The 56,020-nt window shown below is 69.8% G+C and carries 51 protein-coding genes (1 of these 51 cut by a window edge); 26 read left to right on the top strand and 25 right to left on the bottom strand.

The window, feature by feature from the left end:
• The 7 genes from H0B54_RS23320 to H0B54_RS23290 form a co-directional block, all read right to left on the bottom strand.
• Nucleotides 1–162 carry the 5' portion of an ABC transporter ATP-binding protein gene (locus tag H0B54_RS23320; RefSeq protein ID WP_188262294.1) on the bottom strand. It extends 921 nt beyond the left edge of the window, so 162 of the gene's 1,083 nt are visible here — the first part of the coding sequence; its start codon is at nt 160–162; its stop codon lies off the left edge, out of view.
• Nucleotides 159–1,952, bottom strand: a complete 1,794-nt coding sequence (locus H0B54_RS23315) for an ABC transporter permease (RefSeq protein ID WP_188262293.1) — start codon at nt 1,950–1,952, stop codon at nt 159–161. The genes H0B54_RS23320 and H0B54_RS23315 overlap by 4 nt, the downstream gene beginning before the upstream one ends.
• A gap of 177 nt (nt 1,953–2,129) precedes the next feature.
• Complete coding sequence (locus H0B54_RS23310) at nt 2,130–3,185, bottom strand: ABC transporter substrate-binding protein (protein ID WP_188262292.1); 1,056 nt, start codon at nt 3,183–3,185, stop codon at nt 2,130–2,132.
• 68 nt (nt 3,186–3,253) lie between these two features.
• Complete coding sequence (locus tag H0B54_RS23305) at nt 3,254–4,024, bottom strand: SDR family oxidoreductase (protein WP_188262291.1); 771 nt, start codon at nt 4,022–4,024, stop codon at nt 3,254–3,256.
• Nucleotides 4,021–4,470 carry a MaoC family dehydratase gene (locus H0B54_RS23300; RefSeq protein ID WP_188262290.1) on the bottom strand — a complete coding sequence of 150 codons (450 nt, stop codon included), beginning with the start codon at nt 4,468–4,470 and terminating at the stop codon, nt 4,021–4,023. Before H0B54_RS23300 ends, H0B54_RS23305 begins: the two co-directional genes overlap by 4 nt.
• Nucleotides 4,471–4,482: 12 nt before the next feature.
• Nucleotides 4,483–4,884, bottom strand: coding sequence for a Zn-ribbon domain-containing OB-fold protein (locus tag H0B54_RS23295; protein WP_188262289.1), 402 nt, complete (start codon nt 4,882–4,884; stop codon nt 4,483–4,485).
• 8 nt (nt 4,885–4,892) lie between these two features.
• On the bottom strand, nt 4,893–6,059 hold the full coding sequence (locus H0B54_RS23290; RefSeq protein WP_343069018.1) for an acetyl-CoA acetyltransferase: 1,167 nt from the start codon (nt 6,057–6,059) through the stop codon (nt 4,893–4,895).
• Nucleotides 6,060–6,502: 443 nt separating this feature from the next.
• Between H0B54_RS23290 and H0B54_RS23285 the strand changes: the two genes are divergently transcribed.
• The 4 genes from H0B54_RS23285 to H0B54_RS23270 all read left to right on the top strand — a co-directional run bounded on the left by H0B54_RS23285 (nt 6,503) and on the right by H0B54_RS23270 (nt 11,996).
• On the top strand, nt 6,503–7,705 hold the full coding sequence (locus H0B54_RS23285; protein ID WP_188262288.1) for a CaiB/BaiF CoA transferase family protein: 1,203 nt from the start codon (nt 6,503–6,505) through the stop codon (nt 7,703–7,705).
• A 137-nt stretch (nt 7,706–7,842) separates the two neighbouring features.
• Complete coding sequence (locus H0B54_RS23280; protein WP_183180232.1) at nt 7,843–8,748, top strand: LysR substrate-binding domain-containing protein; 906 nt, start codon at nt 7,843–7,845, stop codon at nt 8,746–8,748.
• A 9-nt stretch (nt 8,749–8,757) separates the two neighbouring features.
• Nucleotides 8,758–9,312: a thioesterase family protein gene (locus tag H0B54_RS23275; protein ID WP_188262287.1), complete on the top strand. Its 555-nt coding sequence runs from the start codon at nt 8,758–8,760 to the stop codon at nt 9,310–9,312.
• A gap of 143 nt (nt 9,313–9,455) precedes the next feature.
• A complete protein-coding gene (locus H0B54_RS23270) occupies nt 9,456–11,996 on the top strand; it encodes an ABC transporter permease (RefSeq protein ID WP_188262286.1) in 2,541 nt (846 codons plus the stop codon).
• Between the two features lie 12 nt (nt 11,997–12,008).
• Here H0B54_RS23270 and H0B54_RS23265 read toward each other — a convergent pair whose 3' ends face one another.
• Nucleotides 12,009–13,067, bottom strand: coding sequence for a serine hydrolase domain-containing protein (locus tag H0B54_RS23265; protein ID WP_188262285.1), 1,059 nt, complete (start codon nt 13,065–13,067; stop codon nt 12,009–12,011).
• 149 nt (nt 13,068–13,216) lie between these two features.
• On the opposite strand from H0B54_RS23265, the gene H0B54_RS23260 reads away from it, so the two are divergent.
• Together H0B54_RS23260 and H0B54_RS23255 are read left to right on the top strand one after the other, a co-directional pair.
• Nucleotides 13,217–14,431 (top strand): putative DNA modification/repair radical SAM protein, encoded by a 1,215-nt coding sequence (locus H0B54_RS23260; RefSeq protein WP_188262284.1) that lies wholly within the window; start codon nt 13,217–13,219, stop codon nt 14,429–14,431.
• Nucleotides 14,432–14,433: 2 nt separating this feature from the next.
• The gene (locus H0B54_RS23255) at nt 14,434–15,834 is read left to right on the top strand and encodes a UdgX family uracil-DNA binding protein (protein WP_188262283.1); all 1,401 of its coding nucleotides are present in this window, start codon (nt 14,434–14,436) and stop codon (nt 15,832–15,834) included.
• 30 nt (nt 15,835–15,864) lie between these two features.
• Here the strand turns inward: H0B54_RS23255 and H0B54_RS23250 are convergent, their stop codons facing one another.
• The gene (locus tag H0B54_RS23250) at nt 15,865–16,083 is read right to left on the bottom strand and encodes a hypothetical protein (RefSeq protein WP_246472710.1); all 219 of its coding nucleotides are present in this window, start codon (nt 16,081–16,083) and stop codon (nt 15,865–15,867) included.
• Between the two features lie 1,029 nt (nt 16,084–17,112).
• Between H0B54_RS23250 and H0B54_RS23245 the strand changes: the two genes are divergently transcribed.
• The 3 genes from H0B54_RS23245 to H0B54_RS23235 all read left to right on the top strand — a co-directional run bounded on the left by H0B54_RS23245 (nt 17,113) and on the right by H0B54_RS23235 (nt 20,871).
• Nucleotides 17,113–18,996, top strand: a complete 1,884-nt coding sequence (locus H0B54_RS23245) for a methanol/ethanol family PQQ-dependent dehydrogenase (RefSeq protein ID WP_188262282.1) — start codon at nt 17,113–17,115, stop codon at nt 18,994–18,996.
• Nucleotides 18,997–19,097: 101 nt separating this feature from the next.
• On the top strand, nt 19,098–19,535 hold the full coding sequence (locus tag H0B54_RS23240) for a c-type cytochrome (RefSeq protein WP_143271978.1): 438 nt from the start codon (nt 19,098–19,100) through the stop codon (nt 19,533–19,535).
• 19 nt (nt 19,536–19,554) lie between these two features.
• The gene (locus tag H0B54_RS23235; RefSeq protein WP_246472708.1) at nt 19,555–20,871 is read left to right on the top strand and encodes a quinoprotein dehydrogenase-associated putative ABC transporter substrate-binding protein; all 1,317 of its coding nucleotides are present in this window, start codon (nt 19,555–19,557) and stop codon (nt 20,869–20,871) included.
• A 40-nt stretch (nt 20,872–20,911) separates the two neighbouring features.
• Here H0B54_RS23235 and H0B54_RS23230 read toward each other — a convergent pair whose 3' ends face one another.
• A complete protein-coding gene (locus H0B54_RS23230; RefSeq protein WP_188262281.1) occupies nt 20,912–21,526 on the bottom strand; it encodes a hypothetical protein in 615 nt (204 codons plus the stop codon).
• 76 nt (nt 21,527–21,602) lie between these two features.
• Between H0B54_RS23230 and H0B54_RS23225 the strand changes: the two genes are divergently transcribed.
• The 6 genes from H0B54_RS23225 to H0B54_RS23200 are packed head-to-tail and all read left to right on the top strand — an operon-like array spanning nt 21,603 to nt 25,868.
• Nucleotides 21,603–22,091 carry a DUF3280 domain-containing protein gene (locus H0B54_RS23225; RefSeq protein WP_343069015.1) on the top strand — a complete coding sequence of 163 codons (489 nt, stop codon included), beginning with the start codon at nt 21,603–21,605 and terminating at the stop codon, nt 22,089–22,091.
• Nucleotides 22,092–22,129: 38 nt separating this feature from the next.
• Nucleotides 22,130–22,564: a dihydroneopterin aldolase gene (locus H0B54_RS23220; RefSeq protein WP_094305689.1), complete on the top strand. Its 435-nt coding sequence runs from the start codon at nt 22,130–22,132 to the stop codon at nt 22,562–22,564.
• Nucleotides 22,561–23,232, top strand: coding sequence for an amino acid kinase family protein (locus H0B54_RS23215; protein ID WP_188262279.1), 672 nt, complete (start codon nt 22,561–22,563; stop codon nt 23,230–23,232). The genes H0B54_RS23220 and H0B54_RS23215 overlap by 4 nt, the downstream gene beginning before the upstream one ends.
• Nucleotides 23,225–24,592, top strand: a complete 1,368-nt coding sequence (locus tag H0B54_RS23210) for a DUF6513 domain-containing protein (RefSeq protein ID WP_188262278.1) — start codon at nt 23,225–23,227, stop codon at nt 24,590–24,592. The genes H0B54_RS23215 and H0B54_RS23210 overlap by 8 nt, the downstream gene beginning before the upstream one ends.
• Nucleotides 24,589–25,167, top strand: coding sequence for a DUF447 domain-containing protein (locus H0B54_RS23205; protein WP_343069012.1), 579 nt, complete (start codon nt 24,589–24,591; stop codon nt 25,165–25,167). The genes H0B54_RS23210 and H0B54_RS23205 overlap by 4 nt, the downstream gene beginning before the upstream one ends.
• On the top strand, nt 25,164–25,868 hold the full coding sequence (locus H0B54_RS23200) for a (5-formylfuran-3-yl)methyl phosphate synthase (RefSeq protein WP_188262276.1): 705 nt from the start codon (nt 25,164–25,166) through the stop codon (nt 25,866–25,868). The genes H0B54_RS23205 and H0B54_RS23200 overlap by 4 nt, the downstream gene beginning before the upstream one ends.
• A 12-nt stretch (nt 25,869–25,880) precedes the next feature.
• Here H0B54_RS23200 and H0B54_RS23195 read toward each other — a convergent pair whose 3' ends face one another.
• The 11 genes from H0B54_RS23195 to H0B54_RS23145 all read right to left on the bottom strand — a co-directional run bounded on the left by H0B54_RS23195 (nt 25,881) and on the right by H0B54_RS23145 (nt 35,684).
• A complete protein-coding gene (locus tag H0B54_RS23195) occupies nt 25,881–26,282 on the bottom strand; it encodes a hypothetical protein (protein WP_188262275.1) in 402 nt (133 codons plus the stop codon).
• Nucleotides 26,283–26,321: 39 nt separating this feature from the next.
• The gene (locus tag H0B54_RS23190) at nt 26,322–26,504 is read right to left on the bottom strand and encodes a hypothetical protein (RefSeq protein WP_188262274.1); all 183 of its coding nucleotides are present in this window, start codon (nt 26,502–26,504) and stop codon (nt 26,322–26,324) included.
• A 94-nt stretch (nt 26,505–26,598) separates the two neighbouring features.
• Complete coding sequence (locus H0B54_RS23185; RefSeq protein ID WP_188262273.1) at nt 26,599–27,414, bottom strand: ABC transporter permease; 816 nt, start codon at nt 27,412–27,414, stop codon at nt 26,599–26,601.
• Nucleotides 27,411–28,205: an ABC transporter ATP-binding protein gene (locus tag H0B54_RS23180; protein WP_188262272.1), complete on the bottom strand. Its 795-nt coding sequence runs from the start codon at nt 28,203–28,205 to the stop codon at nt 27,411–27,413. Before H0B54_RS23180 ends, H0B54_RS23185 begins: the two co-directional genes overlap by 4 nt.
• Nucleotides 28,206–28,387: 182 nt before the next feature.
• Nucleotides 28,388–29,368, bottom strand: a complete 981-nt coding sequence (locus tag H0B54_RS23175) for a PQQ-dependent catabolism-associated beta-propeller protein (protein WP_188262271.1) — start codon at nt 29,366–29,368, stop codon at nt 28,388–28,390.
• A gap of 39 nt (nt 29,369–29,407) precedes the next feature.
• Complete coding sequence (locus H0B54_RS23170) at nt 29,408–30,598, bottom strand: ABC transporter substrate-binding protein (RefSeq protein WP_188262270.1); 1,191 nt, start codon at nt 30,596–30,598, stop codon at nt 29,408–29,410.
• 13 nt (nt 30,599–30,611) lie between these two features.
• On the bottom strand, nt 30,612–31,436 hold the full coding sequence (locus tag H0B54_RS23165; protein WP_188262269.1) for a formylmethanofuran dehydrogenase subunit C: 825 nt from the start codon (nt 31,434–31,436) through the stop codon (nt 30,612–30,614).
• On the bottom strand, nt 31,433–32,332 hold the full coding sequence (gene fhcD / locus H0B54_RS23160; RefSeq protein WP_188262268.1) for a formylmethanofuran--tetrahydromethanopterin N-formyltransferase: 900 nt from the start codon (nt 32,330–32,332) through the stop codon (nt 31,433–31,435). Before fhcD ends, H0B54_RS23165 begins: the two co-directional genes overlap by 4 nt.
• 13 nt (nt 32,333–32,345) lie before the next feature.
• A complete protein-coding gene (locus tag H0B54_RS23155; RefSeq protein WP_188262267.1) occupies nt 32,346–33,995 on the bottom strand; it encodes a formylmethanofuran dehydrogenase subunit A in 1,650 nt (549 codons plus the stop codon).
• The gene (locus tag H0B54_RS23150) at nt 33,989–35,302 is read right to left on the bottom strand and encodes a molybdopterin-binding domain-containing protein (RefSeq protein WP_188262266.1); all 1,314 of its coding nucleotides are present in this window, start codon (nt 35,300–35,302) and stop codon (nt 33,989–33,991) included. The genes H0B54_RS23155 and H0B54_RS23150 overlap by 7 nt, the downstream gene beginning before the upstream one ends.
• 4 nt (nt 35,303–35,306) lie before the next feature.
• Nucleotides 35,307–35,684: a 4a-hydroxytetrahydrobiopterin dehydratase gene (locus tag H0B54_RS23145; RefSeq protein WP_094305675.1), complete on the bottom strand. Its 378-nt coding sequence runs from the start codon at nt 35,682–35,684 to the stop codon at nt 35,307–35,309.
• Between the two features lie 133 nt (nt 35,685–35,817).
• On the opposite strand from H0B54_RS23145, the gene H0B54_RS23140 reads away from it, so the two are divergent.
• The 7 genes from H0B54_RS23140 to fae all read left to right on the top strand — a co-directional run bounded on the left by H0B54_RS23140 (nt 35,818) and on the right by fae (nt 42,190).
• On the top strand, nt 35,818–36,813 hold the full coding sequence (locus H0B54_RS23140) for a beta-ribofuranosylaminobenzene 5'-phosphate synthase family protein (protein WP_188262265.1): 996 nt from the start codon (nt 35,818–35,820) through the stop codon (nt 36,811–36,813).
• A 32-nt stretch (nt 36,814–36,845) separates the two neighbouring features.
• A complete protein-coding gene (locus H0B54_RS23135) occupies nt 36,846–37,742 on the top strand; it encodes an NAD(P)-dependent methylenetetrahydromethanopterin dehydrogenase (protein ID WP_188262264.1) in 897 nt (298 codons plus the stop codon).
• The gene (locus H0B54_RS23130) at nt 37,708–38,859 is read left to right on the top strand and encodes an ATP-grasp domain-containing protein (protein WP_246472706.1); all 1,152 of its coding nucleotides are present in this window, start codon (nt 37,708–37,710) and stop codon (nt 38,857–38,859) included. The genes H0B54_RS23135 and H0B54_RS23130 overlap by 35 nt, the downstream gene beginning before the upstream one ends.
• Nucleotides 38,859–39,848, top strand: coding sequence for a methenyltetrahydromethanopterin cyclohydrolase (mch, locus tag H0B54_RS23125; protein ID WP_188262262.1), 990 nt, complete (start codon nt 38,859–38,861; stop codon nt 39,846–39,848). Before H0B54_RS23130 ends, mch begins: the two co-directional genes overlap by 1 nt.
• On the top strand, nt 39,838–40,725 hold the full coding sequence (locus H0B54_RS23120; RefSeq protein ID WP_188262261.1) for a RimK family alpha-L-glutamate ligase: 888 nt from the start codon (nt 39,838–39,840) through the stop codon (nt 40,723–40,725). The genes mch and H0B54_RS23120 overlap by 11 nt, the downstream gene beginning before the upstream one ends.
• On the top strand, nt 40,722–41,588 hold the full coding sequence (locus H0B54_RS23115) for a triphosphoribosyl-dephospho-CoA synthase (protein ID WP_188262260.1): 867 nt from the start codon (nt 40,722–40,724) through the stop codon (nt 41,586–41,588). Before H0B54_RS23120 ends, H0B54_RS23115 begins: the two co-directional genes overlap by 4 nt.
• Nucleotides 41,589–41,662: 74 nt before the next feature.
• On the top strand, nt 41,663–42,190 hold the full coding sequence (gene fae / locus H0B54_RS23110) for a formaldehyde-activating enzyme (protein ID WP_281390107.1): 528 nt from the start codon (nt 41,663–41,665) through the stop codon (nt 42,188–42,190).
• A 5-nt stretch (nt 42,191–42,195) separates the two neighbouring features.
• On the opposite strand, the gene H0B54_RS23105 is transcribed toward fae, so the two are convergent.
• On the bottom strand, nt 42,196–42,939 hold the full coding sequence (locus H0B54_RS23105) for a HisA/HisF-related TIM barrel protein (protein WP_246472704.1): 744 nt from the start codon (nt 42,937–42,939) through the stop codon (nt 42,196–42,198).
• Here H0B54_RS23105 and H0B54_RS23100 point away from each other — a divergent pair.
• From H0B54_RS23100 to H0B54_RS23085, 4 genes are read left to right on the top strand one after another with little or no spacing between them, the layout of a single operon-like run.
• Nucleotides 42,938–43,936, top strand: a complete 999-nt coding sequence (locus H0B54_RS23100; RefSeq protein WP_188262259.1) for an ATP-grasp domain-containing protein — start codon at nt 42,938–42,940, stop codon at nt 43,934–43,936. The genes H0B54_RS23105 and H0B54_RS23100 overlap by 2 nt on opposite strands.
• A gap of 3 nt (nt 43,937–43,939) precedes the next feature.
• Nucleotides 43,940–45,037 carry a hydantoinase/oxoprolinase family protein gene (locus tag H0B54_RS23095; protein ID WP_188262258.1) on the top strand — a complete coding sequence of 366 codons (1,098 nt, stop codon included), beginning with the start codon at nt 43,940–43,942 and terminating at the stop codon, nt 45,035–45,037.
• Nucleotides 45,038–45,057: 20 nt separating this feature from the next.
• Nucleotides 45,058–46,014 carry a quinoprotein relay system zinc metallohydrolase 2 gene (locus tag H0B54_RS23090; RefSeq protein ID WP_094305666.1) on the top strand — a complete coding sequence of 319 codons (957 nt, stop codon included), beginning with the start codon at nt 45,058–45,060 and terminating at the stop codon, nt 46,012–46,014.
• Between the two features lie 4 nt (nt 46,015–46,018).
• Complete coding sequence (locus tag H0B54_RS23085; RefSeq protein ID WP_094305665.1) at nt 46,019–46,849, top strand: quinoprotein dehydrogenase-associated SoxYZ-like carrier; 831 nt, start codon at nt 46,019–46,021, stop codon at nt 46,847–46,849.
• A gap of 27 nt (nt 46,850–46,876) precedes the next feature.
• Here H0B54_RS23085 and H0B54_RS23080 read toward each other — a convergent pair whose 3' ends face one another.
• From H0B54_RS23080 to H0B54_RS23070, 3 genes are all read right to left on the bottom strand, one after another.
• The gene (locus H0B54_RS23080; RefSeq protein ID WP_246472702.1) at nt 46,877–47,218 is read right to left on the bottom strand and encodes a hypothetical protein; all 342 of its coding nucleotides are present in this window, start codon (nt 47,216–47,218) and stop codon (nt 46,877–46,879) included.
• A gap of 525 nt (nt 47,219–47,743) precedes the next feature.
• Entirely contained in the window at nt 47,744–48,538 is a 795-nt protein-coding gene (locus H0B54_RS23075) for a RibD family protein (protein WP_246472700.1), read from the bottom strand.
• 114 nt (nt 48,539–48,652) lie between these two features.
• A complete protein-coding gene (locus H0B54_RS23070) occupies nt 48,653–56,008 on the bottom strand; it encodes an Ig-like domain-containing protein (RefSeq protein WP_343069011.1) in 7,356 nt (2,451 codons plus the stop codon).
• Nucleotides 56,009–56,020: the final 12 nt, after the last annotated feature.

The following is a 56,020-nucleotide window of genomic DNA, read 5'->3' as shown; positions in this document are numbered from 1 at the left end:
CGCCTCGAACCCGGCGAGGAGCTGGAGCGTCGTGGACTTGCCGCAGCCCGACGGGCCGAGCAAGGCCAGCAGCGTGCCGTTGGGGACCTGCAGGTCGATGCCGTGCAGCGCGGTGTAGGCGCCGAAGGACTTGCGGAGATTCTTGATGCGGATCCCGCTCATGTGGGGAGAACTCCTTCCGCCGGGGCGGATTTACGGCCGGTTTTGCGGGACGTGCGGCGCACGGTGGTCAGGCGCGTCAGCGGACCGGCGGCGGCCACCAGCGCCAGCGTGATGAGGAGGAGAAGGACGCTCATGGCGCAGACGGCCTCGTAGTTGCCGCCGTCCTTGGCGTTGTAGATCAGGGTGGTCATCACGTTGGTCTTGGGCGTGATGAGGAAGACCGCCACCGACAGCTCGCGGATGATCGGGATGAAGACCAGGAACCAGCCCGACAGCAGCCCGCCGCCCATCAGCGGGATGGTGATGGACAGGAAGGTCCGCCCCTCCCCCGCGCCCAGGCTGCGGGCGGCGCGCTCCAGCTCCGGCCCGATGCCCTTGAGGATCGACCCGCCATGGGCGTAGGCGATGGGCAGGAAGGTCGCCGCGAAGGCCGCCACCAGCAGCAGCGGCGTGCCGTAGAGGTTCAGCGGCGCCCGCGTGTAGGCGGCGAAGAAGCCCACCGACATGACGATGCCGGGGATGATGATGGGGACGGTGGCCACCGCGCCGAACAGGCTGGCGCCGAACACCATCCGCCGCTCCACGATGTAGGCGACGACCGTGCCGAGCATCACGCACAGCGTCGCCGCGAGCGTCGAGAACAGCAGCGAGTTGACGATGGCGGTGTGCGTCTCCGAATTGCCGAACAGCGCCCACCAGTACCAGTACAGGGACAGGTTCTCCCACGACAGGCCCTGGCCCCAGGCGCGGGTCAGCGACACCAGCAGCAGCGCCGCGTAGGGCAGGAACACCGAGACCAGCGGCAGCAGCAAGGCCGCGCCGAAGGCCGGCCAGCGGGCGGCGCCCAGCGCGATCCGCCGCCCCGCCCGGCTCTTGCCGGAGATGGTGACGAACTGCTTGCGGCCCAGGATGCGGCGGCGCATCCAGAACAGCATGGCGGTGACCAGCAGCAGCGGCATGCAGTAGGCGGCGGCCAGGAAGATCTCCGGCGGGAAGAGCTGGTAGAACTCGGCCAGCTTGGTCGTCACCACCGGGATGCCGGTCGGCGTCAGCAGGAAGGCCGGAACGCCGAACAGCGTCAGCCCCTGGATGAAGGACAGGATGAAGCTGGCGATCACCGCCGGGGTGACCAGCGGGATGGTGATGCTGAGCATGGTGCGCAGCGTGCCGGAGCCCAGCGTGGCGGCGGCGTCCTCAAGCTCCACGGCCATCTCGTCGAGCGCGCTCGACACCATGGTGAAGCTGTAGGGAACGGTGTAGATGCCGCAGATGAAGATCGCACCGGTCATCGAGTAGATGTTCAGCAGCGGCCCCGCCTCCGTCCCGGCGAGCGAGCGCCACAGCGCGTTCAGCCAGCCGGAGTTGGGGGCCGCCAGCAGAATCCAGCCGGTCGCCCCGATGAAGGACGGGGTGACGAAGGCGGTCAGCGTCAGCACGCGGATGGTGCGGCGAAACGGCAGGTCGGTCCGCGACACCAGCCAGGCCAGCGGAACGCCGATGCCGACGGCGATCACCGCGGTCGCCACGGCGAGGAGCAGCGAATTGAACAGCGGCTCCAGCAGGTCCGCCGACTGGAAGATCCGCGCGTAGTTGCCGAGCGTCCAGGCGCCGGTCAGGTCGTCGTGGACGCTGTTGTTGAGAACCCAGCCGAAGGGCAGAACCACCAGCAGGAAGAGAAGAAGGGCGACGGCGCCGAAGACCAGGGTCCTGGCGAGCGGCACGCGGGCCATCGCCGGGCGCGCGGTCGCCGCGGCTGCGCTGTCTGGGCTGTCCGTTGAAATGACCCCCATAGGGTCCGCCTCCATTGTCCATCAGAACCCTCTCCCGTCCCGGGAGAGGGTGCCCGCGAAGCGGGCGGGTGAGGGTACGGCCAAGGATTGAATATGGTCCCATCGCCGGTACCCTCACCCTTCCCACGCTTCGCGTGGGCCCCTTCCCTCTCCCGGGACGGGAGAGGGAATCAGCGGTCAGCGCACCAGTTCTTTCCACTTGGCGATGCCTTCCGCGACCTCCGGGCCGAGGTCGTCGCCGGTGTTGCGGGTCCACTTCAACTGGTCCAGCGACCGCCCTTCCGCCCAGGGCACGTCCTTGCGCAGCGTCGGCCAGTAGTTCTTCTGGAGGATCATCGACACCTCCGTGGAATAGAGGAAGTTGGTGAACAGCCGGGCGGCGTTCGGGTGCGGGGCCTTCGCCAGGATGCCGGTGACGCCCAGGTTCAGGATGGCGTCGTCGGATGGCGCCACCACGTCGATGGGGTTGCCGGCGGCCTTCTGGGTCAGCGTGTAGCTGAAGGGCGCGCCGGAGCCGACGACGCGCTCACCGGCCAGGATGTCGGTCACGGTGTCGACGTTGGACTGGCCGACCTTCGGCTTCTGCTTGCCGAAGGCGCGCAGGAAGTCGTCGCCGTACTTGCGGCGAATGGCGACCACCCAGTTCGCCACGTCGCCGGAGAAGGCCGGACTGCCGGTGGTGATCTTGCCCTGCCACTGGTCCTCCAGCAGCGCCTGCCAGCTCTGCGGCGGGGACTGCACCTTGCCCGGCGCGTAGTTGATGCTGGTCAGGCTGATGGCGCCGACATGGTACATCTTGTCCGGGTCGAGGTTGCGGAAGGCGTCCGGAATGTGCACCCCGTCCACCGGCTCGAAGGGCGCCAGCGCGCCGATCTTCTTCAGCTCCGTGTAGTGCAGCAGGTTGGTGGTGCCGAGGGAGTCGCATTCATGGACGCCGCTTTGCAGTTCCATGCGCAGCCGGGTGTAGACGGTCTGCGAGGCCTGGCGGAGCAGGTTGACCTCGATGCCCGGATACTTGGCCTTGAAGGCGTCGCGGATCGCCTCCATCGTCTGCTGCTCGTAGGAGCCCCAATAGAGGGTCAGGGCGCCCTCCTTCCTGGCGGCGGCATAGAGCGGGTCGTCCGCCGCCGCGGCGATGCGCGAGAAGGCGGTGCCGGCCAGCCCGCCGGTCACCAGAGCGGTGCCGACGAGTCCGCCGGTCTGGAGAAGGCGGCGGCGCGAGAATTCCATCATGTTGCCAATCCCTGTCTTGTTGTTGCAGTCCCGCCGTTTCGGCGTCGTTCTTCGTTCTTGCATGGAAATCAGTAGTCGCCGGTGGTCGCCCCACCGTCGGCGACGATGGTCTGGCCGGTGACGTAGGCCGCGTCGTCGGACGCCAGGAAGGCGACGACGGCGGCGATCTCCGCCGGCTTGCCCAGGCGCCCGATGGGCGTCTTCTCCAGCCATTGCGCACGCACCGCGTCGGGCACGCCCTCGACGATGGCGGTTTCCACGACGCCGGGAGCGACGGCGTTGACCAGGATGCCGCGCCGTGCCCCTTCCAGGGCGGCGGTGCGGGTCAGCCCGACCACCCCGGCCTTGGAGGCGGAGTAGTTGGCCTGCCCGAAGGTCCCCAGGATCGCCGTGGAGGCGATGTTGACGATGCGCCCCCAGCCGCGGTCGCCGACCAGCCGGAAGGCCGTCTGGCAGCCCAGCCACGTGCCGCGCAGGTTCACGTCGATGACGGCGCTCCATTCCGCGTCGGTCATCTTGGGCAGCGAGCGATCGCGGACGATGCCGGCGACATTGACCATGATGTCCACGCCCCGGAAGGCCTCGGGCAGGCCGGTCACGGCGCCGCCCCAGCTTTCCCGGTCGGCGACGTTCAGCGCGGTGGCGTGGGCCTGAGCCCCCTCGGCGCGCAGCGCGGCGGCGACGGTCTCGGCGGCCTCGGCCCCGATGTCGGCGACGACGACCGCCGCCCCTTCCGCGGCCAGCCGCTCGCAGACGGCGCGGCCGATGCCGCCGCCGCCGCCGGTGACGAAGGCGACACGGCCGGCGAGACGGTTGGAGTGAGCAACAGCGGTGGTCATGCCTGCGCCTCCTTGCGGGCGATGGAGAGCACGTCCTCGCCCTCCTGCACGGTCTCGCCGCGCTGGTTCTTCACGGTGATGGCGACGCGGACGATGCCGCGGTCGGGCTTGGAGGCGCTGGGGCGGACCTCCGCCACCTCCGCCTCGTAATGCACGGTATCGCCGGCGAAGACCGGGCCGACGAAGCGGCGGCGCGTCTCCAGGAAGGCGAGGATCGCCCAGTCGTCGATGGCGGAGCGCAGCCCGGTGCTGAGCGAGTGGGTCAGCATGCCGTGGGCGATGGTCCGCCCGAAGCCATTGGCCTTGGCGGCCTCGGCGTCCATGTGCAGCGGGTTGAAGTCGCCGGTCAGCCCGGCGAACCAGACGATGTGCGCCTCGGTGACGGTGACGCGCGAGGAGCGCATCCGGTCGCCCGGCGTGATGTCGTCGAGATGGATGGCGGTCATTCTAGGGCACCCTCAGTCGGGAGTCCGCGGGCGGAACACGGGAAGGCTGGTCGCATCGTCGAGCTGGTGGAAGGCCACGGCGAGCGGCAGCCCGGCCCGCAGGTCGGCCTCCGCCACCCCCTCGACGCGGGAGAAGACGGTGACGCCCTCCTCCAGCCGGATCAGGGCGCAGACGTAGGGATCGCCGCGCTGGTTGCCGCGATGGACGACCGAATAGGTCAGCAGTTCGCCGCGCCCGCTGGCCTCGACCCACTCCGGGCGGGCGTGCGGAGCGTGGATGGAATGGGCGCGCGGGTACCACTGGAACCGCCCAGTCTCCGGGCAGCGCTGGATCAGGAAGCGCCCCTCGCGCGCAGCCTCCCAGAAGGGGGCGGAGGTCTCGTCCTGGACGGGCGGGATGGTCATGGCAGTCATCAGGCACCTTACCGGGCAAGGATGGCGGTGGCGGCGGAGCAGAAGGTGCCGCCCAGCCCATGGGCCAGAGCGAGGCGGGCGTCGGGCACCTGGACGCCCGGCCCCTCGCCGCGCAGCTGGCGGACGCTCTCGATCAAGGTGAAGATGCCGCGCTTGCCGGGATGGTTGGACGACAGGCCGCCGCCGTCGGTGTTGGTCGGCAAGCTGCCGCCCAGCGTCAGGTTGCCGTCCGCGACGAAGGCGCCGCTCTCGCCCCGCCCGCAGAAGCCCAGATCCTCCAGCGCCAGCATCGGCGTGATGGTGAAGGCGTCGTAGATCTGCGCCACGTCGATCTCGCCGGGGGTCACCCCGGCCATGGCGAAGGCGCGCGGGCCGGACAGCGCCGCCGGGGTGGTCAGGTCGTCGGGAATCTGGCTGTTCTGGGTGCGCGCCACGGCGGCCCCGTAACCGACCAGATGGACCGGCGGCTTCTTCAGGTCGCGCGCCCGCTCCCGGCTGGTCATCACGACGGCGCCACCGCCGTCGGTCACCACGCAGCAGTCCAGCCGGTGCAGCGGCGAGGCGATCATCGGCGAGGCCAGCACGTCGTCCACCGTGATCGGCTTGCGCAGCCGGGCGTTGGGGTTCTGCGCGGCGTGCTCGCGGAAGGTCACGGCCACCTGGGCAAGCTGTTCCGGCGTGGTGCCGTAGAGGTCCATATGGCGACGGGCGAACAGGCCGTAGGTCGAAATCAGCGTCGGCGCGTAGGGGATCTCGTACTGGCCGGGGCCGGCGGGGAAGACGAAGGGGTCGAAGGAGGGGCTGCTCAGTGGCCACCAGCGCGGGCAGGCGGCGTAGCTGATGACCACCACCTCGGCCAGCCCGGTGGCGATGGCCGCCGCCGCCTGCCCGGCCTGGAGGATGTAGGAGCAGCCGCCGACGTCGGTGCTGTTCACGTAGGTCGGCGCGATCCCGATGTATTCGGCCAGTTCGACCACATCCATGGTGCTGCCGCCCTCGGCCCAGTCGCCGGAGGCCGCGCACAGCCCGTCCACGTCTTTCAGCGTCAGCCCGGCGTCGTCGAGCGCGCCGAGGATGCACTCCATCTGAAGGGCGAAGGGATGGACGCGCGGCGCATCCCGGCGGGGCGATTCAAAAACGCCGGCGATGGCCGCCTTTCCCGAAAGATCGATCACGCGCGGGTTGTCCTTTCCTGGTTGTGGAAGGCCGCGCATCGCTGCCGCGACGCGCGCCGAGCGGCTTCATTGGACAGGCGATGAGAGTAAAGAGGCCGCCAGCCTCGGAAATCATGAAGACTATCCGGTGGCCGGCAGAGATTTCGATCAGGCCGATCCGCTCCCGGCAAGATCAAGACTACCGGACACAGTTCGTGTCACAAGCAGAAAAAACGATGCGGTCCGGTGCACGGAACGCACCAATGCTGCCCCCAACGAATCCGCGGAACGGTGCCTTCCATGCACCGGATTGGGCCAAACTAAGCGATTGTTTTCCGGGCGCGGTGGCGCAAGCCTTTGGGTGTCGCATTCCCGCCGCCGCCCTGGACTGGACCGGTTTCCAGCCGGGCGCGCGGCCCCGCCCGGACCGCCTGCGCGGCGCCCGGCCATCCGAAGGATCATGCATGCTCAACACCGATACGCAACGCCGCGAAGGCCCCTTGGCCGGCGTGCGCGTGGTCGATCTCACGCACATGTTGGCCGGCCCCTACAGCACGTGGCTGCTCGGCGCGCTGGGGGCGGAGGTCATCAAGATCGAGCGTCCCGGCAAGGGCGATTTCACCCGCATCATTGCCCCCTTCAGCGACGAGGAAAGCATTTACTTCCTCAGCGTCAACCGCAACAAGCGGAGTCTGACGCTCAACTTGAAGGAGGAAAAGGGGAAGGAGATTTTCAAGAAAATCGTCGCCACCTGCGACGTGCTGGTGGAGAACAACCGGGCCGGGGCGATGGACCGGCTGGGGCTGGGCTACAACGATCTGAAGGCGGTCAATCCGCGGCTGGTCTACGCCTCGATCTCCGGTTTCGGGCAGGACGGCCCCTACCGCCACCGGCCCTGCTTCGACGTGGTGGCCCAGGCGATGTCCGGGATGATGAGCATCACCGGCGAGCCGGGCGGCGATCCCTGCCGGGTCGGCGCGTCGATCGGCGACATCGGGTCCAGCCTGTTCGCCGCCGTCGGCATCCTCGCCGCCCTGCAGAAGCGGGCGAGCAGCGGCGAGGGCAGCTTCATCGACGTGGCGATGCTGGATTGCCAGCTCGCCCTGATGGAGAACGCCATCGCCCGTTTCCTGAACGCCGGGGAGACGCCGCGGGCGCTGGGCAGCCGCCACCCGCTGATCGCCCCCTTCCAGGCCTTCCCCACCGCCGACAAGCCGATCGCCATCTGCGTCGACACCAACGAGCAGTGGGACCGGATGTGCCGCGCCATGGGGCTGGAGCATCTGCTGTTCGACCCGCGCTTCCCCACAGGCTCGGCCCGCAACGCCAACCACGCGGAGCTGGAGCCGCTGCTCCGCGAGGTCTTCCTCACCCGTGGGCGCGACGCGTGGCTGGACGCTATGGAGGACGCCGACGTGCCGGCCAGCCCGATCAACAGCGTGCCGGACGCGCTGAACGATCCCCAGGTGGTCCACCGCAAGATGGTTGTGGAGGTGCCGGAGGGCTCCGGCAAGCGCTTCGCCGCCGTGCCGATCACCATGCCGGAAGCCCCCCTGCCCGCGGAGAGCCCGGCGCCGCGGCTGGGCGAGCACACCGACGCCATCCTGGCGGATCTCGGCTTCAGCCCCGACGAGATTGGCGCCTTCCGTCGCGACGCGGTGGTGTGATGGCCGGCGGCGCGGGGGGAGAACGGCGGGCGGCGGGTGGCGAAGGGGCGCGTGCGGTGCTGGCGGAAATGTTTCATACTGCCGCCGGGATCGCTCCCAGCCTCGCTCCGGCTTCCGTCCACAGCCCAAAGGTCCGCATGGCGCGCCGCCTTCCGCCCCTTCTCGCCCTCCGCGCCTTCGACATCTTCGCCCGTCAGGGCACGGTGCGGGCCGCCGCCGACGAACTGGCGGTGTCCCACACGGTGGTGTCGCGCCACATCCAGAATCTGGAGCAGGCGGTGGGGGTGAAGCTGGTGGCGAAGTCGGGGCGCGGCCTGTCCCTGACCCGCGAGGGCATCCGCTACGCCGCCCAGCTCCGCCGCGCCTTCGACCTGATCGGCGAGGCCAGCAACGAGCTGCGCAACGGCGGGATGGAGGCGGTGCACATCTGCTGCCTCGCCGGGCTGGCCTCGCGTTGCCTGCTCGCCCGCCTGCCGGAGTTGGAGGAGGCGCTGACCGGGCGGGAGGTGATCCTTCAGCCGACCTCGACCCGCCCCGACTTCAGCCGGGAGGAGGCCGACGCGGAGATCATGTATCTGGAGGACGGCGGCTCCGTCGCCGACGGGCTGCGCTCGGAGATGTTCGCGCGGCCGCGCATCCTCGCCATCGCCAGCCCGGAGTTCAAGGCGCGCTACCCCGACGTGCGCACGCCCGCTGACCTCGTCGGCCTGCCGCTGATCCACGAGCAGTCCACCGGCATGTGGGAAGCCTGGCTGGAGGAGGCCGGCATCGCCGACATCCCCCGGCTGCGCGGCCCCCGGCTGTGGCAGGCGCATCTGACCATCGAGGCCGCCCGGCTGGGGCGCGGGGTGGCGCTGGTCAGCGACCTGCTGGTGACCGAGCCGCTGGCCAACGGCGAGTTGGTGGAGATGGTCGACAGCAACGTCACCATCGGCGGCTATTACTTCATCGCCCCGGTCCACCGCTGGAACACGCCGGTCATCTCCGCCATCCGGCAATGGCTGCGCGGCGTGTTCCCGCCGGACCAGACCTCCCCCCTCTAAGGCATTTCCATGACCCAGGACCACGCCCTGCCGGCGGACATCTTGCCGTCCGACATCCTGCTGTCCGGCGTGCACACCGTCGACGAGAGCTGGATCGACCTCTACGGCCACATGAACATGGTGCGCTATGTCGCCCTGTTCGACGAGGTCGGCTACGCCCTGATGGAGCAGTGGGGACTGGGCGAGACCTACACGCGGGACGAGGGGTTCGGCCTGTTCGTCGTCGACGTGGCGGTGCATTACCGGCGGGAGCTGCGCGCCGGCACGCCCTTGCAGGTGGCCTTGCGGCTGCTCGACGCCGACGACAAGCGGCTGCTGAGCCTGCTGGAGATACGGCGGGCCGACGACGGGACGGTCGCGGCGACCATGGAACAGCTGTCGATCCACGTCGATCTGGGCACCCGCAAGGTGACGCCCTTCCCGCCCGCCCTGGCGGAGCGCCTGAGCGCCCTGGCGGCGGTTCAGTCCGCCCATCCCCTGCCGCCCCGCCACCGGCGGCGGCTGCATCTGGCGCCCAATCCCTCTCCCGCCCCGGGAGAGGGTGGCGCCGAAGGCGCCGGGTGAGGGTCGTGCGAGGATCAGGGCGCTGATTCTCGGCTTCACCCTCACCCTTCCCACGCTTCGCGTGGGCCCCTTCCCTCTCCCGGGACGGGAGAGGGGCGTCGTAGGCAACGGAACCGGTTGCCGGCCGGCGGGACCTTCACGATATGTCCGCCATGACTCATCTGCGCATCGCGTTGCGGCTGGCTTGGCGGGACCTGCGGGGCGGCGTCGCCGGACTTTGGATCGTCGTCCTGGGGGTGGCGCTGGGGACCGCCATGATGGCCGCCGTCGGCTCGCTCAGCGGCGGCGTGCTGGAGGGGATGCGGGCCACCGCGCGCGAGGCGGTCGGCGGCGATCTGTCCCTGCGCCTGTTCCACGCACCGGCCACGCCGGAGCAGAGGGCCGTCCTCGACACGATGGGCAGGGTCGGCGAGACGGCGGAGTTGCGGCCCGTCGCCTCGACGGTGACCGGCAGCGCCCGCGCCCTGATCGAGCTGAAGGCGATCGAAGAAAGCTACCCGCTGGTCGGCATGGCGACGGTGTCCGGCGCCGCGTCCCTCGCCGAGGCGCTGGCCCAGCGGGACGGGCGATGGGGAGCGGCGGTGTCCGCCGACCTCCTCGACGCGCTGGCGCTGGGCGTCGGCGACCGGCTGCGGCTTGGTGCCACCGAAGTCGCGATCCGCGCCGTTCTGGAGCATGAGCCGGACCGGGCCTTCCGCGCCTTCTCCCTCGGCCCGCGCGTCGTCATCGACCGCCGGGCATTGGACGCGACGGGCCTCGCCGAGCCGGGGATGCCCGTCTACTGGTATTATCGCCTCGTCCTGCCGGAGACGGTCCCGTCCGACACCGTCCTGCGCGATCTGGAGCGCCGTTTCCCCGACGCCGGATGGCGGATCGTCGATGCCTCGCACGGCATTCCGGGCGTGGACCGCACCGTTCACCTCGTCCGCGCGCTGTTCCTTCTCGGGTCCCTGTCCATCCTGCTGATCGGCGGCGTCGGCATCGGCCGGGCGCTGTCGGCACACCTCGCCCGACGGCTGCCGGTTCTGGCGACACTGAAGGCTGTGGGCGGATCGCCGCGCCTGCTCTTCACCGCCTTCCTGGTGCAGACGCTGGCGGTGGTCGGCCTGGCGCTGCTGATCGGCGTGGGGACCGGCGGCGCCCTGGCCGCAGCGGCGGTGCGCGCCCTGCCGCTCGACTGGATGCCGGAGACGGGCGGCGCCGTCGATCCGGCGGCCCTGCTGCTGGCGGGGGCGGTCGGGCTTCTGGCGGCGCTTCTCTGCGCCGTGCCGCCGCTGGCCCGCGCCGCCGGGACCAGCCCCGCCGCGATCTGGCGGGGGGCGGTGGATGACCGGACGCCGCCGTTGCGATGGCGGACCCGTGGCGCCGTCGCGCTGCTCGGGCTGGCGCTCGCCGGCCTTCTCGCCGCCTGGACGGGAATGCCGCTCGCGGTCGCCGGCTTCCTCCTTGTCGCCGGGCTGGTGGCGGCGGGCTTCGCCCTGTTGGGGCGGGGACTCGCCTGGGTGGCCCGCCGGCTGGCGCGCGGGCGCAAACCGGTGGTCCGGCTGGCCGTCGCCAACCTTGGGCGGCCCGGTGCACCGACCATTCCCGTGGCCGTCGCGCTGGGCATCGGCCTGACGCTGCTGGTGGCGGTCGGCGTGGTCGGACGGTCGGCGACCGGCCATGTCGCGGCCACCCTGCCGGCGCTGACGCCCTCCGTCGTCGTCCTGAACATTCCCCCGCCGGACGGCAGCCGCTTGAGCGCACGCCTCTCCGCCCTGCCCGGCGTCGGGCGAGTCGAGACGGCGCCCTTCCTGCACGCCCGGATCAGCCGCCTCAACGGCGTCGCCATCACCGAGGCGGACGTCCCGCGCTCCGTCGGCTGGGCGGTCCGCGGCGACCGTGGCCTGTCCTGGCGCGACCGCCCCGCCCCCACCGACCGGATCGTGGCCGGAAGCTGGTGGCCAGAGGGTTACGCCGGTCCGCCGCTCGCCTCGCTGGACGCGCAGGTGGCCCGCCGGCTGAGGCTGGCGGTGGGAGACAGCGTCACCCTGGCCCTGGCGAGCGGCCCGGTGACCGCGACGATCGCCAACCTCCGTCGCATCGACTGGACGCGGCTCGAGCTGGACTTTCCGGTCCTCCTGTCTCCCTTTCCCGAACCACCGCCGCACAGCCTCGTCGCCGCCGTCTGGTCCTCATCCGAGGCGGTTCCCGCGATGCAGGCGGTGGTGGCGCAGGCGATCCCGCAAGCTCCCACGATCCGCGTGGCGGAGGTGTTGGACACGCTCGGGGCGACCGTCCGGACCGTGCGCGGGCTTCTCGACGGCGTGTCCATTGTTGCCCTTGGAGCGGCGGCCGTGGTCCTTCTCGGCGCCATCGCCAACAGCGCGCGGCGGCGGCTTCAGGAGATGGCGATCCTGCACGCCCTCGGGGTCGGGCGGCGTTCGATGGTTCAGGTGGTGGTGCTGGAGTTCGCCATCCTGGGTGCCGCGGTCGCCGCGGTCGCGGTGCCGCTCGGCTGGGTCGGCGGCGCGGCGGTGGTCGCCAGCCTTGCCGAGGGCGCTCCCCTGCCTGGAGGCGCTCTTCCCCTGGCCGTCTTCCTCGGCACCGTCGCCGCGATGGCGGCGGCCGGGGCCGTGCTGGTGGCTTGGCTGCCGCGACGGAACGTGATGCGGCGGTTGCGCAGCGATGCGCTGTCCGCCTGACCCGCCGCCCTCTCAGGCCATCTCCGCCGCCGGAATGATCGCGTCGGTCAGCAAGGCGTTGAGGAGGCCGACATGGCCATCCGACCGCGCCGGCCGACCAGGATCGGAGGTGACGACGACGGTCAGCCCCAGGCCGGGCACCAGATAGAGCATCTGCCCGCCATAGCCGCGCGCGTAGGCGATGCGGTGCCCCTTCGCCTCGGCGAGAAACCAGCCGTACCCGTAGTCGTCGCCGGAGAAGGGGGAGCGCGTGCGCGGCACCCAGGATGCCTCCACCCAGGCGGCACTGATGACGCGCCGTCCGTTCCACAGGCCGCCCTGCCGCCACAACTCGCCGAAGCGGAAGAGGTCGAGCGGCGACAGCGCCATGTTGTTGCCGCCGAGGTAGAAGCCCTGCGGGTCGCGAGTCCAGGACGGCACCTCGATCCCCAGCGGCTCGCCCAGCCACTCCCGCGCCAGGGCCAGCAGGCTGCGCCCCGACGCGCTGGACAGCGCCGCGCCCAGCAGGTGGTAGCTTCCGGTCGAATAGAGCATCCGCGCGCCCGGCTCGGTGACGAAGGGACGGCGCAGCGCGTCGGCGACCCAGTTGCGGCTGTTGATCCAGCGGCCGTAGCCCAGCCCGGAGGTCGGCTCCAGACCGGCTTGCATGGTCAAGAGGTCGGCGAGGGTGATTCGGCGCACCCGCGGATCGACGCCCGCCGGAACCAGTCCCGGCGCCGCCTCGACGAGGGTGACATCGACGCTCCTCAGGACTCCGCGATCAATGGCGATGCCGGCGAGCGAGGCGGCGATGGTCTTGGACACCGACTTGACGTTCACGGCGCGGTTCACCGCCGGTCCCCGAAAAGCCTCCGCCGACACCACCTCCCCATTCCGCCCGATCACCAGCGCATGGATCTGGTCGAGCCCCGCCGCCCGCTTGATTGCTCGGTCCAGCAAGGCCGGGTCGAACGCGGCACCGGCTGCTGGTTGGGCGGCCTGCAGCGGGCGCGTCAACGCGCAGCCGAGGGACGCGACGGTGGCGGCAAGGACGGTGCGGCGACCGAGCCGGAACGGCGAGTTCGAAGTCATCCCGGATATGTGGTCCCGCTTCGCGGGCATCCAAGATTGCCGCGGAGAGACACGGGTCGGACTTTGTCTCACCCACCGCCGCACACGCCGCTTGCCACCCACCCCGACGAGAACATATTAAGAACACACACGCACCGTGGGATGGGACGATGGACGACGCCTTGATCGAGAAGCTCGGCATTCTGGCCGATGCGGCGAAATACGACGCCTCCTGCGCCTCGTCCGGCGCCAAGCCGCGCCGCGGCGGCAAGGAGGGGCTGGGCTCGACGACCGGCGCCGGCATCTGCCACGCCTACACGCCGGACGGGCGCTGCGTCTCGCTCCTGAAGATCCTGCTGACCAACCACTGCCTGTTCGACTGCGTGTACTGCATCAACCGGCGCTCCTCCAACGTCCGCCGCGCCCGCTTCACGGTGGAGGAGGTGGTGACGCTGACCCTCGGCTTCTACAAGCGCAACTGCATCGAGGGGCTGTTCCTGTCCTCCGGCATCATCCGCTCGCCGGACCACACGATGGAGCAGATGATGCTGGTGGCGCGGACCCTGCGGCGCAACCACGGCTTTGCCGGCTACATCCACCTGAAGACCATCCCCGAAGCCAGCCCTTGGCTGATCGAGCAGGCCGGGTTGTGGGCGGACCGCCTGTCGATCAACCTCGAACTGCCCTCCGACCACAGCCTGAAGGCCTTCGCGCCGGAGAAGAACGGCGGCACCATCAAGGCGGTGATGGGTCAGGTCAACGAGCGCATCGTCGAGGCCAAGGAGGAACGCCGCCGCTTCTCCCCCGCCGGCCAGAGCACCCAGCTGATCGTCGGCGCCGACGACGCCACCGACCGCTCGGTCCTGGAGACCAGCGGCACGCTCTACCAGCGCTACGGGCTGCGCCGCGTCTATTACTCCGCCTTCAGCCCGATCCCGGAGGCCAGCTCTGTGCTGCCGGTCAAGCCGCCGCCTTTGCAGCGGGAGAACCGGCTGTATCAGGCCGACTGGCTGCTGCGCTATTACGGCTTCACCGTGGAGGAGATCGCGTCCGGCGGCGAGGGCGGGATGCTCGACCTCGGCATCGACCCCAAGCTGGCCTGGGCGCTGAAGAACCGCGAGCGCTTCCCGGTGGACGTCAACCGCGCCGACCGTGAGATGCTGCTGCGGGTGCCGGGGCTGGGGGCGCGCGCCGTGGACAAGATCCTGTCGGCGCGCCGCCACACCCGCCTGCGCATGGAGGATTTGGGGCGGCTGTCGAGCGGGCTGCGGCGCGCCCGCCCCTTCCTGATCGCCGCCGATTACCACCCCGTGGGCGGGCTGACCGACCGGCTGGATCTGCGCCAGCGCTTGGTCACGCCGTCCAGCCAGCTGAGCCTGTTCTGACGATGCTCACGATCACCTTGCGGGAGGGCGCGGACCTCGGCGGCTTCCGCCAAGCGGTGCGCCGCCTCGCCGCCGCCCGGACGGCGCCCGACGAGGTGCTGTGGAGCGTCGGCGCGCCATCGCTGTTTGGTGATGAAGCCCCGCCGTCCGAAGACGGCGCGCCGGTCTTCCTGCCCCAGGCGGTCGGTCGGCTGATCGAAACCGTCGTCTGCCACAGCGATCCGGAACGCTACGCCCTGCTCCACCGACTGGTCTGGCGGGTGCTGAACGGTGAGCGGGCTCTGCTCGACCAGCACGCCGACCCGCTGGTGCACCGGCTGGAGCGGCTCGACAAGGCGGTGCGCCGGGACATTCACAAGATGCACGCCTTCCTGCGCTTCCGCGCACTCCCTGGCCCTGACGGCGGGGAACGCTACGTCGCGTGGTTCGAGCCCGACCACCACATTGTCGAGGCCGTCGCCCCCTTCTTTGTCGAGCGTTTTGAAAGCATGGTGTGGACGATCCTGACGCCGAAGGGCTCGTTGCATTGGGACCGTCAACGCCTGATGACCGGCCCGCCCGCCGAGCGCCCGGACTCCCTGGCCGACGACCGCTTCGCCGAGGGCTGGCAACGCTATTACGAGAGCACCTTCAACCCCGCGCGGGTCAACCCGACGGCCATGCGGGCGGAAATGCCGCGGAAATACTGGGCCAACATGCCGGAGACGGCGGCCATCCCGGCCATGGTCCGCTCCGCCCCCACCCGCGTCCAGGCCATGCTGGAGGCGGAGGCCGCCGTTCCGCGCCGCCGCATGCCCGAGAAGGCCGTGGCGGCCATGGCCCGGCAGGCCCCGGAGAGCCTCGCCGAGTTGAACCGCCTGATCCGGCGCTCCGAACCGCTGGTGCCGGGCGCGACGCGGGCGGTGCTGGGCGAGGGGCCGGAGGGTGCCGCCATCGCCATCGTCGGCGAGCAACCGGGCGATCAGGAGGACCGCGACGGCCGCCCCTTCGTCGGCCCCGCCGGCCAGTTGCTGACCGCCGCGCTGGAGGAGGCCGGCATCGACCGCGGCGGTCTCTACCTGACCAACGCCGTCAAGCACTTCAAGTTCATCCAGCGCGGCAAGCGGCGCATCCACCAGTCCCCCACCGCCGGCGAGGTCAAGCATTACCGCTGGTGGCTGATGACCGAGCTGGGCTTCGTCCGCCCCCGCCTCGTCGTCGCGCTGGGGGCCACCGCGGCTTTGGCGCTGAGCGGACGGCCCGTCGCGGTTCTGCGCGAGCGGGGACCGATGGCCTTCGACGGGTGGAGCGGCTTCGTCACCGTCCACCCCTCCTACCTGCTGAGGCTTCCGGGGGACGAGGAGCGGCGGCGTGCGCAGGCGGCGTTCGTGGCCGACCTGCGCCGGGCCGCGGCGCTGGCGTGAGACGGCACCGAGCCGTCCCCCGTCAATCCCTCACGCGCCCTGCTGCTTGAACCGCTTGCCCACCGTGCATTGGATGCGCTGAAGCTCGTACTTCGGGTGGTCGTTGATCCACTTGGCGCTCTCGATCTGACCGGCGATCGGGCAACTCGACATGGTCAGGGGCTCACTGTCGGGAATCATCGGGTTGATCGTCCGGCACTGGGTCGGATCGGACGCCAGGCAGAAAATCATCGACAAGGTAACAAACATCGGGCGCTCCAAACTGCAACAGCACGGCTGTGCCAACATCGACTGGATCAGCGTGAGCAAGCCGCATGCCATGCCCAGGACAGGGGCAGGATGACGGGATTCTGGCTGCTCAGAAATGAGCCAAGCCACAAGGCGCCGAATCATTAGGCATCGAAGGTTAACCAATGCCTAAATCGCAGGAGATTGCGAAGCCGATGAGGACGGGACGAAGCGAAAGCGGTCGCAAGCTCCAAGGAAGCGTTCGCGCAAGTCTGGAGTCGGCGTGCCGTGAGTCAACGGAACGTTGAGTGGACCGTTTCGTGTCTTTGAATCGCTCTGCGCCGGCGAATCGCTCTGCGCCGGCGTCAGGCCCCGGGCTGTTCGCACCGCCATTGGCGGACGTTCCAATTGGGATGCTCCACGAGCCAACGCACGACGTGGACATAGCTGTTGCGTGTGCACTCTATGGCGGTCGGATACCGTTCGATGGAGGGCGGACGTTCGACGGCGCATTGGTCCGGCCGCATGGCCAAACAGATCACCAGAACCAGCTCAAACATGGCCTGTCATTCCTGTATGCAAGACTGATAAACCGGCGCCTTTGACACTTCCGCCAAGACGGACGAAGGCCGGAATACCCTCCCCAACAGTCCGAGTGGTGGATCGGGCCGCACGCAATCATGCTGCTCTGCAACAAAACTTGCTGCTTCGCACAAAATTCATGCCGGAAACTGCAAGTAAATAAATCGCAAAATCATATTTTTAAGGGATTATCCTCTTACTACCAATTTGTGGACATGCCTGGATAAATCTGGTGCAAGACGATTGTTTGTCGTTTTCTATTCTCCAGAGCCTTGACGAGAAGATGGCTCCAATATAGCATTAAGTACCAATTTGGCGTCAGCTTTTCTGAATATTGAATTCAGAACCGACCATACCGCGCGATGACATTCGCGCGACAGCGCCCTTTTGCACGCAGCGCCGCACTCATAAGCAAGAAGCCCATTGGTTTTTGGGTAAACAATAAGCGCCACCACGGGAGGGATCGTCATGAAAGTGTTGTCTTGCTGGCTCCTGGCGTCTGTCGCTGTCGTCGCCGCCGGCTCGGTTTCTGCGAATGACAGCATTCTGAAGAATGAAGCGAACCCCAACAATTGGGCGTCTCAGCTCGGCAACTATGCCGGACAGCGTTACAGCCCGCTCGACCAGATCACCACGAACAACGTCAAGAATCTTCAGGTCGCGTGGTCGTTCTCGACCGGGGTTCTGCGCGGCCATGAAGGCGGTCCGATCGTCGTCGGCGATGTGATGTACATTCACACGCCGTTCCCCAACAAGGTCTTCGCGCTGGACCTCAACAACCCGGGGCGGGTCATCTGGAAATATGAATCGGTCCAGGACCCGACCGTCATCCCGGTGATGTGCTGCGACACCGTCAACCGCGGCGTCGCGGTCGCCGACGGCAAGGTCTTCCTGGCCCAGGCGGACAACACGCTGGTCGCGCTCGACGCCAAGACCGGCAAGGAGGTCTGGAAGGCCAAGAACGGCGACCACACCAAGGGCGAGACCCTGACGGCGGCCCCGCTGGTGGTCAAGGACAAGGTCTTCGTCGGGATCAGCGGCGGCGAGTTCGGCGTGCGCGGGCATCTGACGGCCTACGACACGAACAGCGGCAAGATGGTGTGGCGGGCCTTCTCGACCGGCCCCGACGCAGACGTGAAGATCGACCCGTCGAAGACGATGATGATGGGCAAACCCATCGGGCAAAAGGATCTCGGCGTCTCGACATGGCCGGGCGAGGAATGGAAGCGCGGCGGCGGGACCACTTGGGGCTGGTACACCTACGATCCCGAACTCAACCTGATCTATTACGGCACCGGCAACCCCGGCACTTGGAACCCGACGCAGCGCGCCGTCGACAAGGACCGGGCGAAGAGCGACAACAAATGGTCGATGACCATCTTCGCGCGCGATCCCGACACCGGGGAGGCGAAGTGGGTCTACCAGAAGACACCGTTCGATGAATGGGACTTCGACGGCGTGAACGAGAACATCCTGGCCAACATCAACATGAACGGCCAGCAGCGCAAGGTCCTGGTCAACTTCGACCGCAACGGCTTCGCCTACACCCTGGACCGGGCGACCGGCGAGCTGCTCGTCGCGCAGAAATACGACCCGACGGTCAACTGGGCGACCGACGTCGACATGAAGACCGGACGGCCGAACGTCGTTGACAAATACAGCACCTTCGCCAACGGCGAGGACAAGAACACCGCCGCCGTGTGCCCGGCCGCACTCGGCACCAAGGACCAGCAGCCGGCTTCCTTCTCGCCGGACACCGGGCTGTTCTACGTCCCGACCAACCACATCTGCATGGACTACGAGCCGTTCTCCGTCTCCTACACGGCGGGGCAGGCCTATGTCGGCTCGACCGTATCGATGTACCCGACGCCGAACTCTCACGGCGGCATGGGCAACTTCATCGCCTGGGATGCGGCGGCCGGCAAGATCGTCTGGTCGCGGCCGGAGCGGTTCGCGGTGTGGAGCGGCGCCCTGTCCACCAAGGGTGGCGTGGCCTATTATGGGACCCTGGAAGGCTACATCGTCGCCGTCGACATGAAGGACGGCAACGAGCTGTGGCGGTTCAAGACCCCGTCCGGCATCATCGGCAACATCAACACCTACACCCACAACGGCAAGCAGTATGTGGCCGTCCTGTCCGGCGTCGGCGGCTGGGCCGGCATCGGTCTCGCCGCCGGTCTGACCCAGGAATCCGGGGCGAACCAGTGGCATCAGGCCGTCCATCCCAACCGCGCCGGTGGGACGGGCGTGGCGACCGCCGGCCTCGGCGCCGTCGGTGCCCACCAGTCGCTGGGCGAGTACACGCAGCTCGGCGGGGTCCTGACGGTGTTCCACGTCCCGGACCAGAAGTGATCGGCAGACCTGTCCCCCGGTGCCGCAACGCACCGGGGGCTTTGCTTTCCGGCCTCCGGCTTCCACTGCGGCCCGGCAAACGGGCAAGGAACTCGACACACATGAAACGCAGACTTGGCTTGCTGACCGGCATGCTGACGGCGGGTACGGTCGCCTGTTTCGCCGCCTTGGCACAGGACGCGCCCACGACCCCCGATGGCATGCCGACCTACATCGTCAAGGACGGTCAGGTGGACAAGGGAACCTACAACGGCTATCGCCGCTTCCACGCGACCTGCCACACCTGCCACGGCTTCGACGCATCGGGGTCGTCCTTCGCCCCCAGCCTCGCGGACTCTCTCAAGCGCCTCAGCTACGACGACTTCAAGGAGGTCGTGGTCAACGGCCGCCAGAATCAGGGCGCCACCGGGGACAAGGTGATGCCCTCCTTCGGCCTCGACCCGAACATCATGGACCATCTGGACGACATCTACCGCTACCTGAAGGCGCGGGCGGACGGAGCGCTGCCCGGTGGACGCCCGCAACGCATCGGCGGCTGATCCGGCAGGGGGACCATCCATGGCAAAGCCTTCTGCGCTCATCGCCGTCGCCATCGCCGCGGCGCTGCTGTCCGGCGCGACGGCGTCCCCGGCCCGCGCCGTCGAGGTGACGGAGCGCGAGACGGTGCGCGTCTGCGCCGACGGCAATCTCCTGCCCTACTCCAACGAGAAGATGGAGGGCTTCGAGAATGAAATCGCCCGGCTCATCGGCGAGGATCTGAAGAAGCCGGTGACCTATTACTGGTGGCCCCAGACCATCGGCTTCGTCCGCAACACGCTGCGCGCACGGCAGTGCGACCTTGTGATGGGCACGGCGTCCGGCGAAGAGCTGATGCAGAACACCAACCCTTACTACCGGACCGTCTATTCCCTCGTCTATCGCACCAAGTCGGGCATCAAGGCGGAAAGCGTGGGCGATCCGTCCCTGAAGGACGCCCGCATCGGCGTTGTCGAGAAGACCCCCGCGGTCAATCTGCTGCGGCTCTATGGCATCACCCGGACCGAGCCCTACCAGCTCAACACCGACACGCGCGCCAACAACCCGGCCCGCGACGCCATCGAGGATGTGGCCGCCGGCAAGACCGACGCCGCGCTGATCTGGGGTCCGATCGCCGGCTATTTCGCCGCCCAGCAGACGGAGCCGCTGACCGTCGTGCCGCTGGTCAAGGAACCGGCGGTCGCCCGGCTGCAATTCAACATCTCCATGGGCATCCGCGCCGACGAGCCGGAGTGGAAGCATTGGCTGAACGACTTCATAAAGCGCCGCCAGGACGATATCGACCGCATCCTGCTGCGCTATCACGTCCCGCTCATCGGCCCGGACGGTGCGCTGAAGACCGCCGCTGCCATGGAGCCGCCGGGCTACCGGATGGACCAGTACCGCGCCCCGACTCCCGCCGGCCTGTCCGGTGCTTCCACCGTGACCCTGGCGGAGCTGCGGCGGCTGATCGAACACTTTCCCGACACGCGGCTGATCGACGTGATGCCCGCCCCACCCCGTCCGGCGGACCGCCCGGCACCGGCCGTGTGGGTTCCCCCGCCCCGCCGCAGCCTGCCGGGGGCGGTCTGGCTGCCCAACGTCGGCTACGGCAGCCTCACGGGCGAGCAGGAGCGCTATTTCCGCGCCGGGCTGGAGACGCTGACCGGCGGGGATCGCGCGTCCCGGCTGGTCTTCTTCTGCGAGCCGGACTGCTGGATGTCCTGGAACGCCGCGAAGCGCGCCGTGGAATGGGGATACGGCAACGTCTATTGGTATTCCGACGGTGCCATGCGCTGGCAGGAGGCGGGATACGGGCTGGAGACGGTCGAACCCTTCGCCGGCGGCGCGTCGAACTGACCGGAACGGTTCGCCTCGGTCCGCCTCGGTCCGCACCACCTCACTCCAAACGGGCGGCGATGTTCCGGGCGATGCGGCCGGCCTTCTGTTCGAGCTGCACCGGCTGCTCGCACAGCGCCGTCTGGTTGCGCCGCCGTTCGTCGAGGATGCGCCGCCGCCACGCGATGTCCTCCCTCAGCGCCGCCGCCTCGGGGGAGTCGGCGGGAAGCGCCTGGAGGCGGGTCAGCGCCGCGTCGATGCTGTCGAGCAGGGTGCGCTGCTGATGGGCGTAGCGCCGGATGGCGGCTATGGCTTGGCTGCGTTCCTGGTTGAGCGCGTCGAAGGCACCGGCGAACAGGGCGGTGAGGGCGGCGTTGCGGTCCGTCGTCGCCCCGTTGGCCTCCAACTGATCGGCGAAGCGGTCGATCGCTGCCTGTTCCTGCTCCGGATCGAGCCGGCGGTTGAGGATCTGCTTCAGAACCGGCTCGGTGCCGGGAATGTCGCGCCAGTCGCCTTCCTTCCCCTCGATGGGGTCACCGGGCCAGATCTGGCCGGCCGACAGGGCCGGGACGAGGATCTGGACGCAGGGCCAGTCCGGATCGCTCCCGGCCGCCCCCGCCGGGACGGACGCCAGGGTGAGCAACGCGGTGGCAAGGACAGCGGAGCGGTGACGCATGATGGGATTTTGCCGAAGACCGGGCGCCCTTGCCCATTCACGCATTTGGATGAGGCCGACAGAATTCGCCCCAACAGTGCTCCTGTCCCTGGCGCTGCTGACATGGTCGGTCCCGGCAACGGCACAGGATCCGGTCCAGGTTCTGGTCTTCGATCTCGAACTGCTGGACACCAGCCGGGAGGTCCTCGATCCGGACCACGCCGGACGGTTGGAGCGGGTAACGGCGCTGCTGCGCGATGGGCTGAAGGATGGGGAAGGCTATGAGGTGATCGGCATCCGCGACAGCACCGTCGCGGCGGAGGTGCCGGCGGCACTGCATCTGTGCAACGGCTGCGAACTCGACCTCGGACGCCGAGCCGGCGCGGACATCGTGGTGACGGGTTTCATCCATAAGATCAGCACGCTGATCCTCAACATGCAGATTATAATGCGCCGGACCGGAGACGGCGAGGTCATCGCCGTCGGAAACGCGGACATTCGCGGCGACAACGAGCGGTCATGGCGGCGCGGCGTCGAATGGCTGCTGCGTCACCGTCTTCTGGCCGCACCGCCGTCCGACCGGTGACGAGCCCTGACGACAGCCGACACGGGGAGGAGATTCGCTTGGCCGACGACGCTTTGCTCTCCTATGTGCCGTACCGCCCGGCGGCGGGCCGCGTCCGGTACTACGACATCACGCTGCGCGACTATGTGGACCAGTTCAGGATCGGCGTCTGGGATCAGGAGAAGGAGCGCACGCAGCGCGTCCGGATCAACGTCTCGCTGACGCTCCCCTGGCCCGACCGGCCGATGACCGACAGCCTGGACGAGGTGCTGTCCTACGACTTCCTGATCGACGGCATCCGCGCCCTGCGCGACGGCACCCATGTGAATCTCGTCGAGACGCTGGGCGACCGGATTCTCGCTTTGTGTTTCTCCAATCCGGAGGTGACCCGCGCGCGGGTGCAGGTGGAGAAGCTGGATGTCGTTCCGGAGTCCGGCGGCGTCGGCGTGGTCATCGAACGTTCCCGCCCCGAGGGAGCGCAAGCCGCATCATGAGCAGCGCGCCGCTGTGGGTGGTGAAGCTGGGCGGCAGCCTGTGGCATGCCCCCGAGTTGCGAAGCTGGCTGGAGATCCTGGCCGCGGCACGGCGTCTGCGGGTCGTGATCGTTCCCGGCGGCGGCCCCTTCGCCGACGCCGTGCGCGATGCCCAGCCGGCGCTCGGCTTCGGCGACCGCGCCGCGCACCGCATGGCCCTGCTCGCCATGGAGCAATACGGAACCGCCCTGGCGGACCTGGAACCGCGGCTCGCACCCGCCCGCAGCCTCGCCGATCTGCGCGGCCGGCCAAGCCCGACCGTCTGGATGCCCCTTCCCCTGGCGGACAACGCCGATGTGGCCGAAAGCTGGGACGTCACGTCCGACAGTCTGGCGGTCTGGCTGGCCGGCGCGCTCGGTGCCGCCTGCGCGGTCCTCGTCAAGTCCGTCCCTTTGCCGGACGCCGCCGCTCCCGTGGGTCACCTCGTCACGGAGGGTGTCGTCGACCCGGCCTTGCCGGACCGCATGGCGCGCTACGGCGGGGCCGTCTGGTGCGTATCGCGCGACGATCACCGGCGCTTCGCCAAGGCGCTGGACCAAGGCAACCCGTGCGGCACCCGGCTGGCCCTGGCTGCCGATGACCGGGACGCCGACGGCCAGGGCGCCGATGGCCAGAACGCCGATGGCTGAGCACCCCAAGCACGTCCTGTTCCTGACCGGCGCGCTGGCCGAACCGCGCCTGCGCCATGTGCTCGCCGCGCTGGAGCCGCTGGAATTCCGGACCACCGTGGTCAATCTCGGCATCAAGGTCGCGGCGTTGGCGACGACGGAGATCGTGCTGCGCCGCCTCGCCTCGACCGAGGGGGCCGACCTCGTTCTGTTGCCGGGGCGGTTCCGCGGCGACCTCGAACGGCTGTCTGCTCATTTCGGCGTGCCCTTCGAACGCGGCCCCGACGAGTTGGAGGACCTGCCCCAGCATTTCCGGCGTCAGGCCGTCCCGCTCGATCTCAGCCGCTACCGCACCACGATCTTCGCCGAGATCGTCGAGGCGCCGCTGCTCGGCGTGCCGGCCATCCTGGAACGCGCCGCCCGCTTCACGGCGGACGGGGCCGACGTGATCGACCTCGGCGGATTGCCCGACCACCCCTTTCCCCATCTGGAGGAGGCGGTGACGGCGCTGCGCGAGGCCGGTCACACGGTCAGTGTCGATTCCCTCAACCCCAAGGAGCTGTTGCGCGGTGCCGCGGCGGGGGCTTCCTACCTGCTCAGCCTGACCGAGGACACCGCCTGGGTCGCCCGCGAGACCGACGCGGTGCCGATCGTCATCCCCACCACGCCGAGCGATCTCCCGTCGCTCGACCGCGCGCTGCATGCCATCCGCGGCGAGGGTCGGCGCTGCATCGCCGACCCGATCCTGGAGCCGATCCATCACGGCTTCACCGACTCCCTGCTCCGCTACCGCGAGGTCCGGGCGCGCCATCCCGACCTGGAGATCCTGATGGGAGTCGGCAACGTCACCGAACTGACCGACGCTGACACGCCGGGGATGACCGCTCTGCTGATGGGGATCGTCTCCGAACTGCGCATCGACCACATCCTGACGGTCCAGGTCAGCCCCCATTGCCGCCGCACCATCCGCGAGTTCGACGCGGCGCGGCGCCAGTTCTTCGCCGCCGCGGAGGCCGGCGCCCTGCCCCGCAACTTCGGCGACGCCCTGCTCTGTCTGCGCGACCGCAAGCCCTTCGTCAGCACGCCGGAGCAGGTGGCCGAGCTTGCCTCCCGCATCCGCGATCCGAACTACCGGATCGAGGTGACGGAGCGGGGAGTCCATCTCTACAACCGCGATGGGCACCATGTGGCGGGTGATCCCTTTGCCCTGTTCCCACACATCGACGCCCGCACCGATCCGGGGCACGCCTTCTATCTGGGGGCGGAACTGGCGCGCGCGCAGATCGCCTGGCAGCTCGGCAAGCGCTACAGCCAGGACAACGAACTGCGATGGGGTGTGGCGGTGGACGCGCCGGACGGTGCCGGAGGGCGCGAGACGTGACCTTCATCCGCGAAACCATCATCACGAGCTGTGACGCGGCGGGCAACGTCCATGTCGCCCCCATGGGCGCCACGGTGACGGAAACCGGCTATGTCCTGGCCCCCTTCCGCCCGTCGCGCACGCTCGACAACCTGCTCGCCACGCGCTGCGCGGTGGTGAACTTCACCGACGACGTCCGGGTGTTCGCCGGCTGCGTGACGGGACGGCGGCGCGACTGGCCGACCGTCCCGGCGGAGCGCGTCCGCGGCGTGGCGCTGGCCGGGGCGCTGGCGCATGAGGAGGTGGAGGTGGCCGCGGTGGAGGACGACGGCGTGCGCCCCCGCCTGCAGTGCCGCCCGGTGCACCTCGTCACCCACCGCCCCTTCCGCGGCTTCAACCGCGCGCAGGGCGCGGTGGTGGAGGGGGCCATCCTGGTCAGCCGCCTGCATCTCCTGCCGCGCGAGAAGATCGACCGCGAAATCGACTATCTGTCCATCGCCATCGGCAAAACCGCCGGCCCGGTGGAGTTGGAAGCGTGGGGCTGGCTGCTCGACCGCATCGCCGAACACCGGGCCGGCGGAGAAGCCGCGCCATGACCCGGCTGCTGGCCAGCGTCGCCTCGCTGGAAGAACTCGCGCTCGCCGCGCGGGGCGGCGCGGACATCCTGGATTTGAAGGATCCCAAGGCCGGTGCGCTTGGCGCATGGCCGCTGGACGGCATCGCCCGCGCCATGGAGACGGTTCGCCGATGGTCCATCCGCGCGCCGCTGAGCGCCACCGTGGGCGATCTGCCGATGGAGCCGGCGGCGGTGACGGGCCGCGTGGCCGAAACCTGGGCCTACGGGATCGATTACGTGAAGATCGGCCTGTTTCCGTCCGGCGATCCAGCGGGCTGCGTGGCGGCACTGGCGCCGGAAGCGCGGCGTGGCGCTCGCATCGTCGCCGTGCTGTTCGCCGATCTCTGGACCGACGCCGGCGGTCTGCTCCCCGATCTTGCACAAGCCGGCTTCGCCGGAGCCATGCTCGACACCGCCGGGAAGGGCTCGGGCGGGTTGCTGCGACACAAGACGAACAACGAGTTGGCGCGCTTCCTGGCGCAGGCGCGCGGTCTCGGCCTGCTCACCGGCCTCGCCGGTTCGCTGAGGCGGGAGGACATCCCGGTGCTTTTGCCGCTCAGGCCCGATTATCTGGGCTTTCGCACGGCCTTGTGCGCCCACGGAGACCGGGGCGGCGCGCTGGACCCGGCCGCGCTGGCCATGGTCCGCGACGCCGTCCCGAGACAACCCGTCAGCGGTTGACCTTACGGGCCGCTACTGCCCGGTGCCCTGCTTCGGCGGTTCGGACGCGCTGTTGCCGCCCTGCGTCACCGAGCCGCCGCCGATGGTGCCCTGCCGCTGTCCCGCCAGCGAGTTGTCCGGCAGCGCCCCCGTGCCGCTGGTGGAACCGCCGGACGCACCGGACGCCGAAGAATCGGGCGTCGTGGAGCCGGACGTGCCGCTCTGTCCGCCGCCTTGGGTGACCCCGCCGCCGACGGTGCCCTGCCGTTGCCCGGCCAGGGAGTTGTCCGGCAGCGCGCCGGTCGATGGGCTGGTTTGGGCTCCGGAGCCCTGCGGCGTCGCGCCGCCCGTGGATTGCGCCGACGCCGGGACCGCCGCCACGAGCGCGGCAAGCGCCAGCGCCGATGCACCGGCCAGGATGTGTCGATGTTTCATGGACCTCTCCTCCGCATGATGTTGGAAGATCTGGCGCTCCTAACCCACGTCCTTCGTGCTCCGGTTCTGGCGGGACGCTTCGCCCATGCGGCCGATGTCCTCCTTCGCCCGCTCGTCCCGGCCGGCGTCCTGCGGTTCGTCCTTCTTGAAATCCTGCTTGCTGCCGAGGACGCTCTTCTCGCCGCGCGGCTGGTCCTGGGTCTTGTCGGATTTTCCGGTCATGACGTTTCCTCCACCCGAGCCCGCCCGGCAGGATGACCGGACGGTCGTCTGCTCCATCAACCGGAGGTCGCCGGGGGCGGTTCCGCCTGTCCCGTCATGCCTGTTCCGCAGGCCCGCCGCGGCGGGCCCAGAAGCCCCGACCGGGATCGTAGGCGAGGATCGCCGCCCCCAGGAACAGCGCAAGGCCGGCGGTGACGGCGAGGAACGCCGTGCCGTTGAATTGCAGATACAGCGCGAAGCGGATCAGTTCGACCGCCTGCGTGAAAGGGTTGACCCCGGCGATCCAGGCGAGCGTCGGGCTGCCCTCGCGGATGCGCCACAGCGGATAGAGCGCGGAGGAGGCGAAGAACATCGGGAAGATGACGAAATTCATCACGCCCGCGAAGTTCTCCAGCTGCCGGATGAAGGAGGACAGCAGAAGGCCGAGCGCGCCCAGCATCAGGCCACTCAGCACCAGCGCCGGCAGCACGGCGAGATAGCCGAGTTCCGGCGGCTGGACGCCCCAGAACCAGGCGATGGCGAAGAACACATAGACCTGGGCGATGGACACCAGCACGCCGGCCAGCAGCTTGCAGACCAGCAGGTACCAACGCGGCAGCGGGCTGACCAACAAGGTCTTCATGCTGCCCATCTCCCGGTCGTAGACCATGGACAGCGAACTCTGCATCCCGTTGAAGAGCTGGATCATGCCCACCAGCCCCGGCGTCACGTAATCCTCGTAGAGGATGTAGGTCTCGTAGGGCGGGATGATCGACAGGCCGAGCACCGCGCGGAAGCCCACCGCGAAGATGACCAGCCAGACCAGCGGCCGCACCAGCGCGGCGAAGAACCGCTCGCGCTGGTGCACGAAGCGCAACCCTTCACGGACGATGACCGCACGCAGGCAGCGCCAATAGAGCGTCGCGTTCATTCCACCACCCCCTTCGCCGTCAGGCGGGCGAAGGCATCACCCAAAGTCGCGGTACCGGTGGCGGCGCGCACCTCGTCCACCAGCCCGGACGCCAGCACGCGCCCGCGGTGCAGCACCACGACTCCGTCGCCGTCGCGTGCCTCGTCGATCAGGTGGGTCGCCCAGAGCACGGCCAGCCCTCGCTCCCGGCAGAGGTCGTGCACATGGTCGAGCACCTGCCGGCGCAGCTCGATGTCGAGCCCGACGGTCGGTTCGTCCAGCAGCAGCAGGCTCGGGCGGTGAAGCAGCGCGCGGGCGATCTCCACCCGCCGCCGCTGTCCGCCGGACAGGGTGCGCACACGCTCGTCCGCACGTTCGGCCAAGCCGATGCGGGCCAGTTCCTCGCCCGCCCGCGCCTCGATGTCGGCGGACGCCAAGCCATGGAGCCCGCCGTGGTAGCGCAGGTTCTGGATGACGGTCAGGTCCGGGTCGAGCGTCGGCTGCTGAAACACCACGCCGATGCGCGCCAGCGCCTGGGCCGGGTGCCGGCGCATGTCGAAGCCGAAGACCCGGATGCTCCCCCGGCGGGTGTTGTAGATCCGCGTGATCAGCGAGAAGAGCGTTGTCTTGCCGGCACCGTTGAGCCCCAGCAACACGGTGAACCGTCCCGCGGGAACGCCGAACGACACACCGTCGAGCGCCGCCCGCGCCCCGAAGCTGTGGCTCAGCCCCTCGACCACCAGGACCGGGGCCGCCGCGGCGTCACCGGGAACGGCACGCGGCTCGGGAGGCGCCGTTTCGAAGCAATCCATGTCGTCTCCATCGCCCATCACTGCCGCTGTTCAAACCCTCTCCCCTCTGGGGAGAGGGAGGGACCCGCCGAAGGCGGGAGGGTGAGGGTCGGACGAGGATCAAGGCACTGATCCTTGCCAGGACCCTCACCCGGCCGCTTCGCGGCCACCCTCTCCCGGGGCGGGAGAGGGGAGCTTGCCCATCACGGTTTGACGATAACGCCCCAGGGCGCGCCGCCGACCGAGATCGACTTCACGACCCGGCCGCGCTCCAGATCCATCACCGACATGTCGTTGCTGACGCCGTTCGTCGTGTAGAGGCGCTTCTCGTCCGGCGACAGCGCCAGATTCCAGACGCGCTGGCCGACGAGGTGGTAGCGTTTCACCTCGTAGGTCTTGGCGTCGATCTCGGCGACCCGATTGGCCGGGCCGAGGGCGACGAAGGCGCGCTGCCCGTCGCTGGTCAACTGGATGCCGACCGGCTGGATGGATTCGCGCGGGACGCCTTGGACCGCGAAACTGATCTTGTGGACGAGCTTGCGCGACGACACATCGATGACGCTGACCGTGCCGCCGACTTCCGACGACACCCAGACGAACCGCCCGTCCCCCGTGAACTGCGCGACGCGCGGGCGCGCGTCGACCAGCACGTTGTCGATGATCTTGTGCGACTCCGTGTCGATGAAATGCGCCATGTTCGTCGTCTCGGACGTGTTCACCAGGATCTTGCCGTCCGGGCTGACGCCCATGCCCTCCGGCTCCACCCCCACCTGGATCTCGCCGATGATCTTCTTGCTCGCGATGTCCACCACCGAGACCATGTTGTCGTCCTCGTTGGCGACGTAGAGCCGGTGCCCCTGCGGGTCCAGGACGAACAGCTCAGGATCGGGGCCGGAGGGCAGCCGGTCGACCACCTTCTGGGTCGCCACGTCGATGACGTCGATCCGGTTGTCGTCGCCGACGCAGACGAAGATCTGCGTCATGTCCTCGTTGAAGGTGATTCCGCGCGGCCGGCGGCCGACCTTGATCGTGGCGATCACCTGCAGCTTGCCACCGTCCACCACCGAGACGGTGTTGCTCTTCTCGTTCGACACATAGATCGTGTCCGCCTGCGCGGGCTGGGCGACGGCAAGGCCCAGCAGCGCTAACGCGCCGATCCGGGCCGCTCCTCCGGTTAACGACATCACGTTCCCTCCCATGGTTGCCCCCTGGCGGGGCCTTTCTCAGCGGTTGCGGCACCGGCTTTCCGGGCGATCGTCGCCGAGCGTGTCGAGTTCCGAGTACTGGTGCAGGTAGCCCGGCTGCGGCGACACCGAGACGAGCACCCGCGGCCCGGCCAGCAGCACCGGCTGCCGAAGCTGCCCGTCCCAGTCGCGGAAGGTCAGCCCCTGCCCCTTGAAGGCCGGCAGGGTGAAATCCGGACCGCGCACGAAGGCGGCGAGCGCCGCGGGGTCGGCGGACTTGGTGCGCGTCGCCGCCTCGCCCACCGCGCGGACGGCCATCCAGGCGGTGTAGTCGCGCGGGCGCATCCAGCGTCCGGCCTGCCGTTCGAAGCGGCTGTGGATCTGCGTCGCCCCCCACTGCTCGTGCACGCGCGACCACGCCGTCGGAACGAGGCCATGGGTGCCGACGACCGGGCGGGGCAGCCACGTCTGGTAGAGCAGATATTCGCCGAACCCGTCCGCCTCGTCGGCGACGACCAGCACGTCGTGCTCGGTGCCCTGGGTGAAGGTGAGGATTTCCGACTGCACGGTGACGTGCCCGGTGTCGACGCGGCGGTTCGCGTCCTCGAAGGTCCAGCGCTTCTCCTCGACGATCTTGGCGCGGTAGCGCTTGGCGGCGGCGCGGATCGCGTCGGCGTAGGCGGCGTCCTGCGGCGTCCGCCCGACCACCAGCAGCCAGTTCATCCATTTCCGCGATGCGAGATACTGGGCCAGCGCGTCGGCCTGCATCCGCCGGCTGGGCGTGACGTGCAGCAGGTTGGCGCGGCAGCGCTCGTTGCGCAGGTCGTCGTCGGGGGCGCGGGTGTTGAAGAGCAGCATGTCGCCCGCCTCGGGCGCCGCCGCCGCGGCGAGCAGCGCGTCCTCCTTCAGGTCGGCGACGAGCAGGCGCACGCCCTGCCCGGCGAGGTCGCGCACCGCGTCCTCGACGCGCCCGTCCTCCGGCACCGTCACCTCGACCAGATCGAAGCGCTGGTTGAGGAATCGCCCGGTCGTGTTGTTGTCGGCGATGGCGAGGCGGGCGCCCTGGACACCCTCGTCGTCCGACACCGGTTCGAGGAAGGTCTGGGGAATCCGCGGCTCCTCCGCGCGGGTCAGATAGCCGATGCGGACCACCATCGGATCGGCGCCCCACGCCGGGACCCCAAGCAGGAGTGCTGCGGCGATGGTCAGAAGGGCGGCGGCCCGGCCCACGGGAGGGCGCCCGCTACGCCTCTGACAGGATAAGCACCTCTCCGATCCCTCCGGCCGACCGGTCGCCGATAAGGCGCCGGGCACGGGTTCCGGCGGTTGGGAATCCACTGGGCCATGCCCCGCCATCGATCAGCTCCTTCCGCACCAGTTCCAGAAACAGCCAGTCGTTCATGCCGCCGTCGCTGAAGCCGGACGGAACAGGCTCCGGCGCTCGCGGCAGCAGGATGGAGCCGCGGCGCATGGCCTGCCCCGGATCGGGGCCGCAACCGGCGCCGACGACGATGGTCCCGGCGATCATCCGGGCGCCGCACAGGCTCCCCACCCGTCCATGGACGGCGATCAGCCCACGGCGCATCCGCTCGCCGACGCGGTCGCCAGCGTCCCCCATGACGACGACGGAGCCGCCGCTCATGCCGCGCGTGCCGCCGGCCAGCGGCGCTCCCAGGAAATCGCCGGCATCGCCCGCGACGCGCAGGGACCCGCCGGCCATCCCGGCCGCGGCGAAGGCACCGCAGCTTCCCTCAATGGTCAGCGTGCCGCCGCGCATGGCGCTGGCGGCGTAGGCACCGCAATCCCCCTCGACCCCGATGTCCCCGGCGGTCATGCCCGTCCCCACCCCGTCGAGCACCGCGCCGCCGGGACGCAGGATCAGGGTACCGGGAGGGCCGCCGTCCTGAAACGTGAACAGCGCGTCCAGCCGATGGCGCCCCCGCCCACGGACCAGCGTCAGCCCGGCCAGCGCCTTCCGCCCGCCCTCAGCCAGCCGTTCGGGCAGGACGCCGGTCATGTCGATGGGCGGACCGGCGGGCTCGCGGATGGTGAGGACGACGCCGCTCATGCCATCACCTCGTGCAGGCGGAACTGGTAGCGGCCGAGCTTGCCGCCGTAATTGCCGGCGGTGACCGACACGACGCCGCCCGCGGCGCCCAGGTCCGCCACCGCGGCGATGCCCACGCGCATGGCGGCGGCGACCGCCGCCTCGCTCACGCCGTCGATCACCAGTTCGAGGATGGATTCCACCCCTTCCGGCACCAGCGATGCCGGCACCGCCGCCCGCAAGGTCGGGCAAAAGGCGGTGTTGGTGGAGGCGATCAGCCCCTTGTACTTGCCGCCGATCTTGGAGCCGGAGCGGACCACCCCGCCGGGAAAGGGCAGGATCGCCCCCGGCAGCTCGCGGATCGCCAGGACCGCGGCCTGCGCCGCCGCCAGCCCGGCGCGGCGGTCGGCCGCCAGGATGATGAAGTTGCCGCCGCCGACGCCGTCCACCGCCGCGGTGGCGGCCTCGCACAGGAACTCGCCGTCCATCACCGGGATGCGCCAATAGCGGCGGCCGCCGATCCGCTTGGCGATCTGCCAGCCGTCGCCGAAGTAGCGCAGCGCATTGCCGAGCGGGATCGCAGGGCCGTCCCGAAGCCCCGCGTAGCAGGCCGTACCGGGACAAGTCATCACGCATTGCCCGACGCGACGCGCCACCTGCTTAGCCAGTTCCGCCTTGGACATGGCGAACAGCAGCACCGCGGCGCCGGGCCTTGCGTCCGGCGTCTCGTCCGCCGGCAGCGGGCGTTCCATCGCCGCCTCGCAGCCGCATGCGATCACCGAGGTGGCGAAGCCCGTCATGCTGACCACCGCCGCCTGGACCCAGGCCGGCGTGTCGGCGGTGATCACCAGCCGCGTGCCGAGCATGGGGAAGGCTTCGGCGAAGGTGTCCTCGATGTGGACGCCGTTGAGCCGCATCAGAACGCCCCCATCAAAATGATCCGGGCCGGCAGGCGTGGCGGATCAGGCCGTTGCCGCCGCGGACCTCCTCCTCCGCGATGCGGAAATGCGACAGCCGCTGGCCCATGCGCTCGTCGAACCGGCGCCCCATCCAGGCTTCGATCTTCGGGTCGTAGGCGGGCTCCACCACATGCGTGCTCCCGGGCACCAGAGCCACCACCACACCATCGCGGACGATCAGCCGGCCGTCCTTGAAGACGAGATCGGGCTTCTCGAACATGGCGCGGCGGTCCGGCCGGTCGGTGTAGACGGTGATGTCGGCGACCGCCCCCGGACCGAGATGGCCGCGATCGGTCAGGCCCAGGATGCGCGCCGGGGCGGCGCGGGTCATGGTGGCGATCTCGCCCAGCGAATACTCGCGCGTCAGCGACCCCAGGATGGTGTGTTCCGGCAGCGCCGGGTGCAGCTCCGCCATCCGGGCGAGACGGTGGTCGCGGTCCATCAGCAGGCGGATCAGTTCGGGATAGCTGGTGAAGGGCGCACCGTTCGGGTGGTCGGTGGTGAGGAAGATCCGCCAGGGGTCCTCGATCAGCAGGAACAGCTCCAGCCCGATCGCCCATTGCAGCGCGTTGACGAAAGCCTTGTCGCGGTAGCGGAAGGGCACGACCCCGCAGCCGGCGTCGCATTCGATGTCCATCATCACCCACTTCTTCGGGTGGGCGAGCCCGGCGTTGTTCATCTGCGCCATGGTGTCGGCCGAGGCGGTCACCGTCTGGCCGAACATGATCTGCCCGACATCCACCGAGATGTTGGGCCGGCGGTTGACCGCCTCGGCCACCCGCGCGGCGGCGGAGGAGAACTTCCGGTCACCCTCCGCGCCATAGGCGTGGAACTGGACGTGGGTGAGGTGGAGACGCAGGCCATCGACCGCCGCGATGCTGTCGAGCGTCGCTTCCACGTTGCCCGGCACGCCGAGGTTGAAGCCGTGCAGATGCAACGGGTGCGGGATGCCCAACCGCTGCACCGCCCCCGCCAGAGCGGTCAGGATGCGGCGCGGTGTGATGGCGTGGAACGGGCCGTTCTCGTCCACGTCGAGGCGGCGCTGGTTGTACTTGAAGGCGTTGATCCCGCCGGGATTCACCGCCTTGACGGCAAGGCTGCGCGTGGCGTTCAGCATGAAGCCGACGTAATCGGCCACCGCCTCCTCCCCGGCGCCGGAGGCGAGAAGCTCCAGCAGCAGGTCGTCGTTGCCGAGCACCAGATAGCCGCCGGTGTCGATCAACGGGATATCCGCCATCTCCAGATGCGCGTGGCGGGCGTTGCTCGGCAGCATCGCCGGCTCGAAAGCCGCCGTGTAGCCCATCTGGGCGTAGCGGCAGCCCGTGACGTGCGTGGAGGGGGTGGCGAGGCCGCTGCAACCGCAAGGCTCCTCCGCCGCCCCGCGATGCTCCTCCGCCATCAGCAGGCGAGCGATGTTGACCTTTCCACCGGCGATGTGGCTGTGGATGTCGATGGCGCCGGCCATCACGACCCGCCCGGCCAGGTCGTGGACCTCGTCCGGCGCGGCGCCGGGTCCGGGATCGCCGACGATCCGCCCGTCCTGGACGAACAGGTCGCCCACCGCGCCGTCGCGCCCGTTTGCCGGGTCGTAAATGCGCGCTCCGGCGAGCTTCATCAGCATGTAGGGGCCTCCTGCGGCAGCGCGGCGGCGATGGCCTTCAGCACGGTCGCGGTGTCCGGCAAGCCACGGTCGACGAGGCGCCGCGCCCGCAGGGCGACCACCGTGTCGCTGCGGAAGACATGGGCTGGGTGGTCGATGCCCGGCGTGCCGACGGGAATGAACACCGCCGGCTCGTCGGCAAAGGCCGTTCCCGGCGAGGCCAGCGCGATGACGGTCTGACCCGCAGGAAAGTCGGGCACCTCCGGCTGGAAGGCGGACACCCAGACGACGGCGTCCGCCACCTTCGCATACCGCGCCCAGGCGAAGCGATGCGGATCGTGCAGCGGCGCCCCTCCGGCGAGGGATGTGCGCAGCGGCACGCCGAGTTGCCAGGTACAGACCTGATTGACCCCGACCACATTGTCGTGCCCGGCGAGCGGCAGTCCAGCGCAGCGGGTGTGTCGGTTCGCGTCGCGCACGAGGTGGACCAGCCGTTCCACCGTCAGGTCGGCGTGCGCTCCGTCAAAAGCGGAGGCGGCCCAGGCCACGACCGCATAGCGCGCCTTGCGCACCCGCTCCGCCAGCGCGGCGATGTCGCCCGCGGCGATGCCGGCGGCTCCCGAGGCGCGGGATGGATCGGCCAAGGCCGCGGCCAGCGCCGCCGCCGCGTCCCCAACCCTTGCGGAATCGCCGGCCAGGACCGTGACGGGAAGGCCCGAGAGGATGGCCCGCGTGCCGTCCAGCGGTTCGCCGCACAGGAACACCACCTCCCGCGATGGCAACGTCTGGAAGGTTGCCGTGGGCGTCACCCAGCGCTCGAAAAGGCGCGGGTGAAGCGCCGCCGGGTCCGGTCCGGCCACCAGCAGAAAATCGCAGCGGTTGCGCAGTTCTGCCAAGGTGGTCGCGATCCAGCCCGTGCGCTGGAGCACCGCCAGATTGCGGTACAGCCCGTCGGACAGCGCGTGATCGACCACCGCCCCCAGCCGCCCGGCGAGCGCCAGGGCGGCCCGCGCCCCATCGACGTCGGTGCCGAGCCCGGCCACCAGAGGCGCCTGCGCCGCGCCCAGCACCGCGGCGGCGGCCTCCACCGCTTCCTTCAGCGGAACCGGAACGCCCGCGACGCGCGGCGGTTCGGGCGCCGGAATGCGGGCATAGCGCTCGCGCGCCACCGGGCAATCGGTGGAGCGCACCGCCAGCGTCGCAGGCGGCTCCTCCTCGACGGTCAGGTCATCGCAGCCGAGGCCGCAGAATGGGCACACGACGTCACGATGAACGACGGGGCGGACGACGGGCTGGACGAGGGGATGGGTTGGCTGGTCGCTCGCCATGCCGTCAATCGTACTTGATGTAGGCGAAGCGCGGATCGTCGCGGGGCGTCCCTTCCAGCGCGCCGCCGTCACGGGCGGGCTGCCATTGGACAACCTCCTCAATCTTGCGGGCGAGCTCGAAATCCTTGTCGGTGATGCCCTTGGCCGAGTGGGTCTTCAGCCGCACCTCGACCCAGGCGTAGGAAGCCGTGAGGTCCGGGTGATGCCACGCGGCCTCGGCCAGATGGCCGACCGCGTTGATCACCATCAGGGTGCCCTTCCAACTGTTCGTCTTGTACTTCCGCCGAATCCAGCCGTCCTCGAACCGCCACCGCGGCAATATTTGCTGCAGTCGCTCAGCGATTTCTGCATCGGAATAGGTGGTTTCCTGAACCGCGGTCATGTCTTCCTCCCCGAAGCGACCGAACAGTCCTCACCCCGAAGAGGTATATACTATTGGATCGGGGTCTTTTTTTAACGCAAGATTATCATGTTCAAAAGAACGACGCAACTTTCCTTAAGCGAGTGAGGTCCTCATGCCACTCGGCGTCGATGAAGTCGGGGAGGTGCGGGTCACGGCGCCCGCGAGACTGCATCTGGGTTTTCTCGACATGAACGGCGGTCTGGGCCGCCGCTTCGGCAGCCTGGGGCTGACGCTCGACGGGATGGCGACGACCCTCCGGGTGCGCCCTTCCGACCGCCTGTGCGCAAGCGGCCCATCGGCGGAGCGTGCGCTGAAGGCTGCGCGGGCGGTCTGCGACCGATTCCGCTGGCCGGCGCGCGCCGAACTGACGGTGGAGGAGGCCATTCCCGAGCATGTCGGGCTGGGGTCCGGCACCCAGCTCGGGCTGGCGGTCGGCACCGCCCTGGCGCATCTGCACGGCCGGCCCTCGACGGTGCGCCGTCTCGCCGCGGAGCTTGAGCGCGGCGCCCGTTCCGGCATCGGGATCGGCGCCTTCGAGAACGGCGGCGTCATCCTGGACGGCGGCCGCGGGCCGGACGACGCGCCGCCTCCTATCGTCGCCCGCCTGCCCTTTCCGGAGGCGTGGCGCGTGCTGCTGATCCTGCACCGCGACGGCCAGGGGCTGCACGGCACCGCCGAACTGCAAGCCTTCAAGGCGCTGCCGCCCTTTCCGGCGGAGCGGGCCGGGCATTTGTGCCGCCTGATCGTCATGGCGGCCCTTCCGGCCCTGATCGAGGGCGACGCCGACCGTTTCGGGCAGGCGGTGGGCGAGTTGCAGCGCACGGTGGGGGACCATTTCGCCCCGGTCCAGGGCGGGCGCTTCACCAGTCCCCTGGTGGCCGACGCCTTGGCGTGGCTGGAAGCCGAGGGGATTCCCGGCGTCGGGCAGACGTCCTGGGGGCCGACCGGCTTCGCCATCGTCGGCGACGCCCGGCGGGCGGAGGCCTTGCTGGCGGAGGCGCGGCGCCGCTGGGCAGGATCCCCGCTGGACTTCCACTTGGCCCGCGGCCGCAATGACGGCGCGACGCTGGAATCCACCACCGACCAAGTGGTTCTGCGGGCCTCCTGACCCCAACACCCGAGCCAAGCGGGAGGCGCGCGATGGCCGCACCCTATGTTCTGCACATGTTGACGCCGCTCAAGCACGTCAGCGCCTTCGACGTCAACATGGCGGCGGACGCCGGCATGGGGCCGCTGTTCCCCTACACCGGCGTCGCGCTGGAGGAGGTCACCGGCATCACCCAAGACGCGATGTTCTCCCGCGACCCCGCGAACGCGGCGCGCACCGGGCTGTTCATCGGCGGGCGCGACGCCGTGCTGGCGCTCGACATGATGGACGCCGCCCGCAAGGCCATGTTCGCGCCCTTCACCATCTCGGTGATGGCCGATCCGTCGGGCGCCTTCACCACGGCCGGCGCCATGGTCGCCGTCGTCGAGCGCGCCCTGCGCCGCAGCCATCCGGACGGGATCAAGGGGCTGACTCTCAAGGTTTTCGGCGCGACCGGCGTGGTCGGCGGGATCGCCGCCGTGATCGCGGCGCTTGCCGGCGCTCGCGTCACCCTGGTCAGCCACCGTGGCCTGTCGGGCGTGGAGCCCAAGGCGGCCGAGTTCCGACGGCGCTTCGGAGTGGAGCTTGCCTGCGCCGACGCGCCCGACGACGCGGCCCGAGAGGCACTGCTCACCGATGCCGAGGTGGTGTTCGGCTGCGGTCGGGCGGGTGTGCAGATCCTGTCGGCGCGCAACCTCGCCGCGGCGGGCCGGCTGCTCGTCGCGGCGGACATCAACGCGGTGCCACCGTCCGGCATCGAAGGGGTCGGCCCCAAGGACAACGGCACGCCGCTCCCCGGCGGGCGCGGCGTCGGCGTCGGCGCGTTGGCGGTCGGCGCCGTCAAGTTCCGGGTGCAGCACGCCCTGCTGACGCGTCTCGCTGCAGCGAAGACAGCGGTGTATCTGGATTTCTGCGATGCCTACGATGCGGCCCGCCAGATCGCCGGCTAAGTCGCCGGGTGATGGGCCGGACATCGTGGTCGCGGCCCTGTCGGCGCGGGCGCTGGCCGCCGCCGCCCGCCGCGCCGGTCATCGCCCGGCGGCCATCGATCTGTTCGCCGATCTCGACACCAGACGGCTTGCCGATCCCTGCCTGCGGTTGCCCTCCGAAGCGCTTCGCCTGGAATCCGCCCTCCTTCGGGACGCCTTGGCCCGAGCGGAACTGCGCGGCTTGCCTCTGGTCTACGGCGCCGGCTTCGAAGACGATCCGGCGCTGCTGGCGCGCGTCGCGGAGGACCGCCCCCTGATGGGCAACCGGCCCGAGGTGGTGGCGCGCGTCAAGGACCCGTTCCGCTTCGCCGCCGCCCTGGACCGGCTCGGCATTCCCCATCCACCGGTCGCGCCGGCCTTGGACGGATCGCCCGGCGTCCATCTGCGGAAGCGGATCGGCGGCAGCGGCGGCGCGCACGTCACCGCCGCGACGGAAGTCCAGGCCAAGCCGGGCTGGTACGTCCAGCGCCGGGTTGCCGGCCATGCTCTGTCGGTCCTCTTCCTCGCGGACGGCGACCGCGCGGTCATTGTCGGGCTGAGCCGGCAGTGGACCGCACCGATCGCGGCAAGCCCCTACCGCTACGGCGGTGCCGCCGGACCATGGCGCAGCCCGGAGCGGTGGACCCGCACCTTGCCCGCCATGATCGGCCGTCTCACGGCGGCCTTCGAGCTGGTCGGGCTGAACAGCGCCGATTTCCTGGTGACCGGCTCGGCCATTCATCTGTTGGAGATCAACCCGCGACCGGGCGCGACTCTGGACGTCTTCGACCGTCCGCCGATGCCGCCTTTGCTTGGCCTTCACCTCGACGCCTGCGGCGGGCGCCTGCCTGAGCAACTTCCGGTGCTGTTGGGGTGTCGGGCGGCGTTGGTGTTCTACGCCGACGTCCCCACCCGGATCGAGGCGGGCCGGCTTTGGCCGGCCTGGACCGCCGACCGGCCGGCGGCACCGACCATGATCGGGCGCGACGAGCCGGTCTGCACGGTGTTCGGGGAGGGTCCCAGCGCCACCGCGGCGCGGCGTCATGCCGAACGGCGGCAACGCGAATTGGCGGCCCTCGCCGCGATGGAGATGCAGTGATGACCACGGAAACGCCGTCCGATCCGCGTCCAAGCCTCGCCGCGCTGTCGGCGCCGCTGGTCGAACGGCTGGTGGCCGATGCCCCGGTGCTTCGTATCGGCATTGAGAGGGTCGGCGGGGCCTGCGTCGTCGATGCCGGGATCGGCCATCCCGGTGGGCTGGAGGCCGGGCGGCGCATTGCCGAACTGTGCATGGGCGGCCTTGGCCGGGTGGCATTCGGCCCGGTCCCCGGCCCGCCGTCCTGGCCGTTCGGCGTCACCGTCCACAGCGCGCAGCCGGTCCTCGCCTGCCTCGGCAGCCAGTATGCCGGCTGGAGCCTCAGCCACGGCAGCGGCAAGGGGGCCTTCTTCGCGCTGGGCTCCGGCCCCGGCCGCGCGTTGGCCCGGCAGGAGACTCTGTTCGACGAACTGGCCTACCGCGACATGGCCGACGCGGCGGCCTTCGTCATGGAGGCGACGGCGGTGCCACCCGCCGAACTGGTCGCCCACATCGCCGCCACCTGCGGCATCGCCACGGACCGGCTGACCCTGGTTCTCACCCCGACCCAGAGCCTCGCCGGGACCACCCAGGTGGTCGCCCGGGTGCTGGAAGTCGCCCTGCACAAGCTGCACGTCCTCGGCTTCCCGCTCGACCGCGTCGTCGACGGCATCGGCATGGCGCCGCTTCCCCCACCGGGTGGCGGCTTCCTCACCGCGATGGGCCGCACCAACGACGCGATCCTCTACGGCGGCACGGTCCATCTGCACGTCACCGGCGCGGACGGCGAGGCGGAGGATCTGGCGCGCCGCCTGCCCTCCTCCGCCTCGCGGGACCACGGGCGCCCCTTCGCGGAGATCTTCGCGGCGGCGAAGGGAGACTTCTACGCCATCGATTCCATGCTGTTCAGCCCGGCGCGCGTGACCGTCACCGCCCTGGACAGCGGGCGCAGCTTCCACGGTGGGACCCTCGCGCCGGACCTCGTGGAGCGGTCGTTCCGCGATGTCCGGTGAGCGCGCCGCCCTGATCCTCACCGAACGGCCTGACTGGCACACGCCGCGACTGGTCCGGGCCATCGAGGCGCGCGGCCTGGCCTGCCGCTGCGTCTCGCCGCGGCGTTGTGGGATCGCCGTCGGCTACACGGCGACGGGCCTGCTGATCCCCGGCTTCGAGGATGCCCTGCCGGCGGGTGTGTTTGTCCGCGCGGTGGGCCAGGGCAGCTTCGAACAGGTGACGCTGCGTCTGGGCGTGCTCCACGCGTTGCGTCACCTGGGGGTGCCGGTCCACAACGACGCGCGGGCCATCGAGCGCTGCGTGGACAAGAGCATGACCAGCTTCCTGCTGGGCCGCGCCGGGCTGCCCACCCCGCCGGCCCTCGCCGTGCAGGAGGCCGAGCCGGCCCGGCGCATCATTGACCACGCGCCCGGCCAGGTGCTGAAACCGCTGTTCGGCGCGCAGGGTCGCGGCCTGCAACGGCTCGACGGGCCGGGGGCGCTGCCCGATGCCGAGCCGGTCGCCGGGGTTTACTACCTTCAGCCCTTCATCCCGCCGCGGAACGAGGGCGCGTGGCAGGACCGCCGCGTCTTCGTGGTGGGCGGGCGGGCCGTCGCTGCGATGACCCGGCATGGGCGGAGCTGGATCACCAACGTCCATCAGGGGGCGGACTGCGAGGCCGCTCCCGACGACGACGAAGCCGCCGGGCTCGCCGTCCGTGCCGCGGCGGTGGTCGGTGCAAGCTATGCCGGCGTCGACCTGATCCAGGACCGGGCTGGGCACTGGCTGGTTCTGGAGATCAACAGCATGCCGGCGTGGCAAGGGTTGCAGCGGGTCAGCGCGGTGAACATCGCCGACGCCCTGGCCGCGGATTTCGTGGAGCGGGTGGGCGCATGATCGCCTGGGCGCCGATCCCCCCTGATCCTGCGTCCGGCGTGGCCGGCGCCTACCGCGCCGCCTGCCACTTGGAACTGCGCGCGCTGAAGCCTGGAAACGTCCACATCCATGCCGACGGTCACGGCATGACCGTCGGCCAGTTCCTCGCCAGCGCCGACGCGACCGCACCCATCCTCGCCCGGCCGGGGCTGAGTGTCGGGGAGCGGCTGCACGCCGCCGTCCTCGCCACGCGGGAAGCCGCCGGCTGCAACACCAACCTTGGCATCCTGTTGCTGGCAGCGCCACTGGCCCAGGCCGCGCTGATGCCCGGCGGCAGCCCTTTGCGCGACCGGCTGGGCCACGTTCTCGCCACCCTGACGGTGGCGGACGCGGAACTGGCCTTCCAGGCCATCGCGCTGGCCGGACCCGCCGGACTGGGCAGCGTGGAAGGAGCGGACGTACACGCCCCGGCGCGGGTGACCCTGCTCGACGCCATGCGGGAAGCGCGAGACCGCGACCGGATCGCCCGGCAATACGTGACGGACTTCGCGGACATCTTCGAAACCGGTGTGCCGAGCTTGCGGCGATGGCTGGACGCCGGAGTGGATCTCGAGCGGGCCACGGAGATGATTTATGTCGAATTTCTCGCCACCGTGCCCGACAGCCATGTCATCCGAAAATACGGGCGGGAGCGCTCTGAATGGTTACGCGCGCGGGCTTCGGAATTGAGGGAAAACACGGCCCCGGATCGTGCATTCACGCTAACGCGATCGCGCTTGGCGGAAATGGACCGGGACCTCAAATACAATGGCGTCAACCCGGGAACGACCGCGGATATTGTGGTGGGTTGCCTGCTCGCGTTCTGGCTCATGCAATCGCCGTAGCCGCCCGTAATAACGGACGTTCTTCAAGACGACGCGCTCCGCGAAGAACGCCGACATCACTAGGGAGAAAGGACATGCCGATGTGGGGAGGACAATCCACGAAGATCAACCGCGTGCTCGTCGGTGAATCGCTGGTCGGTGATGGGAACGAAGTCGCCCACATCGACCTGATCATGGGACCGCGCGGCAGCGCCGTGGAAACGGCCTTCTGCAACGCGCTGACCAACAACAAGGACGGCTTCACCGCCCTTCTCGCCGTCGTCGCGCCCAACCTGATGTGCAAACCGGCAACCATCCTGTTCAACAAGGTCACCATCAAAGGCGCCGAACAGGCGGTGCAAATGTTCGGTCCCGCCCAGCACGCCGTCGCCAAAGCCGTGGCCGACTGCGTGTCGGAAGGCACCATCCCGCAGGAGGAGATCGACAACATCTTCATCTGTGTCGGCGTCTTCATCCACTGGGAAGCCAAGGACAACGCCAAGATCCAGGACTACAATTACCGTGCCACCAAGGAAGCCATCGAACGCGCGGTCGCCAGCTTCCCGAGCGCGCAGGACCTGCTGAGCCGGAAGGACAAGGTGAAGCATCCCTTCGCCGCGTGACGGGCTTATCGGGACAGGGCATCCAGCTCCGCGCCGCCGATGCGGCCGTCGTGCAGCGCCGTCGCCACCAGGGCACCGGCGCTGCCGCGCGCCGCGAGTTCCCGGAGATCGTTGCCGTCGCGCACCCCGCCGGCGGCGAACAGGCTTGCCTGCGGCTTGGCCTGGCCGATCTCGGCGAGGCGGCTCCAGTCCGGCCCCTCGCCCGACCCGACGCGGGCGAGAGTCATGGCGATGATCCGCTGCGGCCACAGGTCGGGGCGGTCCAGCAGGCCGGGCGGCCCGACGAAACGGTCGCGGAAATCGAGCGAGAGGATCACCCGCGCCCAGGCCGGATCGGCCTTCAACGCAACCAGCGGCGCGAGACCGTCCAGGCTTTCGCTGCCGAGCACGGCGTCGCCAAGCCCCGACGCGACGAAGCCACGCACCGCGTCGGCGGTGCGGAGCCCGGCATCGACCCAGAATCCGACGTCGGGATAGGCCGTTTTCAGCCGGGCCAGCGCCGGCCGGTTGTCGCCGTTGCCCTGGATGGCGTCGAGGTCGGCGGCATAGACGACCCGGAACGGATGCAGGCGGAGCAGGCCGCCGACCACCGCCACCGGGTCGTTGCCGGCGCACAGCGGGGAGCGCAGCGGCGGGTAGCGGCGCCGGTCGCCGCGGCGGGCATGAACCACGCCGCCATCCCTCAGGTCGATCACCGGAACGACGTGGAACATCTCGCCCTCCCTCGGCTGCATGGTGACGGACGGCATGCGCATCCTGGTTGTTGAGTTCGTGACCGGCGGCGGCATGCCCTCGGAAACCGCCATCCCCGCCAGCCTCGCCCGCGAAGGCGACCTGATGCTCCACGCCTTGCTGGCCGACCTCCTTGAGGTGCCGGGAGCGGAGGTGACGGTCACGCGGGACGCCCGCCTTCCGTCGCTCGCCCCACCCGTGCGCAGCATAACCATCAGCAACCCGCGCGAGTCCTGGTCCCTTTGGGAGGACCTCGCCCGGCAGGCGGACGGCGTCTGGCCCGTCGCCCCGGAAACGGACGGCGTGCTGGAGCGCTTCAGCCGGATGGTCGAGGACAGCGGGTGCCGCCTGTTCAACAGCGGCGCCGAGGCCGTGGCTGTCGCGTCCAGCAAGGCGGCGACGGCGGCTATGCTGTCGGCGGCCGGCCTGCCCGTCGTCCCGGTCTGGCGGGTCGGCACCGTCGCTGCGGACGGCCCGCCGGGGAACGGTCCCTGGGTCGTCAAGCCCGACGACGGGGCCGGGTGCATCGACACTCGGCTGATCCGCGACCATACCGACTGGCGGGGCTGGCTGGCCGAGGCCGACCGGAGCGGCTTCGTGGTGCAACCCTTCCAGTCCGGCACACCGGCCAGCCTGTCGATGCTCTGCCGCGATGGGCGGGCTTGGCTGCTGACCGCCAACCGCCAAAATGTCTCGCTGTCCAACGGCCGCTTCTCCTACGGCGGGGGCGTCGTCGGTGGGATGGCGCTGTCCCCCGTCCTTTCCGATCTCGCGCAGGGCGTTGCGGCGGCGCTGCCCGGCCTGTTCGGGTGCGTGGGGGTCGATGTCATCGTCGGTCCCGATGGGCCGACGATCATCGAGGTCAACCCGCGCCTCACCACCTCCTCCGTTGGTGTGCGGCGGGCGACGGGGCTGAACGTCGCCGCCGCGGTGTTGGATCTGGCGCGTGAACCGCCGGTCCCGCCGCAGCCGGTGACGCGCATCGAACCGGTCCTTCTGACGCTGGAGGAGTGAGGCATGGATGGCGGCGCGTTGATCGGGCTGGACATCGGCGGGGCGCATCTGAAGGCGGCCTTGTTCGACGAGACGGGAACGCTCCGCGACCTCGACCAATGGCCTTGCCCGCTCTGGCAGGGTCTCGACCGGCTGGAGCAGGCCGTCGCGGCGGTGATCGCCCGCTGGGGCCAGCCATGCCACGTTGCCGCGACGATGACCGGAGAGTTGGCGGACCTGTTCGACGACCGCGCGGACGGCGTGCGCCGTATCACCGCTACGATGCGGTCCGCCCTGCCCGCCGCAACATTCACCGTTTTCGCCGGCCCCCGCGGGCTGGTCCCGGTCGATGCTGTGCCGGATTGCGCGGAGGCGGTGGCCTCCGCCAACTGGTACGCCACGGCGCTGCTGGCCGCGGCGGGCGGAGACGGTGTCCTGCTGGATGTCGGAAGCACCACGACCGACATCGTCCCGCTCGTCGGCGGCGGTCCACGCCATGCCGGCTATTCCGACGCCGAGCGGCTGGACAGCGGCGAGTTGGTCTACACGGGGGTCGTGCGCACCCCGGTCATGGCGGTGGCCCGCGCCATCCCCTACGACGGGCGCTGGCGCACGCTGATGGCGGAGCTGTTCGCGACGATGGCCGACGTCCATCGCCTTACCGGCACGCTGCCGGAGGGCGCCGACCAGCACCCGACGGCGGACGGGCGCGAGCATGGCGTCGCGGCCAGCGCGCGGCGCCTGCTGCGGATGGTGGGCGACGACCTGGAGCCGGATGGCCTCCCGAAGGCCCGTCGCCTCGCCGGCCATCTCGCCGAACGCCAGTTCCGTCAGATCGAGGACGCGCTCGATCAGGTGCTGTCGCGGGGTCTGATGGCGGACGCTCCTCCGCTCGTCGGCGCCGGGGTTGGCCGGTTCCTGGTGCGACGTCTGGCCGAACGCCGGGGATCGGCCTATCGGGACTTCGAAGCGCATCTGCCGGTCGCGCCGGCCTTGCGGGAGCGCGCGGGATGGTTCGCTCCCGCCGTCAGCGTCGGCTGGCTGGCCTTCGACGGTGCGTCGCACAAACACCTTTGCCCGATTGCCGCGCCCGTCGACGCGGTCACATACTTGCGCAATTGAACACAACGCAGGACCGGACGATGGCTGCTGCGGCCACGTTCCTCCGGCCGTCCGCGCGTGCGGCGCTGGCCGGCGTCTGGCTGTTCGTCTGGCTGTCCTGGGCGGCCCCGGCGCCGGCCGATCCCCTGCCCGTGTTCGAGGTCGCTCCCGGTGTGTTCGTGCACGCGGGCCGCCACGAGGAAACCGACGCGACCAACGCCGGTGACATCGCCAATTGCGGGTTCATCATCGGGGACGACGCGGTCGCCGTGATCGACAGCGGCGGGTCTCCGACCATCGGCCACCGCCTGCGCGAAGCCATCCGGGTCCACACCGACCGGCCCATCCGCTACGTCGTCAACACCCATATGCACCCGGACCATCTGTTGGGGAACGCGGCCTTCCTACCCGACCAGCCTGATTTCGTGGCGCACGGCAACTTCCAGGCGGCCCTGGCGGCGCGCGGGGACCACTACCGGCAAGCGTTCGACGCCGCCGTCGGTCACGCCGCCGCCGCGGAGGTCCGGATCATCCCGCCGACCCTCGTGGTCTCCGACCGCCTGGAACTGGATCTGGGAGGGCGCGTGCTCGACCTCGTCGCGTGGCCGGTGGCCCACACGGACAACGACCTGACGGTGCTCGACCGGCAGACCAAGACGCTGTGGGCCGGGGACCTGCTGTTCATGGAGCGGGCGCCAGCCATCGACGGCTCCGTCCTCGGCTGGCTGCGCACCCTCGACGCTCTGGCCAAGGAACCGGCGGCGCGCGTCGTTCCCGGACACGGCCCGCCCTCGGCCCCCTGGCCGGACTCCGCTGCGGACCTGCGCCGCTACCTGGGTCGTGTGGTCGAAGGCGTCCGCAAGGTGCAGGCCGCCCACGGCACCATTCAGCAGGCGGTCGAAACGGCCGCCGCCGACGAGGCGCCGCGCTGGCGCCTGTTCGAGTCCTACAACCCGCGCAATGTGACGGCGGCCTTCGCCGAACTGGAATGGGAATGACACCATGACCACACCGCACCGGACCATTTCCACGCTGTCGGGCTCCACGCTGGCGGGAGCGGCGCTGCTGAGCCTGTGCAGCGCCAGCGCTCTGGCGGCCTCGCCGCAGGAAGAGCGCTGGGACATGCTGCGCGACATGTATTTCTCCGGTCGCACGGTCGAGGATGCCGGGCCGCTCCTCAGCCTGGAGGCTCCGAAGCGCGCCAATGACGCGGCGGTCGTTCCCATCCGGATCGTGACGGCGCCGGAAGGCGGCGTCCAGGTGACCGCGGTCCATCTCATCGTCGATGAGAATCCTGTGCCGATGGCCGCGACCTTCCGGTTCGCCCACGGCGACAGCCCGCAGGCGGTCGACACCCGCGTCCGGGTCAACGCCTACACCAACGTCACCGCCGTGGCGGAAACCGTCGACGGGCGGCTGCTCCGCACCACGCAGTTCGTCAAGGCGTCCGGAGGATGCTCCGCCCCGGCGCTGAAGAACGCCCAGCTCGCCGTTGCCCGCATGGGCAAGATGAAGCTGAATCTGCCCGACAGCATCGTCGCCGGAAAGCCGCTGACCGCGCAGCTGCTGATCAGCCACCCCAACTACACCGGCATGCAATACGACCAGCTCAACTATTACTTCATTCCGGCCCATTATGTGAAAACCGTCGCCATCCGCTACAACGGGGCGCCGGTGCTCGACGTGCAATCGGACATCTCGTTGAGCGAAGACCCCAGCATTCATTTCTCCCTGGTGCCGGACGAGCAGGGAACGCTGGAGGTCACCGCCGAGGATTCGAACGGACGGGTTTTCCAGGAGAGCTGGCCGATCCGCGCCAATTCCGGTTCATGAACGGAGCGCGCCGCGCCGTCGGACCGGTCAGAAGCATTTCAGGTCGGCGGCGACCTGGGCCTGCCGGAACTCGTTCAGGAGGTCCTTGATCCACCCCACGTCGCGCATGAGCGCGGCACGCTCGCCCGGTGCCTCCTGCATGCCCCGCGCGGTCTCCACCGCCACATAGCTGTCGTAGGGGAAATGCGCGGCGATCTCGTCGATGCTGCAAGAACATTTGCGCACGACGTCCGGTCCCTGTCCGTTGGACACCATGCAGCCGAGAACGTAATCGACGCGGGCGTAGGTGGGATAGCCGTCCTCGGCCTGCGCCGTGCCGCATCCGATCAGAACCGCGATCAACGCAACAAGAGCACCATTCCTTGTCATCGGTTCGGGTCCATGCTGGTCAGTCCCAAGAAGCGCGTCCCCATGGTGTGACGACCAAGCAATCCGCCTCAAGCACGCATTTGGCGATTTACGCCGGAGATTGCTGCGGGGTCGACCAACCGATCAAAGACAGATCCGAATAAATTCGGCTTTCTTTCACCACAAAACATTCATACGTATTTTCCACGCCACTATCCCTTCGTAGGGTGGCCGCTCCAGGATTGGGTCGGTAGGCTTCCTCAAGAGGGCCAAAACCACAGATGGTCCTTTTCATCCATCCAGAAACTGAGGGAGCGCATCATGAAGACTTGGCGCAAACCGAAAATCCGTGTGATCGCCGTCGGCACCGAAATCAACGCCTACGCCTGCGCCCAGCTTTGATGGCGTGGTAACGGCAATGCCGTGTGACTCATCATGCCCACCACCGACTTTTGAGCGGGCAGCGGCGAGCCTCGTCTCCGCTGCCCGCTCGCCTGTTTCGACAAGGTTGCCAAGCAAGGGCCGGCCTGAGCTTGGGCACCGGATTCACGCCGGGCGCAACGGCTCGAACCGGGCGAACCATTGGCCCGCGCCGTCCGGCCCCGCGGCGTCATAGTGCAGTGACGACAGACGCATACGGCCGGCGCCCTCCAAGCGTGGACCCGTCGCCATGGTGTGAAAGCCCTCGCCACCCACCACGCGGTGCACGATGGTGAGGTAAAGCCGCGACAGCGCTCCATCCCGCAGCATGGTGGACAGCATGCGGGGGCCGGTCAGCAGATACACACTGCGGAAGCCGAGCTTGCCGAGTTCCCGGACCAGAGGCGCCCCCTCCACCGACGCGCCGTCTCCAGCGATGAGCACCGGATACCCACGCGCGCGCAACGCGTCGACCCGATCACGCGGAGCCTGCCGGCCGGTCGCAACCAGAACGCGCTGCTTTTCCCGGATCACCGACTCAGGCATTGGAAAATCCAGGCTGGCACTGGCGACCACGACGGCGGGCTGGGCGGACAGGCCGTTCTCCAGCCGCCACCGCGCGAGGTCGCGGTCCATGGCGCGCGTTCCGATCTGCAACACATCATCCAGCCGGCCCGCCGCGAGATCGCGCAGATAGCCGCTGTGGGTGACGAGACAATCGGCCTGGGCCTGCAACTCGAGGAACAGGCGGAAATCGTTCTCGCTGGTGATCTCGACCGGCAGGTGGCTGGCTCCGGTGACGGCATCCGGCAAGGCGATGCGCCCGTCGAGGCTGCCGACGAAGCTCGCATAGACGAACGGCGCCGCGGCGCTGCCCAGGGTATGGAGCGCGTCGGCCACATAGAGACCGGTCAATGCCATCTCTTCGGACGGTCCCGGAAAAAGCCTCAGCACACGCGCAGCCATACCCGACAATAGCATCGCCTTTTCCGCGGCCAACAGCGCGGAAGGAGGGGAGCGCGGCCGCCCTCTCCGTCAGGCGAACCAGCGGGCGACATCACCGGTCTGCCCAACGACGGTGACGCTCACCCCTGGCCGCAGATCGAGCACGGTGTTGCCGTTCACGACCCTCGCCGAGGCGATCACGCTTCTGAGATCGAGCGAGGGGTCGAACAGCGCCAGCCGGTCGGTGCCGGCTGAGAAATCCATCACCACCGACCCGCCGGACGCTCCACCAAGGGCGAAGGTGTCCGCCCCGGCACCACCCCACACCGTGTCGGCCCCCTGGCCGAGGAACAGGAGGTCGTCCCCCGCCCCGCCGACCAACAGGTCATCGCCGGCCCCGCCGAACAGCGTGTCGTTGCCGTCCTCGCCGAACAGCGTGTCGTTGCCCGCTCCGCCATCGGTCAGGTCGTTGCCGGTTCCCAGCGACAGGATGTCGTCGCCGGTCCCACCGAACAGAGTGTCGTTGCCATCCTCGCCGAACAGCGTGTCGTTGCCCGCCCCGCCATCGGCCAAGTCGTTGCCGGTTCCCAGCGACAGGATGTCGTTGCCGTCCTCGCCGAACAGAGTGTCGTTGCCGTCAACGCCGAAGAGGGTGTCGTTGCCCGTGCCGCCGAACAGAGCGTCGTCGCCGCCTTCACCGATCAGGATGTCGTCGCCGGCACCGCCGCCCATCGTGTCGTTGCCGGCCCCACCACCCATCGTGTCGTTGTCGACGCCGCCATCCATAAGGTCGTCGCTGTCGCCTCCGTGCATCAGGTCGTCGCCGTCGTCGCCATACAGCGTGTCGTTGCCGAGCGTGCTGGCCACAGTGTCGTTGCCGCCACCGCCCGACAGGAGGTCGTCGCCGGGGCCGAGGATGATCGACTGGCGGCTGGCGTCGCCATACACCACCTGGTTGCCCTCGCCCCCAGTCAGCGTCGCCGATCCGATGACCGCAGCGAACGACACCGTGTCAAGCTGGATGGCCAGCGGTCCCGCAGCCCCGGTCGTGTCGATGATCAGAGCCGTCGGCAGGATGGGGCCTAGGGTGGCGCCGGTGACCCGGACCGCCGTCCCCGGCGTGCCGGACGCGGTGAAGGCGAGCGTGCGCAGAAGCAGGGACGCCTGCTGCGACAGCGTGTTCAGGAAACGGGCGCCGCCGCTGGACAGGTCGGACCGCGATGCCGATCCCGCCGTCGTGCGCGCCTCGATCTCGCGGATCAGGTCGGCCTGCGCCAGGAACGCCCCCTCGCGGGCCGCCGGACCGCTCGCCGTCACGCCCACTCCGGTCGGCAGGCCGACCTGCAGCGTGGTCGCCGTCGACGGCTGTCCGGCCGAGGGGTCGGTCACCGTCTCCCGGACCAGCGGCACGTCGGCCAGCCGGGCGTTCGGGCTGGCGAGGTCCTCCAGGCGGCCGTCGGCGGGTGCCTGGACCACCACGGTGCTGACAGCCTTTCCGTTGGACTGCGACGCGAGTGTCTGGACATGCGCGCCGTCCACCAGCGTTCCCGCCGCCTTCGCCGCGGTCGCCGTCCCAGCCGCCGAGACGTTGCCCGCCGCGTCTGTCAGCGTGACCGCCAGGGACAGGGTGCCGTCGGCCAGACCGGACACGTCGATGCCACCGACTGTGCCGCCGGACCCGGAGAGCGTCCCCGTTCCAGTCAGCGGGCCGCCGCCGCCCGAGGAGGAGAGGGTCCAGCGGTAGACCGCCCCGCTCTCGCCGCCGGACAGAGCAAATCCGACGCTGCTCTGCTTGTCGCGGTCGATGGATGCATCGGCGAAGGCCAGCGTGGGCGCCGTCGGAGCAACGGTGTCGACGATCGCCGACAGGGCGCCTGAGGCCGGACCGGTGTTGCCCGCCGCGTCGGTGGCCCGGGCGGTGAAGGCGTGGGTGCCGTCCGCCAGGGGCGTCGCGCTGAGATCGGCGACCCAAGCGCCTTGCGCGTCGGCGGTGACCGTCGCCACCTCCGCCCCGCCATCGGACAGGACGACCCGGCTGTTGGCCTCCGCCGTGCCGCGGACGAAGAGCCGGTTGCGGTTGGTGTTGGTGGCCGTCACCGGCAGCGTGCCGGCGGAGTCGGCGCTCACCGCGGTGATCGTCGGGCTGCCGGGCGGGGTGACGTCCACCATCGGCAGGGTCAGCGTGCCGCTGGCCGGCGTGGTGAGGCCGTCGCTGACCGTCACCGCGACCGTCGCCGTGGCGGCGGTGCCGCCGGTGATCCGCAGGGCGGCCAGCGTCGCGTTCACGTCGGCGACCGAGCCGCTGATCGTCAGCGTTCCGTCGCCCGCCGTCGCGACGGACGCCTGCCCCGCCGCCGTGGCCCCCAGGGTCGCCTGGGACGGGGTCAGGGTCACCGTGATCGACGGGCTGTCCGGATCGGCGACCTGGATGCCCGTCAGCGCCGTGGCGAGGCCCTGGTCGAGGGTGATCGGCTGGGGCAGCGTGAGCGTCGGGGCGACCAGGGTCGCCGGGTCGGCGATGGTCACGGCGATGGTCGTCTCGGCGTCGGTGGTCAGCGTGCCAAGGTCGCTGGTCGTCACCCGGATCGTTCCGGAAGTCTGGCCCGTCGTGCCGGTGAAGGTCACGGTGGCCAGCGTGGCCGTGATGTCGGCCTGGGTGCCGAGCAGGCGCCAGACGCCCGCGGACGGCTGGGTTAGCGTCACCCCGCCCTGCGCCGTCAGGGCCAGCGCGCCGTTGGCGGGGGTCAGCGTGACCTGCAGAATCGGGCTGTCGTAGTCGCTGACCGACAGGCCGGTCACCGCCGTCGCCACGCCGGAAATCACCGACAGGGCGGTCGGCACGCTGTGCTCCGGCGAGGACAGCACGCCGATGACCAGCAGGTTGTCGGCGTCGGGGGTCAGCGGCTGGTCGTCGGAAGATTCGAACCGGATCGACGCGCTGGTGACGTTGCGCGACGCGGTGAACTCGAGCTGCTGCAGCGTGCGGTTCACGTCCTCCAGCGACCCGGTGAGCCGGACCGTGCCGTTGCCGAGGTCGCTCGTCGTGGCCGAGCCATAGAGCGGCAGGGTGAGGGCGCCGTTGGTCGGCGTCAGCACCACGGTCATCGTGCCGCCGTCGACGTCCGTGATCTCCAGCCCCAGCACCTCCGTCGAGCGGCCGGCGACCAGGGTCGGGCTGCTCGGCAGCACGTTGGCCGGCGGCGACTGGATGGCGATGGCGAGCGTGCCCGAGGCGTCCGGCGTCGAAGGATCGCCGTCAACCACCGTCACCGCGATGCTGCCCGACGTCTGCCCTCCCGACCCGGTGAAGACCAGCGTGGCCAGCGTCGTGTTGACGTCGGCCACGCTGCCGCTGACCGTCACGGCGCCGTCGCCGGCCGTGCTGACCGATGCGGGGCCGGCAAGGCCGAGGCGGCCGTTGCCGGGAGTGAGGGTCACCGTCACGGTGGCGCTGTCGCCGTCCATCACCGACAAGCCGGCGATGGCCGTGGCCGTCCCCGCCACCACCGTCCTTGCGGTGGGCAGGGCGAGCTTCGGGTCGATCGGGTCCTCGTTGCGGATGGTCCCCGACGCCGACGCCGTCTCGATCGCCGTCGCCGCGACCGACGGGTTGGACAGGGTGACGGTGAAGGTCTCGTCCGGTTCGATGTCCGCATCGCCCGACACCAGGATGGTGATGGTCTTCGTCGATTCGCCATCGGCGAAGGAGACGGTGCCCGACGGCAGGGTCCCGCCGAAATCGGCGGCGTTGAGCGTGGCGCCTCCAGCCCCGTCGCCGGCCGCCACCGTCCAAGCCGCCGTCAGAGCGCCGCCCGTGTTGCCGGCGCGGGTGACGGTGAAGGTGAAGACAGTGGAACCGCTGTCGCCCTCGCGCTTGTCGGCGTCGGTCGCCGCGATGGCGAGGCGCGACGGGACGACCACGGCCACCTGGGCCGCGCTGATCTGCTGCTGGAGGTTCGTGCCGGTGAAGGCGGCGACCGCGCCCGACACGTCGCCCGCGGCGGTGCCGCTGCGCAGCTCGTCCGCCGCCGTGCCCTGCGCCACCACCTGGGCCTGGGCCATCTGGGTCAGCCCGTCGAGGCCGCCGCTGTTGGTCGTGCCCGCGGTGATCACCGCGCCGTTCGACGCGGCGATCACGTTGGCGGCACCGCCCGTCACCGCGGCCAGCTTGGCGCTGTCCACGGCCCCGATCCGCGCCCCCGCGGCAGCCAGGATGGCGGCCAGGACCACCGGATCGGCGAGGTCGATCGTGCCGCCGGCCGGGATGGCCTTGACCGCGTCGGCGATGGCGCCCACCAACGCCCGACCGATCACGCCGCTGGCCCGCGGCGTGCCGATCACCACCGCGGCGAGCACGGCGCTGCCCTGGACGATCACGTTGGCGACGCTGGCCGCCGCGGCCTGGGTCTTCAGCGCGGTCGCGATGGCCGCGGCGTCCGCCCCGGTCGACGTCACCGCGACGATGGGGTCGTAGGTGAGCAGGTCGAGTCCGGCATCGAGGCCGAGCTTGCTCTTCAGCTCGGTCGCCGCCGCCGCGATCTCGCTGTCCGTTCCGGCGAGCCCCGCCATGCCCATGATGATGGTGGTCAGCGGCGTGATGACGGACGCCGAGCCCGGCGCCTCGTAGACGCCGGTGAAGGGCAGGTTAGTCGAGATGTCGGTACCGCCGATCATAACGATGGGGCCGGCCCCGCCGGGGATCGACCAGTTCCCCACCGCGTTGGTGGTCCCGAACGCCTCTCCGGCGTCGAGTTGGCCGTTGGCGTTGGCGTCGGCGAACACCGTGGCGCCGGCGATGTAGCCATCGATGGCGTGGCCGCCGCGGACATTGACCAGCACGTGGCTGGTGACCGGCGCGGCGCTTGCGAAACCGAGGTTGGTCACGGCGTTGCCGGCGCTGTCGCGGATCTGCGCGCCGTTCAGGTCGATGGTCCCGGCGACCACGATGCCGTCGCCGTCCAGATCGTCCGCGGCGACGGCGTAGCGGAACACCAGCTTGCCGGAGTCCACGCGCAGGAAGGTGGCGTAGCGGGTCTGGGTCCCGACGGTCAGCGCCAGCCGCGGCGAACCGCTGCCGGAGACGCTGACCGCGTCGCTGAAGGACACGGTGAAATCCAGTTTGTCGCCGCGCGCCGCCAGATAACGTCCGGCGGCCGGACCGGTCACCCCGGTGACGGTGGCGGCACGGTCGTCGTTGAGGATGGTGCCGGTCGCCGTCGCGGTCTCCACCGTGATCTTGGCGTCGGTCACCGTGGTCGAGGGGGAGAAGAGCAGGACCCGGAACTGTTCGTTGCCCTCGACCTGCCGATCGCCGCTGATCGGAACGGTGATGGTCTTGCTGGTCTCGCCGGCGGCGAAGGTGACGGTGCCGCTAGGCAGCGTGCCGCCGAAGTCAGCCGCGTCGGCAAGGCTGCCGCTCAAGCCGGTCGTTTCGACCTGCCATTTGACCGTGGTGGCACCCGAGGTGTCGCCGCGCCGGGTGATCGTGTAGGTCAGGCTGGAGGAACCGCTGTTGCCCTCCGCACTTGACAGGCTGGACGGGGTGAGGCTCAACCATTGGACCGGCGTCAGGCTGATCGTCACCGCCCGGCCGACCAGATTGGTCCCGTCGGACACGGCGTAGCTGAAGGCCCCCACGGCCCCGGTGGCGCCAAAGGGTGGTGTGTAGATCACCGCGGCGAGTTGGTCCGGTGTCAGCGTGTCGCCGACGGCGAGCGCCGTGCCGTCGTAACGCTGGAGCGTCCCGACCGTGGGCAGACCGGTGACCGTGATGGTCAACGGATCGCCTTCCGGATCGACCGGCTTGTCGATCGACAGGCCGACGCGGCTGGAGTTCTGGTCGATGGCGACGTGCTTGGCCTCCTGCACCGCCGGTGCGGTGTTGACGCCCCGCACCGTGATGGTCAGCGTCGCGGTGGAGGTCGCACCGGCTTGGTCGGTAACGGTGTAGCTGACCGTCTCCTGCCGGGTCTGGCCGAACAGCAGCGTGCCATAGCCGCCTGCCGGGTCGAAGCTGTAGCCGCCATCGGCGTTCAGGGTCAGCCGGCCGCCACCGGCCAGCGTGATCGCCCGGCCGACGTTGGCGGCGTCGCCGTTCACCGCGCTGACGGCCAGCCGGTCGCCGACGTCGGGGTCCGCGTCGTTGGACAGCACGCCATTGGCCGCAACCACCGTGACCGGCGTGAGCCGGTCGGTGCCGCCTGTATCGTTCGCCGCGACCGGAGCGTCGTTGACGTTGGCGACCTGGATGGTCAGCAGATCCGAAACCGTCGCGCCGGAGGCATCGGTCGCGGTGACGCGCACCGTCCGGGTGCCGACATCGGCGTTGCCCGGCGTGCCGGACAGGCGCCCGGTGGCCGCATCGAAGCTGAGCCAGGCGGGCAGCGCCGAGCCGTCGCCGCTGGTTGCGCTGAAGGTCAGGCTGTCGCCGGTGTCGGCGTCGCTGAAGGCTCCCGCCGGTACCGTGTAGGAAAAGGTTTGTCCCTGATCCACGTTGCGGGTGCCGAGCGCCTGGGCCGGCACCGGAGCGTCGTTGACCGACAGGACGTTGACACTGGTCGCGGTGTTCGTCACCGAGGCGCCGTCCGCGTCGGTGACCGTCACGGTGAAGGCCGTGGTCTCATGGGTGCCCGGAGCGGCCCGGTTGGCAACCGGCTGGAAGTCGAGCAGGCGCAAGGCGGCCTGGGCTGCCGCCGTGGAACTGGCGGTCAGGGTGTAGGTACCGGCGGCAGATTTGATAAATCCACTGGCGGTGAGGCTCGCGGCGGTGAAGACGCCGGTGGCGTCGCCGACCGTGCCGCCAGAATCGCGGACCGTCACCACGACTGTCTGGGCTTGGGTGGTCTCATTGTCGGAGACGGTCAAGGTGGTGAAGGGCCGGCGGCTGGCGGTGTCGTCGACCGCTTGGCCAGCCACCGCGCCATCGATGACGGGGGCCGTGTTGCTGGGCGGACTCCGGGTGTCGATTGCATAACCGACCGAGGTCGCGGTGCCTGTCGGACCGTTCCCAGCGGCGTCGCTCCACCCTGCTGCCACGGTGATCCGGCTGTCGGAAGCAACCGTCTCCGCGCTTGGGGTCAGGGTGGCGGTATAGACCCGACCGTCACTGCCGGGCAGGACAGACAGATTTGACAGCGTCCCGTTCTGTGTGGTGACCGCCGAGAGGGAAAAGCCGAGCGGCGCCTCGCTGAAGGTAAAGGTGATGGTTGCCGTCTCTCCCAAGCCGATCGTCGTCTTGCTCAGCGCAATGGCAACGGACGGTGCCCCGGTGTCGATGGTGACGGTCAGGGCGGTGGAGGCGGCCGAGGTGTTGCCCGCCGCATCGGTCACCGTGGCCGTCAGCGTGTGCGCACCGTCGCTCAGCGAGGCCGCCGCGATGCTCCAGGCACCCGCCGCCGCAGCGGTCACCGTGCCCAGGGCGGTGCTGCCCTCGTACAGCACAACCACCCCAGCCTCGGC

Source organism: Azospirillum tabaci (assembly GCF_014596085.1).
GTDB lineage: Bacteria > Pseudomonadota > Alphaproteobacteria > Azospirillales > Azospirillaceae > Azospirillum > Azospirillum tabaci.
The sequence above is the reverse complement of the archived record's forward strand: the minus strand, read 5'-3'. Positions and strand labels throughout refer to the sequence as shown.

Excerpts from the sequence above, each read along its gene's own strand:
- H0B54_RS23255 (WP_188262283.1), top strand. The coding sequence starts at position 14,434 with ATGCTCACGATCACCTTGCGGGAGGGCGCGGACCTCGGCGGCTTCCGC.
- H0B54_RS23175 (WP_188262271.1), bottom strand. The coding sequence starts at position 29,368 with ATGTCGTTAACCGGAGGAGCGGCCCGGATCGGCGCGTTAGCGCTGCTG.
- H0B54_RS23235 (WP_246472708.1), top strand. The coding sequence starts at position 19,555 with ATGGCAAAGCCTTCTGCGCTCATCGCCGTCGCCATCGCCGCGGCGCTG.
- H0B54_RS23120 (WP_188262261.1), top strand. The coding sequence starts at position 39,838 with ATGTCCGGTGAGCGCGCCGCCCTGATCCTCACCGAACGGCCTGACTGG.
- H0B54_RS23150 (WP_188262266.1), bottom strand. The coding sequence starts at position 35,302 with ATGGCGAGCGACCAGCCAACCCATCCCCTCGTCCAGCCCGTCGTCCGC.
- H0B54_RS23210 (WP_188262278.1), top strand. The coding sequence starts at position 23,225 with ATGGCTGAGCACCCCAAGCACGTCCTGTTCCTGACCGGCGCGCTGGCC.
- H0B54_RS23115 (WP_188262260.1), top strand. The coding sequence starts at position 40,722 with ATGATCGCCTGGGCGCCGATCCCCCCTGATCCTGCGTCCGGCGTGGCC.
- H0B54_RS23200 (WP_188262276.1), top strand. The coding sequence starts at position 25,164 with ATGACCCGGCTGCTGGCCAGCGTCGCCTCGCTGGAAGAACTCGCGCTC.
- H0B54_RS23265 (WP_188262285.1), bottom strand. The coding sequence starts at position 13,067 with ATGACTTCGAACTCGCCGTTCCGGCTCGGTCGCCGCACCGTCCTTGCC.
- H0B54_RS23190 (WP_188262274.1), bottom strand. The coding sequence starts at position 26,504 with ATGACCGGAAAATCCGACAAGACCCAGGACCAGCCGCGCGGCGAGAAG.
- H0B54_RS23100 (WP_188262259.1), top strand. The coding sequence starts at position 42,938 with ATGCGCATCCTGGTTGTTGAGTTCGTGACCGGCGGCGGCATGCCCTCG.
- H0B54_RS23180 (WP_188262272.1), bottom strand. The coding sequence starts at position 28,205 with ATGGATTGCTTCGAAACGGCGCCTCCCGAGCCGCGTGCCGTTCCCGGT.
- H0B54_RS23260 (WP_188262284.1), top strand. The coding sequence starts at position 13,217 with ATGGACGACGCCTTGATCGAGAAGCTCGGCATTCTGGCCGATGCGGCG.
- H0B54_RS23305 (WP_188262291.1), bottom strand. The coding sequence starts at position 4,024 with ATGACCACCGCTGTTGCTCACTCCAACCGTCTCGCCGGCCGTGTCGCC.
- fae (WP_281390107.1), top strand. The coding sequence starts at position 41,663 with ATGCCGATGTGGGGAGGACAATCCACGAAGATCAACCGCGTGCTCGTC.
- H0B54_RS23285 (WP_188262288.1), top strand. The coding sequence starts at position 6,503 with ATGCTCAACACCGATACGCAACGCCGCGAAGGCCCCTTGGCCGGCGTG.
- H0B54_RS23240 (WP_143271978.1), top strand. The coding sequence starts at position 19,098 with ATGAAACGCAGACTTGGCTTGCTGACCGGCATGCTGACGGCGGGTACG.
- H0B54_RS23245 (WP_188262282.1), top strand. The coding sequence starts at position 17,113 with ATGAAAGTGTTGTCTTGCTGGCTCCTGGCGTCTGTCGCTGTCGTCGCC.
- H0B54_RS23075 (WP_246472700.1), bottom strand. The coding sequence starts at position 48,538 with ATGGCATTGACCGGTCTCTATGTGGCCGACGCGCTCCATACCCTGGGC.
- H0B54_RS23315 (WP_188262293.1), bottom strand. The coding sequence starts at position 1,952 with ATGGGGGTCATTTCAACGGACAGCCCAGACAGCGCAGCCGCGGCGACC.
- H0B54_RS23300 (WP_188262290.1), bottom strand. The coding sequence starts at position 4,470 with ATGACCGCCATCCATCTCGACGACATCACGCCGGGCGACCGGATGCGC.
- mch (WP_188262262.1), top strand. The coding sequence starts at position 38,859 with ATGACCACGGAAACGCCGTCCGATCCGCGTCCAAGCCTCGCCGCGCTG.
- H0B54_RS23105 (WP_246472704.1), bottom strand. The coding sequence starts at position 42,939 with ATGCCGTCCGTCACCATGCAGCCGAGGGAGGGCGAGATGTTCCACGTC.
- H0B54_RS23085 (WP_094305665.1), top strand. The coding sequence starts at position 46,019 with ATGACCACACCGCACCGGACCATTTCCACGCTGTCGGGCTCCACGCTG.
- H0B54_RS23155 (WP_188262267.1), bottom strand. The coding sequence starts at position 33,995 with ATGCTGATGAAGCTCGCCGGAGCGCGCATTTACGACCCGGCAAACGGG.
- H0B54_RS23140 (WP_188262265.1), top strand. The coding sequence starts at position 35,818 with ATGCCACTCGGCGTCGATGAAGTCGGGGAGGTGCGGGTCACGGCGCCC.
- H0B54_RS23280 (WP_183180232.1), top strand. The coding sequence starts at position 7,843 with ATGGCGCGCCGCCTTCCGCCCCTTCTCGCCCTCCGCGCCTTCGACATC.
- H0B54_RS23080 (WP_246472702.1), bottom strand. The coding sequence starts at position 47,218 with ATGACAAGGAATGGTGCTCTTGTTGCGTTGATCGCGGTTCTGATCGGA.
- H0B54_RS23195 (WP_188262275.1), bottom strand. The coding sequence starts at position 26,282 with ATGAAACATCGACACATCCTGGCCGGTGCATCGGCGCTGGCGCTTGCC.
- H0B54_RS23145 (WP_094305675.1), bottom strand. The coding sequence starts at position 35,684 with ATGACCGCGGTTCAGGAAACCACCTATTCCGATGCAGAAATCGCTGAG.
- H0B54_RS23095 (WP_188262258.1), top strand. The coding sequence starts at position 43,940 with ATGGATGGCGGCGCGTTGATCGGGCTGGACATCGGCGGGGCGCATCTG.
- fhcD (WP_188262268.1), bottom strand. The coding sequence starts at position 32,332 with ATGCGGCTCAACGGCGTCCACATCGAGGACACCTTCGCCGAAGCCTTC.
- H0B54_RS23165 (WP_188262269.1), bottom strand. The coding sequence starts at position 31,436 with ATGAGCGGCGTCGTCCTCACCATCCGCGAGCCCGCCGGTCCGCCCATC.
- H0B54_RS23310 (WP_188262292.1), bottom strand. The coding sequence starts at position 3,185 with ATGATGGAATTCTCGCGCCGCCGCCTTCTCCAGACCGGCGGACTCGTC.
- H0B54_RS23135 (WP_188262264.1), top strand. The coding sequence starts at position 36,846 with ATGGCCGCACCCTATGTTCTGCACATGTTGACGCCGCTCAAGCACGTC.
- H0B54_RS23215 (WP_188262279.1), top strand. The coding sequence starts at position 22,561 with ATGAGCAGCGCGCCGCTGTGGGTGGTGAAGCTGGGCGGCAGCCTGTGG.
- H0B54_RS23250 (WP_246472710.1), bottom strand. The coding sequence starts at position 16,083 with ATGTTTGTTACCTTGTCGATGATTTTCTGCCTGGCGTCCGATCCGACC.
- H0B54_RS23275 (WP_188262287.1), top strand. The coding sequence starts at position 8,758 with ATGACCCAGGACCACGCCCTGCCGGCGGACATCTTGCCGTCCGACATC.
- H0B54_RS23270 (WP_188262286.1), top strand. The coding sequence starts at position 9,456 with ATGTCCGCCATGACTCATCTGCGCATCGCGTTGCGGCTGGCTTGGCGG.
- H0B54_RS23090 (WP_094305666.1), top strand. The coding sequence starts at position 45,058 with ATGGCTGCTGCGGCCACGTTCCTCCGGCCGTCCGCGCGTGCGGCGCTG.
- H0B54_RS23295 (WP_188262289.1), bottom strand. The coding sequence starts at position 4,884 with ATGACTGCCATGACCATCCCGCCCGTCCAGGACGAGACCTCCGCCCCC.
- H0B54_RS23230 (WP_188262281.1), bottom strand. The coding sequence starts at position 21,526 with ATGCGTCACCGCTCCGCTGTCCTTGCCACCGCGTTGCTCACCCTGGCG.
- H0B54_RS23185 (WP_188262273.1), bottom strand. The coding sequence starts at position 27,414 with ATGAACGCGACGCTCTATTGGCGCTGCCTGCGTGCGGTCATCGTCCGT.
- H0B54_RS23130 (WP_246472706.1), top strand. The coding sequence starts at position 37,708 with ATGCCTACGATGCGGCCCGCCAGATCGCCGGCTAAGTCGCCGGGTGAT.